Genomic DNA, 56,197 nt, shown 5'->3' with positions numbered 1-56,197 from the left:
AACAGGGGATGGTGCGCCTCGGTCTGGCCGCCGAGCTCGCCGGACACCTCGGCGCCGACCTGCTGACCATGGACGACCTCACCGCCGGCGCCCTCACCCGCGGTGCGGCCTGATCCCTCGACACAAGGAGACGTGAAGTGCCCCAGGGGGTTCCCGCCTCGATTCCCGACGACGGCCTGACCACGCGGCAGCGTCGCAACCTGCCGGTGCTGGCCATCCACACCGGCGACGGCAAGGGCAAGTCCACCGCCGCGTTCGGCATGGCCATGCGGGCGTGGAACGCGGGCCTGCGGGTCGCGGTGTTCCAGTTCGTGAAGAGCGCCAAGTGGAAGGTCGGGGAGGAGTCGGCCCTGCTCGCACTCGGGAGGCTCCACGCCGACACCGGCGCCGGAGGCCCGGTCGAGTGGCACAAGATGGGGCAGGGCTGGTCGTGGTTGCGCGCCAACACCGACCACGCCGACGACCACGCGGCCGCAGCCCGGGCCGGGTGGGCCGAGATCGCCCGCCGTCTCGAGGTGCAGGAACACGACTTCTACGTGCTCGACGAGTTCACCTACCCGCTCGACTGGGGATGGATCGACACCGCCGAGGTCGTCGACACCCTGACCAGCCGGCCGGGACGCCAGCACGTCGTCATCACCGGGCGCCGCGCGCCGCAGGCCCTCGTCGACGCCGCCGACCTCGTCACCGAGATGCGCAAGATCGCCCACCCAATGGATGTCGGGCGCAAGGGGCAGAAGGGCATCGAGTGGTGACCGGATCCACGCCTGCCGTCGTCATCGCCGCGCCGTCGTCCGGCAGCGGGAAGACGACGGTGACGACCGGCCTCATCGGCGCGCTGCGCGCCGCCGGTCACCGGGTGGCCCCGTTCAAGGTCGGCCCCGACTACATCGACCCCGGCTATCACGCGGTCGCCGCGGGCCGGCCCGGCCGCAACCTCGACCCCAACCTGGTCGGCGAGGACCTCATCGCGCCGCTCTTCGCCCACGGCGTCGCCGGCGCGGACATCGCCGTCGTCGAGGGCGTCATGGGCCTGTTCGACGGCCGGATCACCGACGCGGGTCAGGGGACGGGACCGAACGGGTCGGGTCAGCTCGGGCTGGGCTCCACCGCCCACGTCGCGACGATCCTCGGCGCGCCCGTCGTGCTGGTCGTCGACGGCTCCGGCCACAGCCAGTCGCTCGCCGCGGTGCTGCACGGATTCCTGTCCTACGATCCGTCGGTGCACATCGCGGGCGTCATCCTCAACCGCGTCGGCTCACCCCGACACGAACTCGTGCTGCGGCAGGCATGCGACCGCGTCGGGCTGCCCGTCCTCGGGGTGCTGCGCCGCGATCCGTCGCTGACCGTGCCGTCCCGGCACCTCGGACTGATCCCCGCCGCCGAGCGCAGCGACGAGGCGGTCGCCGCGGTCGACGCGATGACCGGGCACCTCCGGGCGGCCCTCGACCTGCCCGCGATCGTCGCCGCCGCACGGCAGCGCCGGGTGCCCGACGCCGAGCCGTGGTCGGCGGTCGCCGCGGTCGGCGCGGTCGAAACCGGCGGCGCCCGGCCGCTGATCGCGGTGGCCGGCGGCACGGCGTTCACCTTCGGCTACGCCGAGCACTCCGAGATGCTCGCCGCCGCGGGCGCCGACGTCGTCCGCTTCGACCCGCTCACCGACCGGCTGCCCGAGGGCACCGCGGGCGTGGTGATCGGCGGCGGCTTCCCGGAAGAGCACGCCGAGGAATTGTCGGCCAACGACGGCCTGCGCGCCGATCTGCGTGCCCACGCCGCCGCCGGGCGCCCCGTCCACGCCGAGTGTGCCGGGATGCTCTACCTGGCGGCGCAGCTCGACGGACACCCGATGAGCGGGGTCCTCGATCTCACCGGTGCCTTCGGCCCCACCCTGACGCTCGGCTACCGGGATGCGGTCGCGGTGGCCGACTCGGTGCTGTTCCGGGCGGGGGAGCGGGTCACCGGCCACGAATTCCATCGCAGCACCGTCGCATCCTCCACCGACGCGACGCCGGCGTGGGCGTGGCGCGATGCGGCGGGCCGTCCCTCCACCCACGGGGTCACCACCGACGCGGTCCACGCGTCGTACCTGCACCTGCATCCGGCGGCCGTTCCAGAGGCCTTGCATCGCTTCGTCTCCCGTGCCCGCAAGGTCGGGACGGGTATCACTTCGGTGGAGGGCTCGCGGGCCCTCCGGGAGTAGGCTCGGCGTCGTGCACTCCGCCGACAAACTCCTCGACGCGGGCTCCCCGAGAACGGGACGCCGACTCCGCGAGGCCCTCGACACACTCGCCGAACAGGGCGCCGACGACCCCGTCCTGCTGCGCGAACTCCTCGAGGCGGTTCTCGTGGTCGGGCAGGGCGTCGAACTCGACCGCGCCCTGCAGCGCATCGTCGAGGTGGCCGGTGGACTGGTCGACGCGAAGTACGGCGCGCTCGGCGTCCGCGGCCCCGACGGCGGCCTGAGCGAGTTCGTCTACACCGGCATCACCGACGCCCAGCGCGCGACGATGGGCCATCTCCCGGTCGGCCGGGGCGTGCTCGGCCTGCTCATCGACGATCCGCGGATCCACCGGATCCACGATCTGGGCGCGCACCCGACCTCGGTGGGGTTCCCGCCGAACCATCCGCCGATGACCACCTTCCTCGGTGCGCCGATCCTGGTGCGCGGCGAGGTCTTCGGTTCGATCTACCTGACCGAGAAGCAGTCGGCGGACACCTTCTCCGAGGTCGACGAGACCGTCGTCGCCGTCCTCGCGGTCGCCGCCGGCATCGCCATCGACAACGCCGGCCTCTTCGAGCGCGCACGGACCAGGCATCGCTGGATGCAGGTGCTGGCTCGGCGGGGTTCGGAGCCACTGGCCGGGATCGCGCTGTCGGACACCATGTCCCGGATGTGTGTCGACGTCGCCGATCTCGTCGGGGCCGTCGACGTCTTCCTGATCACCGAACTCGACGGCCGGGTCGAGTTGCGCGGCCACACCGGCGAGCGTCCGCAGATCGACACCTTCACCGCACCCCTGGCGAACTCGCTGATCGTGCAGCGCGCCGGATCGATCTCCCCGTCGCTGGTCCGGCGCGGCGCGCGCTGGACGACGGTCCAACCGCTGCAGCGCGCGTCGGGCGCCTTCGGGTGGATGATCATCACCCACCGCAACCGCCCGTACTGGGAAGAGGAGGAGATCGCCGGTCTCGCCGGCGTCGCCGAGATCGCCTCGCTGGCAGTGGTCTACGCCGAACAGCAGCAGATCGCCCGCGACCTCGAGGTGCTCGAGGACCGCCACCGCATCGCGCGCGACCTCCACGACCACGTCATCCAGCGGCTGTTCGCGGTCGGGATGTCGGTGCAGACGCTGCTCGCCGGAACCACCGACCGCGAAGCGGCGCAGACCCGGCTCGAGCAGATCATGACCGACCTCGACCGCACCATCGCGCAGATCCGGACCTCGATCTTCGACCTGCAGACCGCGACCACCAGCGACGGCGCGACCCTGCGCCGTCGCGTGCTCGACATCGTCTCCGAACTGTCCGGGCACGCGTCGATCTCGCCGAGCGTGAACTTCGAGGGTCCCGTCGACACGGTGGTCCCCGACACCCTCGGCCCGCACATCGACGCGGTGCTGCGCGAAGGGCTCTCGAACGCGCTGCGCCATGCGCAGGCCGAGCACATCTCCGTGTCGGTGCGCGCCGACGACGTGCTGACGGTGGAGATCTCCGACGACGGCGTCGGCATCGGGACCGACGTCACCTACCGGGGACTGGAGAACCTGACCCGCCGCGCCGAGGAGTGTGACGGGACGTTCAGCATAGTGACGCGGCCGCGCGGCCTGCGCGGCGAGGGCGGCACCACGCTGACGTGGTCGGTGCCGCTGATCGGCTGACGGGCGCCGGATCGGGGCCCGGTCGCGGTTGCCTCCGGGGGCTCGGTCGCGGTTGTCTCCGGGGGCTCGGTCGCGGTTGTCTCCCGGGGGCTCAGTCGCCCTTGCCCTCGCGCAGCTTGGTCGCCATCACCGCGACCTGGGTGCGCCGCTGCATGTCCAGCTTGCCCAGGATGCGGGAGACGTAGTTCTTGATCGTCTTCTCCGCCAAGAACATCCGCTCGGCGATCTGCCGGTTGGTGAGGCCCTCGCCGATCAGGTTGAAGACCTCGCGCTCCTGGGGCGTCAGCTCCGCGAGCGGATCCTTCTCCTCCTTCTTGCCGTCGCGCAGCTTCGCCAGCAGTGCGGCGGTCGACCGGTCGTCGAGCAGCGATCCGCCGCGACCCACGGTGCGGACGGCGGCGACCAGATTGTGGCCGAGGATCTGCTTGAGCACGAACCCGCTCGCGCCGGCGAGCACCGCGGCCAGCAACGCGTCGTCGTCGGCGTAGCTGGTCAGCATCAGGCACTTCACGTCCGGCTCGGCGGCCCGGACATCACGGCACAGCTCCACGCCGTTGCCATCGGGCAGGCGGACATCGAGCACCGCCACATCGGGTTTCGTCGCCAGGATGCCGACGAGCGCCTCGCCGACGGAGGCGGCCTCACCGACGACCTCGATGTCGCCGGCGGTGCCGAGGAGATCGCGCAGACCACGCCGGACCAGCTCGTGGTCGTCGACGAGATAGGCGCGAACCGGGGTGGGGGTCGAGTCGTCAGCCATGGTGTGAACCTACCGGACCGGGCGGCGGCTGAGAACTCGCGACGCGGTGTTTGCGCAGCTCGCGCGGTGCCCCGACACGATTCGCGACATGGGTCCCATCGCACGTGGGACTTTCTCCCCACGCTCCGGGGGCGGTCTGCGGCGCACAGTGATTGCGGCGGACCAATTCCACCGAATCCACCCGAACTTCGGACCAGGAGTACACGTGACCACCCTCATCGGATCCCCCGAGCTGAGCGACAACGGGATGACCGGCTCAGACCTGCTGCGCGAACTGCTACCCGTGTGCGAGACCGAGGTGGAGCGGCACATGCGGATGGTCAAGGAGTGGCATCCGCACGACTACGTCCCGTGGGACGAGGGGCGCAACTTCGCGATGCTCGGCGGCGTCGACTGGGAGCCGGAGCAGTCCCAGCTCTCCGACGTCGCCAAGGCGGCGATGATCACCAACCTGCTCACCGAGGACAACCTGCCCTCGTACCACCGGGTCATCGCCGAGAACTTCTCCCTCGACGACGCCTGGGGATTCTGGGTGGGCCGCTGGACCGCCGAGGAGAACCGGCACTCGATCGTGATGCGCGACTACCTGGTGGTCACCCGCGGGGTCGACCCGGTCGAGCTCGAGAACATCCGCATGCAGCACATGACCTCCGGGTTCAACCCGCTGCCCGACGACGACGGCCAGCGCGACCACAGCTTCGACATGCTGTACGCGGTCGCCTACGTCTCCTTCCAGGAGCTCGCCACCCGCGTGTCGCACCGCAACACCGGCAAGGCGTGCGGCGACCCGATCGCCGACCGCCTGCTGCAGCGCGTCGCCGCCGACGAGAACCTGCACATGCTCTTCTACCGCAACATCGTCGCCGGGGCCCTCGACCTCGTGCCCGACCAGACGATGGCCGCGATCTACACGATCGTGTCCAACTTCCAGATGCCCGGCGCGACGATGCCGAACTTCCGTCGCAACGCGGTGCTGATCGCCAAGGGCGGCATCTACGACCTGCCGCAGCACCTCAACGAGGTGGTCATGCCGGTGCTGCGCAAGTGGCGGATCTTCGAGCGCGACGACTTCGGCCCGCTCGGCGAGCACTACCGCGAACTCCTCGCGAAGTACCTCGAGGACATGAACGTCAAGGTCGAGAAGTTCGAGGCCGCCCGTGAACGCGCACTGGAGCGCGACCGGGCGCGGGGGCGGGCGTGACCGCAGTGCTGCCGATGTGGGCCGTCGAATCGGAGTCATCACCCGAGGGGATCGACACGCAGAACACCTGCGGATGCGATCGCGGGTTCGCCACCGCGATCGCGATGGCCGAGGCCGCCGCGGACCGTAATCCGACGTGGTGGAACGAGATCCGGACCAAGGCCGAGGACTCCCTCGAGGCCGCCTACTGCAGTTCCAGGCTGCTGGCCGCGCTGATCGAGGCATCCGCGCACCGGGCCGGGATCCCGGCCGCCGATGTCTGGGATCACATCCGCCGTACCGGCCGGCTGCCGCTGTAGGGCCGCGGCGGAGCACAGCTGCAGACGCCCGTCCCGAGCCCGGTAGTGTCTGCTCACATGTCAGGTCACTATCTCGTGGGTCTCGACCTCGCGGGCCGCAAGGTCGTCGTCGTGGGCGGCGGGACCGTCGCACAGCGCCGGCTGCCGAACCTCGTCGCGGCCGGTGCCGACGTGCACGTCATCGCCCTCGACCCCACGCCCGCGGTCGAGTCCTTCACGGGCATCACCGTCTCGAGGCGCCGCTACGTCGACGGCGACCTCGAGGGTGCCTGGTACGTGATGGCGTGCACCGACGACCCCGAGGTCAACGCCGCGGTCGTCGCCGAGGCGGAACGTCGCCACACGTTCTGTGTCCGCGCCGACGACGCCCGGCAGGGGACCGCGGTCACACCCGCGTCCGGTCGCTACCGCGACATCCAGTACGGCGTGCTCGCCGGCGGTGACCACAAACTGTCCGCGGCCCTGCGCGCCGCGATCGGCCGGGCCCTCGCCGAGGGCTCGCTGTCCGTCGACGACGCCGCGCCCCACGCGCCCGGCGTCGCGCTCGTCGGCGGCGGTCCCGGCGACCCCGACCTCATCACCGTCCGCGGCCGGCGCCTGCTCGCCGAGGCCGACGTCGTCGTGGCCGACCGTCTCGCACCGCCGGAACTGCTCGCCGAACTCGGCCCCCAGGTCGAGGTGATCGACGCCGCGAAGGTGCCCTACGGCCGCGCGATGAAGCAGGAGGCCATCAACGACGTCCTCGTGTCCAGGGCCAGGGAGGGCAGGTTCGTCGTGCGTCTCAAGGGCGGCGACCCCTACGTCTACGGCCGCGGCTTCGAGGAATTGCAGGCATGCGTGGCCGCCGGTGTTCCGGTCACCGTCGTGCCCGGCATCAGCTCGTCCATCGCCGCACCTGCTTCGGCGGGCATCCCGGTGACGCATCGCGGCGTGACCCACGAGGTCGTCATCGCGTCCGGCCACGTCCCGCCCGGACATCCCGACTCGCTCATCGACTGGTCGGCGCTGGGCAGGCTGCGCGGCACGCTGGTGCTGATGATGGCCGTCGAACGTCTCGACCTCTTCGCCGACGCCCTCCTGCAGGCCGGCCGCCCCGCCGACACCCCGGTCGCGATGATCGAGAACGGCTCGATGCCCACGCAGCGGGTGCTGCGCGCGGACCTGGCGCACGCCGCCGAGGTCGCCCGGGCAGAGGTGCTGCGTCCGCCGGCCATCGTGGTCATCGGGCAGGTCGCCGGGTTCACCGAGGCCGAGCGGGCGGTCCCCGCCGAATAGCGACCCGAGCGGGCCGCGAGAACGAGCGGACCAACCGGGAGGAGCAAGCCAACGGGGATTGGCATATCGGTGAGTCCGGCCGGTACCGTCGTCGGTTATGTCGACTCCCGGATCCGTGCACGCTGGAGCTGTGGACACCGCCGAGTATCGTCCCGTCTTCGGACTGCCGATCCTGGTCTTGTCCGGGATGCAGCTGCTCATGGTGCTCGACGGCACCGTCGCGGCCCTGGCCCTCCCGCGCATCCGGGACGCCCTCGACCTGTCGGAGTCCAGTGCCAACTGGGTGATCTCCAGCTACGTCCTCGCCTTCGGTGGCCTGATGCTGCTCGGCGGCCGGCTCGGCGACGCCTTCGGGCGCAAGCGGATGTTCATGGTGGGCGTCACCATGTTCACCCTCACCTCGCTGCTGTGCGGCCTCGCATGGAACGAGGCGAGCCTGATCATCGGCCGTGCGTTGCAGGGCGCATCCGCAGCGGTGGCCGCGCCGACCGCGATGGCGCTGGTGGCGACCACGTTCGCGCCCGGAAAACCCCGCAGCCAGGCGTTCGCCATCTACGCCGCCATGACCGGTGTGGGGTCGGTGGCCGGACTCATCCTCGGCGGCGTGCTCACCGAGGTGTCGTGGCGCCTGGTGTTCCTGATCAACGTGCCGATCGGCCTGGTCGTCGTGATCGGGGCGCTCGTCGCGTTGCGCGAGTCGCAGGGCGACCGTCTGCCGCTCGACGTGCCCGGAGCCGTGCTCGGAACGCTCGGCTGCACCTTGCTCGTGCTCGGCGTCAACGAGGGCCCCAAGGGCTGGGTCTCGCCGCTGGTGATCGGTTCCTTCGTGCTGGGCGTCGCGGCCCTGATCGCCTTCGTGGTCATCGAGCGGCGCGCCCGCAACCCGATCCTGCCGTTCTCGCTGTTCGACAACTCGTCGCGCGTCGCGGCGCTCACTGCCATCCTGTTCGCCAGCATGATCATGATGTGCATGGCGGTGTTCATCTCGCTCTACCTGCAGGGCATCCTCAAGTACACCCCGATCCAGAGTGGACTCTCGGTCGTACCGTTCGCCTTCGGCCTCGGCATCGCCGCCGCGATCGCGTCGAAGCTGGCGCTGATGATCCAGCCGCGCTGGCTGGTCCTGATCGGCGGGGCGATCCTGCTGGCCGGCTGCCTGTACGCGTCGTCGATCGCCACGGACGCGCCGTCGTACTTCCCCGGCATCTTCGTGCCGGTCGTGGTGATCGGCTTCGGCGTGGGCTTCGCCGTCATCCCATTGACGCTGTCCGTCGTCGCCGGTGTCGGGCCCACCGAGATCGGCCCGCTGACCGCGCTGGCCCAGGTCGCGCAGAACCTCGGCGGGGCCGTCGGCCTGGTGGTGGTCGGTGCGATGGTGACCTCGCGGGCGCTGTCGAAGGGCGGGACCACCGCACCGGTCGAGACCATGAACGCCACCCAGCTCGCCGCGCAGGCCGAGGGTTACGGCCTGGCATTCGCCGCCTGTGCCGGGATCGCCGTCATCGCCGCCGTCGTGGTGATGTTCATGCGGTTCACGCCGGAACAGGTCGCCGAGGGACAGGCCGCCCAGGAAGCAGCCGACGCGGGCGTCGAGTAGTCGGTCCGACGCGGGCGTCGAGTAGTCGGTCTGACGCGGGCGTCGAGTAGTCGGTCTGACGCGGGCGTCGGGTGGTCGCTCCGACGCGGGCGTCGGGTGGTCGCTCAGACGCGGGCGTCGGGTGGTCGCTCCGACGCGGGCGTCGGGGTGTCGCTCAGACGCGGGCGGTCAGTCCGTCAGCACGACGATCTGGTCGGGCGCTGCGATCTCGACTCGGGTGCCGGCGTCCGACAGCACCGCGGCCAGGCCCTCGACGTCGCGGACGTTGCGGCGGGTCAGCACCAGTTCGCGCGCCATCAGGCCCTTGTAGTGCTTGTTGAAGTGGCTGACGACCTTGCGGGAGCCGTCGGGCTGCTCGGTCATCACGGTCGCGGTGACCGCGCCGCGCACCGGTCCCAGTTGCTGGTACACGCCCGACCGCAGGTCGACGACGAAGTCGTCCACGGCGTCGAGGGCGGGGGAGAGCTCCGGCTTCCAGATCGACTTCAGCGTCGGCATCCCGGGCAGCTTCGACCCGCCCGACAACCGGTAGGCGGGGATCGGGTCGGCCGCGCGCACCACGCCGAACAGCGCGGACCCGATCGCCAGGCGCTCGGCGGCCTTGGCCTTTCCCGCCTTGGTGAGCGAGGAGTACTCGAGGGCGTCGTAGAGCACGCCGGTGTAGCGCTCGACGGCCGGCCGCGTGGGGGACAGCCAGAGGTCCGCGTTGCGGTCCACCTCGGCGAGCTGGGTGGCGCCGAGCCCCAGCGCTTTCCGGCTCGCGTCGAGGTCGGAGGCGAGGTCGACGATCGCCTCGGCGATGCGCTTGCGCGTCGGGTTCAGCTCCGGGAACGACAGCGTGTCGAGGTCGAGGGGAGCGCCGCTCCCGCCGTCGGATTTGGTCTCGGAGGGAGGCAGGATGACGAGCACCGGAACACCATAACTAAGCTGGTTCGTCGTGATCACACGCATGTCGACCCTGTTTCTCCGGACCCTGCGCGACGACCCGGCGGATGCCGAGGTGCCGAGCCACAAGTTGCTGGTGAGAGCGGGCTACGTCCGCCGCGTCGCACCGGGCATCTACTCGTGGCTGCCACTGGGTCTGCGTGTGCTCAAGGCCATCGAGGACATCGTCCGCGAGGAGATGAACGCGATCGGGGCGCAGGAGATCCTCCTGCCCGCGCTGTTGCCGCGCGATCCCTACGAGGCCACCAACCGCTGGACCGAGTACGGCGACGCGCTGTTCCGCCTCAAGGACCGCAAGGGCGCCGACATGCTGCTCGGCCCCACCCACGAGGAGCTCTTCGCGCAACTGGTCAAGGGCGAGTACTCGTCCTACAAGGACATGCCGGTCATCCTGTACCAGATCCAGACCAAGTACCGCGACGAGGAGCGGCCGCGCGCCGGCATCCTGCGCGGCCGCGAGTTCGTGATGAAGGACGCCTACTCCTTCGATCTCGACGACGCGGGTCTGAAGAAGGCCTACGAACTCCACCGCGAGGCGTACCAGAAGATCTTCGAGCGCCTGCAGATCAAGTACGTCATCGTGTCGGCGACCTCCGGCGCGATGGGGGGCAGCGCCTCCGAGGAGTTCCTGGCCGAGTCCGAGGTGGGTGAGGACACCTTCGTGCGCTGCCTCGAGTCGGGCTACGCCGCCAACGTCGAGGCCGTGGTGACCCGCGCGCCGGATCCGCTGCCGATCGACGGCCTGCCCGAGGCGGTCGTCCATGACACCCCCGGGACCGAGACCATCGCGAGCCTGGTCGAGTGGGCCAACGCGAACCTCGACGGCGAGTACACCGCCGCCGACACCCTGAAGAACGTCATGGTGAAGCTGCACGCCCCCGGCAAGGACCCGGAGATCATCGGTGTCGGCGTCCCCGGTGACCGCGAGGTCGACATGAAGCGCCTCGAGGCGTCGGTCGCGCCCGCCGAGGTGGAGCTGCTCACCGACGAGGACTTCGCCGCCAACCCGTTCCTCGTCAAGGGTTACATCGGCCCGAAGGCGCTGCAGGCCAACGGAATCCGGTACCTCGTCGATCCGCGGGTGGTCGACGGCACGTCGTGGGTCACCGGCGCCGACGAGCCCGGCCGCCACTGGTTCGGCCTGGTTGCCGGGCGCGACTTCACCCCGGACGGCACCATCGAGGCCGCCGAGGTCCGCGACGGCGACCCGTCGCCGGACGGCGCGGGAGTCCTGGTGAGCGCCAAGGGCATCGAGATCGGCCACATCTTCCAGCTGGGCCAGAAGTACACCGACGCCTTCGAGGTCGACGTGCTCGGCGAGAACGGCAAGCCGGTGCGGCTGACCCAGGGCTCCTACGGCATCGGGGTGTCGCGCCTGGTCGCGGTCATCGCCGAGCAGTCCCACGACGACAAGGGCCTGCGCTGGCCGAAGACGGTGGCGCCGTTCAACGTCCACCTCGTCATCGCCAACAAGGACGAGGCCGCGATCGCCGGCGCCGAACAGCTCGCCGCCGACCTCGACGCGGCCGGACTCGAGGTGCTCCTCGACGACCGCAAGGCGTCGCCGGGTGTGAAGTTCAAGGATGCCGAGCTGCTCGGCATGCCGACCGTGGTCGTCGTCGGCCGCGGCTACGCCAACGGCACCATCGAGATCCGTGACCGCTTCACCGGCGAGGCCACCGAGGTCGCCGTCGACGGTGCGGTGGAGAAGATCGTCGAGGCGGCCCGCGCCTGACGTCGCGGGCGGGCTCGATCAGCCCGCGACGGGGGACCCCGGGAACGCCACCGTGACCGGGGACTCCTTCAGCACCACACGCCAGGCCGCCGCGCGCACGGCCGACTCCGACAGCCCGTCGACGCCGATGCGTCGGCCGGCCTCGTCGTCCGCCTGCTCCAGGAGCGCGCGGTAGGCGGTCGCACAGTCCTCCTCGGCGATCAGCGCGATGCGTGCGGCCGACTCCGGCCCGGTCACGTCGATCGGCATCGTGTAACCGGCCGCGGCGACCGGCGGGGTGCCGCCCGCGGCGGTGATGGCGTGGGCGATCTCGTCCCGGCGGGCGCGGTGCTGCGCCTCGAGGTCGCTCACCATGCGGCGGCGCGATGCGGCGACGAACGCGGTGATGACCCCGTAGGTGAAGATCGCGGCGTTCTCGGCGTCGGCGGCCGCGACGAGCGGATCGCCGGACGGGCCGCCGGTCGCGCTGTCCGGGGCGGGAACGGGTGTCGTCATGCCAGTTGCACCTCTCGCATCGAGCGGACCGACGCCGCGACCGAGCCGACCAGTCCGGCCGGATAGCCCTTCAGCGAGACCGCGACGTCGCGCGCCTCGCCCGCCGACTGTTCGAGCGCCGACCGCAGACCGACCAGGCTCGGCGCTGCCGGTTCCGCGGGCGCGGCCTGCGACCCGGGTGCCGGTGTGTCGTCGATCGTGGCCGCGACCTCCTGGTCGAGGCGGATGATCTCCTCCCGCAGCGCGCGGGCGTGTTCGGCGCGCTGATCGGCGACGACGCGCAGCGCCGAGGAGTAGGTGGGCTCGGTCGCCGCGAGGGCGCGCGCGCTCTTCTCGTCGGTCAGGGCGGCGCGGGCCAGCGGTACCAGTCGCTCGGCGGTCAGCGTCTCTTCGGAGGGGCCGGTGCTGCAGCCCGTCACGCCGAGCGCGCCCACTCCGGCGAACGCCGCGCCGGCGACGAGCCCGCCCCGCAGCACGGTGCGACGATCGAATCGGATCACGCGACTCATGATGCCAGTTGCGCCGCGTGTGACGGTCGGGGCGTGCGGGGTGGTCGGGACACCGCCACGCATCCACTAGGATGTGTCTGGCAACGACGTGCGAACCCGGCACGGCCCGACAACTGAAGACGAGGGGAGATGGCATGCCGATCAGCCCGCCGCAGGTGAGCGAACTCGTCGAAAAGCTTGTCGCGGACCAGGGTTTCGATCTGGAGGACGTCACCGTCACCCGGCGTGACGGCACCGACGAGCTCACCATCGTCGTCGACCGCGACGGCGGCAGCGACCTCGACGTGCTCGCCGCGCTGAGCAACAAGATCTCCGAGATCCTCGACGCGATCCCCGACCTGTCCGACGATCCCTACGTCCTCGAGGTGACCTCGCGCGGCGTCGATCGTCCGCTGACCCACCCCCGGCACTGGCGCCGCAACCTCGGACGCCGTGTCGAGATCCGGCTGACCGACGGCGACGACGGCGCCAAGCGGACCGTCACCGGACGCATCGGCAGGCTGGGCGAGTCGCAGGTCGAGATCGTGGCGAACCACAAGGGACGGATCGCCGTCGAGACCGTCGACCTCGCCGAGGTCGTCAAGGCGGTCGTGCAGGTCGACTTCTCCCAGCCGAGCGTGCGCGAACTCGAACTGTGCGGACTCGACGAGGACGAGATCGCCCGCCGGCGCTCGCGCGACGGCAAGCGGCTCTGACCCGGTACCCGCACCCGACACGGACACATGAAGCACACCACAAATGAACAGCAGGACAAGTGAATAGGAGTACGTCCGCATGAACATCGACATCGGCGCCCTGCGCATGATCGAGGCCGACAAGGGCATCCCGATCGAGACGGTGATCACCGCAATCGAGACCGCACTGCTGACGGCCTACCGCCACACCGAGGGGTTCGCGCCCCATGCGCGCGTCGACGTCAACCGGAAGACCGGTGCCGTGCGCGTCATGGCGCAGGAGCTCGACGCCAACGGCGAGGTCGTCCACGAGTGGGACGACACCCCCGAGGGCTTCGGCCGGATCGCCGCGACCACCGCACGCCAGGTGATCCTGCAGCGCTTGCGCGACGCCGAGAACGAGAAGAACTTCGGCGACCTGGTCACCCACGAGGGTGAGATCGTCGGTGGCGTCGTCCAGCAGGACGCCCGCGCCAACGCCCGCGGCATGGTCGTGGTGCAGATCGGCAGCGACGCCAACGCCACCGAGGGCATCATCCCCCCGGCCGAGCAGGTCCCGGGCGAGGTCTACAACCACGGCGATCGCATCAAGTGCTACGTCGTCGGCGTCAGCCGCGGAGCCCGCGGCCCGCAGATCACCCTGTCGCGGACGCATCCGAACCTCGTGCGCAAGCTGTTCTCGCTCGAGGTCCCCGAGATCGAGGACGGCTCGGTCGAGATCGTCGCGGTCGCCCGTGAGGCCGGTCACCGCTCCAAGATCGCGGTGCACACCGGTGTCGCGGGCCTCAACGCGAAGGGAGCCTGCATCGGCCCGATGGGGCAGCGCGTGCGCAACGTCATGAGCGAACTGTCCGGCGAGAAGATCGACATCATCGACTACGACACCGACCCTGCCGTGTTCGTCGGGAATGCATTGTCGCCCGCGAAGGTTGTATCGGTCACCGTGGTCGACGCGGCGGCGAAGGCCGCACGGGTCGTCGTCCCCGACTACCAGCTCTCGCTCGCCATCGGCAAGGAGGGGCAGAACGCCCGACTGGCGGCCCGCCTCACCGGCTGGCGGATCGACATCCGATCCGACGCCGCACCCGAGTTGGAGGGCGCCGGCGCGTGACGCATGTGACAGCCGGTTGTGGGACCACGGCCCGTCCGCGCTAGACTGATCGATGGTTCAGCGATCCGCCCCCAACACGGCGTCCAACCGCAGGCCTGTGCGCATGTGTGTCGGATGTCGGCAACGGGCAGAGACCAGCGAGTTGGTTCGCGTCGTCGCGCAACAGCGTGGAGACGTCCCCATGGTGGTGGTCGATACAGCGAAGACCATGCCGGGACGTGGCGCTTGGTTGCACGCGAGGGCGGAGTGCATCTCCGCGGCGACGCGACGCAGGGCCTTCGCCGCGGCACTCCGGACCCCCGGTCTGACCGCGGACCCGGAAGACCTCGCCGAACAGCTCGGCGTGGTCACCCACCCAGGAATGGCTCCTCGGAGCCGGAACAGGTAGCAGAAGACATGAGCACACCGTGAAGTCCCCACGATGAGCATGTACCGGACATAGATCGAGGCCGTAGCGGGTTGAAGCCGCTTGGCCTCCAGCAAAGGAGAGCAGTGGCAGGCAAAGCCCGCGTGCACGAACTGGCCAAGGAGCTCGGCGTCACCAGCAAGCAGGTGCTGGAACGTCTGAAGGAGCAGGGCGAGTTCGTCAAATCGGCGTCGTCGACGGTAGAGGCCCCGGTGGCCCGTCGACTGCGTGAATCGTTCACCCCGAAGGACGGGGGAGCCAAGGACGGCGGATCGCCGGCACCCGGCCCCCGTTCGTCGGCCAAGCCCGGACCCAAGCCGTCCGGTGCCCCCAAGCCCGGCGCCGCGCCGGCTGCCCCGGCAGCAGGCCGACCCACCCCCGGCCCCTCGGCCACCCCGTCGGCGCCCAAGCCTGGTGCCCCGAAGCCCGGACCCGCACCCGCACCGGCCCAGCCGACCGCGGAGCGTCCGGCACCCACGCCCGGACCCAAGCCGACCCCGGCCCCGCAGGCCCCGGCCGCATCGGCCGGCAGCCCGGCTCCGTCGAAGGCCCCCGGTCCGCGACCGGGTCCCAAGCCCGGTCCGCGTGCACCGCGCGTCGGCAACAACCCCTACTCCTCGACCCCGGCGCCGGCGCCGCGTCCGGCGGCCCGTCCCGGCCCCGGCCAGGGTGGTCCTCGTCCCGGTGGCGGCCGTCCCGGTCCCGCAGGGCAGGGTGGTCCGCGCCCCGGCGGGGGTCGTCCCGCACCGGGTCAGGGCGGTCCCCGTCCGAACCCGGGCAACATGCCCCCGCGTCCCAGCCCCGGTGCGATGCCGCAGCGTGCGGCCCGTCCCGACGCCCGTCCGGGCCGCGGTGGCGGCGCAGGCGGCGGTCGCGGCGGCGGCGGTTACCGCGGTGGTCCCGGCGGCGGCGGTCCCGGTGCACCCGCAGGCGGCGGCTTCCGCGGTCGTCCCGGTGGTGGCGGCGGACGCGGCCGCGGTGGCGCGGCCGGCGCGTTCGGTCGTCCCGGTGGTGCACCCCGCAAGGGCCGCAAGTCGAAGCGGGCGAAGCGCGCCGAGTACGAGAACATGCAGGCGCCGTCGGTTGGCGGCGTCCGGCTGCCCCGCGGCAACGGCGAGGTCATCCGCCTCGCCCGCGGCGCGTCGCTCTCGGACTTCGCAGAGAAGATCGACGCCAACCCGGCATCGCTGGTCCAGGCGCTGTTCAACCTCGGCGAGATGGTCACCGCGACCGAGTCGGTCAACGACGAGACGCTCGAGCTGCTCGGCTCGGAGATGAACTACAAGGTCCAGGTCGTCAGCCCGGAGGACGAGGATCGCGAGCTCCTCGAGAGCTTCGACCTCACCTACGGCGAGGACGAGGGCGACGACGAGGACCTCGAGCAGCGTCCGCCGGTGGTCACCGTCATGGGCCACGTCGATCACGGTAAGACCCGACTGCTCGACACGATCCGCAAGGCCAACGTCCGCGAGGGCGAGGCCGGCGGCATCACGCAGCACATCGGCGCCTACCAGGTGAACACCCACCTCAACGGTGAGGATCGCCTGATCACCTTCATCGATACGCCGGGTCACGAGGCGTTCACCGCCATGCGTGCCCGCGGCGCGAAGGCCACCGACATCGCGATCCTCGTGGTCGCGGCGGACGACGGCGTCATGCCGCAGACGGTGGAGGCGATCAACCACGCCCAGGCGGCCGACGTGCCGATCGTGGTCGCGGTCAACAAGATCGACAAGGAGGGCGCTGACCCGCAGAAGATCCGCGGTCAGCTCACCGAGTACGGCCTCGTGCCCGAGGAGTACGGCGGCGACACCATGTTCGTCGACATCTCGGCCAAGCAGGGCACCAACATCGACCAGCTGCTCGAGGCGGTCCTGCTGACCGCCGACGCGGCGCTCGACCTGCGCGCCAATCCGGACATGCCCGCCCAGGGTGTGGCCATCGAGGCGCACCTCGACCGTGGTCGTGGTCCGGTGGCGACCGTGCTGGTCCAGCGCGGCACCCTGCGGGTCGGCGACTCGGTCGTGGCCGGCGACGCGTACGGACGTGTCCGGCGCATGGTCGACGAGCACGGCGAGGACGTCACCGAGGCGCTCCCGTCGCGGCCCGTCCAGGTCATCGGCTTCACCTCGGTCTGCGGTGCGGGTGACAACCTGCTCGTGGTCGAGGAGGACCGCATCGCCCGGCAGATCGCCGACCGGCGCAACGCACGCAAGCGCAACGCGCTCGCCGCACGCAGCCGCAAGCGCATCAGCCTCGAGGACCTGGATTCGGCGCTCAAGGAGACCGCGCAGCTCAACCTCATCCTCAAGGGCGACAACGCCGGTACGGTCGAAGCCCTCGAGGAGGCCCTGCTCGGCATCGACATGGGCGACGAGGTCAGCCTGCGGATCATCGATCGCGGTGTCGGTGGTGTCACCGAGACCAACGTCAACCTGGCGACCGCGTCGGATGCGATCATCATCGGCTTCAACGTCCGTGCGGAGGGCAAGGCCACCGAGCTGGCCAACCGCGAGGGCGTCGACATCCGGTACTACTCGGTGATCTACCAGGCCATCGACGAGATCGAGTCGGCCCTCAAGGGCATGCTCAAGCCGATCTACGAAGAGGTGGAACTCGGCCGCGCCGAGATCCGCGCCATCTTCAAGTCGTCGAAGGTCGGCAACATCGCCGGTTGCCTGGTGCAGTCGGGCGTCATCCGCCGCAACTCCAAGGCGCGTCTGCTCCGCGACAACGTCGTCGTCGCCGACAACCTCACGGTGTCGTCGCTGCGGCGCGAGAAGGACGACGTCACCGAGGTTCGCGAGGGTTACGAATGTGGTCTCACGCTGACCTACTCGGACATCAAGGTGGACGACGTGATCGAGACCTACGAGCTTCAGGAGAAGCCGCGCGACTGACCGCGTGAGCGCCTGGCTCTCTCGACCCACACCGTGCGCGCCGGCCCGACCGGTCCAGATCCTGGACCCGGGCCGGCGCGTACGTCACCGCTACGGAAGGACTCCCGATGGCAGATCCGGCACGGGCCCAGCGCCTGGCCAAGCGGATCTCCACGATCGTCGCCTCGGCGATCGCCCATGAGATCAAGGATCCGCGCCTGGCCTACGTGACGGTCACCGACACCCGGGTGACCAACGACCTGCACGACGCCACGATCTACTACACCGTGATGGGTGCCTCGCTCGACGAGGAACCCGACTACGAGGCGGCGGCCGCCGGCCTGGCCAAGGCCACCGGCGTCCTGCGCTCCAAGGTCGGCGCAGGCACCGGGGTCCGCTTCACGCCGACCCTGCGCTTCGTCCTCGATACCGTCCCGGACGCGGCGCGTCAGATAGAAGAGCTCGTCGCCCGCGCTCGCGCCGCCGACGAGCTGGTCGCCCGCCGGGCGGCGCAGGCCAAGCCGGCCGGCGACCCCGATCCCTATCGCACGCCAGAGCCCGACTCCGAGCACGATTCCGCGGACGGCGGCACGGACGAGTGAACGGTTCGGCGAGTGCAGCGATCGCCGCGAAGCTGGCCTCCGCGCGAGCGGTGACGATCTGCTGCCACATCCGCCCCGACGCGGACACCATCGGCAGCGGCCTCGCACTCGGCCTCGCCCTCGACCGTCGAGGTGTCTACGTCGAGGTCGCATATCCGGGATCCGAGAAGCTGCCCGACTCGCTGGCCGGGTTGCCCGGCAGCAAGCTGCTGTGCGCCCCGGACGAGCTGGTCGGGCATCGGCTCGTGGTGGCGGTCGACGCCGCCAACCTGGAGCGGCTCGACGAGCTCGGCGCGGTGTTCACCGCGGCCGACACGTCGATCGTGATCGACCATCACGCGTCGAACCCGGGTTTCGGTGACATCGACCTCGTCGACCCGACCGCGGACTGCACCGCGGTGCTCGTCCTCGAGGTGCTCGACGAGCTCGGAGTCGACCTCGACGCCGACATCGCGACCTGCATCTACGCGGGACTCACCACCGACACCGGATCGTTCCGGTGGGCACGGCCGCAGTCGTTCCGCATCGCCGCGCGTCTGCTCGAGACCGGTGTCGACGCCCGCAAGTGGAGCCGCATCCTCTTCGACTCCCACCCGTTCGAGTGGTTCTCGATGATGTCCGAGGTCCTCGCCTCGGCCAAGCTCGTCCCGTCGGCCTGCAACGGGGAGGGTCTGGTCTACGCGATCGTCGACCAGAAGGCCCTCGCCGGCATGAGTTGGGAGGAGTCCGAGAGCGTCGTCGACACCATCCGCACCGCCCGCGACGCGGAGGTGGCCGCGGTGTTCAAGGAGAACCAGCCCGGCCGGTGGACCGTGTCGTTGCGCAGCAAGGAGGTCGTCGACCTGGTCCCGATCGCCCGCGCCCACGGCGGCGGCGGACACCGGCAGGCCTCCGGCTACAGCGACACCGGCACCGCGGAGGAAGTGGTCGCGCGACTGCTGGAGTCGCTCTGAGTCCGGACGAGGTGTCCCCCGAGGTGACGGGCCGGGACGCGTCGGCACCCGACGCCGACCGCGAGGCCGGGGTCCGGCGGATCGCGACCCTCACGGTCTCGGCACTCGCCGTGCTCATCGCGCCGCCGCTGTACCTGCTGCTCGACCTCGCGGTCGTCGGCCGTCTCGGTGGCCGGGAACTGGCCGCGCTCGGCGTCGGCACCCTGGTGCTGTCGATCATCAGCACCCAGCTGACATTCCTGTCCTACGGCACGACGGCCCGCTCGGCGCGCCGGTTCGGGGCGGGGGACCGCGCGGGCGCCGTCCGCGAAGGCGTGCAGGCCAGCTGGATCGCGGTGGCCGTCGGCGCGCTGCTCGTGGCGATCGCCTACCCGTTGGCGCCCGCGATCATGCGGGTGCTGGTCGGCGCGTCGTCGGAGGATTCGGCGGTGGTCGCCGCCGACGCGGCCCAGTGGCTGCGGATCGCGATGTTCGGGGTGCCGCTGATCCTGTTGTCGATGGCCGGCAACGGGTGGATGCGCGGCGTCCAGGACACCCGTCGTCCGGTGATCTACGTGATCGTCGGACTCTCCATAGCCGCGGTTCTGGTCGTGGGTCTCGTCCACGGCATCGGTCCCTTCCCACGCCTCGGCCTGCCCGGCAGTGCGGTCGCGAACGTCGTGGGGCAGGGAGTGACCGGCATCCTGTTCGTGGTGCGGGTCGTTCGCGAGGCCTCGTCGTCCCACGAGTCGTCCCACGAGTGGGCATCCGGGGGCTCCGGCGGGTATGCCCCCGACCGGGCGATCATCGTCGCCCAGCTCACCATGGCGCGCGACCTCGTCGTGCGCAGCCTCTCGTTCCAGATCTGCTTCGTCTCCGCGGCCGCGGTCGCCGCGCGCTTCGGTGTCGCGCAGGTCGCCGCCCACCAGCTGGTGCTGCAGCTCTGGGAGTTCATGGCGCTGTTCCTCGACTCGTTGGCCATCGCCGCGCAGGCGCTGGTCGGCGCCGCACTCGGTGGCGGGCGCCTGCGCGTCGCCGACACCGTCGCGCGGCGTGTGACCGGGGTGTCGCTGGTCGCGGCCACCGCGATGGCCGCGGTCTTCGCCGCCGGCGCCGGACTCATCCCGCGCATCTTCACCTCCGACGACGCGGTGCTCGATGCCATCGGGGTGCCGTGGTGGTTCTTCGTCGGCATGCTGCCCGTCGCGGGCGTCGTCTTCGCCCTCGACGGCGTGCTGCTCGGCAGCGGCGACGCCAGGTTCCTGCGCACCGCGACCCTCACCGGAGCGCTCGCCGGTTTCCTTCCGCTGATCTGGCTGTCCCTGATCTTCGACTGGGGGCTGGCCGGCGTGTGGTCGGGCCTGGTGGTGTTCATGGTGGTCCGCCTGGCGACCGTGGTCTGGCGCATCCGCTCGGGGCGGTGGCGACAGGCGGGTACCGACCCGGTCCGGTCCTGAGTCGGTCCGGTTCGGGCGGGTCTGCAAGTCGGCCCGGTCTAGTGCCGGCCGTCGTCGGTGTCCCGGTGCGGTCGGCGGATCTGCGTCGTCCGGAACAGGGGATCGTCGGGCCGACGGATCGGCTCGGCGAGCGGTGGAGGTGGCATTCTGAGGCGCTCGGTCTCGCGCAGGTCCTCCGACCGCGCCACCTGGGTCCGGTACAGCCGCGTCGTGCGGAACGACTCGACCGAGGTCGGGCCGGAAGCGGCCCGACCCGCTGACGTGTGCCCCGCTGACGTATGACCCGCCGGCGCATCACCCGCGCGTGCACGATCCCGGTTCCGGTGCACCGCCAGGCCGACGGCATCGCAGCCCCACAACACGAGGATCGCGGCGAGCGCGACGACCGGACCGCCGGCCGGTCGGAACGGCGGGTCGTCGTACATCGCCCATGTGCCGAGCACGACGATCCCGGTCGCGGGCACAACGCCCAGCCACGTGTAACCGGTCCGCCGTCGCGCGAGGGACCAGATCACGACCGCGCCGGCGAGGAGGACGGCGACGTGCGCGATCCGCGCGTCCCGCCAGACGGAGACCTCCCAATCCGCGGTCACCGAGGCGTCGAGATGGAAGGGGACCATCGTCGCGCGTTCGACGCCGATCAACAGCAGGCCGAGGGGGACGACGACCGCGACCCGCACCGCCGACCGTGCCCACACCGCGGTGATCCCCAGGAACACCAGCCATGCGACGGCGCAGACCACGAACTCGATCCACCCGGCGTCGTCCATCGAGCGCAACATGGACGAGATCGCGGCGTATGTGCCGAGGAACGCGATCCCGATCACCGAGCTCACGACGATCTGGACCCACCAGGGTCCGCGGTTTCCCGGTGCACGGGATCGGTGTGGGGCAGCGTTCGCGCCGTACACGCCTCGATGGTCCCACGTCGGACCGCCCCGGGCACGGGTGAACCGGACGTTCTGGCACGATGGATCCCCGTGGCAACTTTGTGGGCGATCAGCGATCTGCACGTCGCCCATCGGGGCAACGAGCACGTCATCGACGAGATCCAGCCGACGTCGGAGGGCGACTGGCTCATCGTGGCCGGTGACGTCGCCGAACGCACCGACGACATCGTCGACACCCTGCGACGCCTGCGCACGCGCTTCCACACCGTCGTGTGGGTGCCGGGCAATCACGAGCTCTACACCACGGCCAAGGACCCGCTGCAGGTGTTCGGCGTGGCCCGTTACGACTATCTGGTGCAGGCCTGCCGCGATCTCGGTGTCGTGACGCCGGAGGACATGTACCCGCTGTTCGATCCCGGCGACGGCCGCGACCCGGTCCGCGTGGTGCCGATGTTCCTGCTCTACGACTACACGTTCCGTCCCGCGGGGACCGCCAACAAGCTCACCGCGCTCGCGCTGGCCCGGGAACGCAACGTGGTGGCAACCGACGAGTTCCTGCTGTCGCCCGAGCCGTTCCCGACCCGCGACGCATGGGGACGGGCGCGCATCGAGATCACGCGGCGCCGGTTGGAGGCCCTCGACCCGGCCGAGAAGAAGGTCCTCATCAACCACTGGCCGCTGCGCCGGGAACCCTGCGACGCGCTCATCTACCCGGAGTTCGCGCTGTGGTGCGGTAGCGAGCTGACCGCCGACTGGCACACCGAGTTCAACGCCGAGTGCTGCGTGTACGGACACCTGCACATCCCGCGGACCACTTGGTACGACGGCATCCGCTTCGAGGAGGTCTCGGTCGGCTACCCGCGTGAGTGGAAGCGTCGCGGACTGCCGACACCGTTGCTGCGCAACATCGTGCCCGGCGACGGGCTCGGCGAGTCCGATCTCCCCGAACACGGTGTGCGCTTCGAACTCCCGCCCGACTACGCCGAACGCGCCGCGGAATTCCGCGCGCGCGTGGAACAACGACTGGCCGAGCGGCAGCGCCGGCAGGCCGAAGGACGAAAGGACCCGATGTGATCGAGAAACTCCTCCCGCCCGGGGTCGCCTCGGCGGAGGCGTTCGACGATCCGCCCGGCCTGCAACCCCTGCCGGCCGAACAGGCGCTGATCGGCCGCGCCGTGGAGAAGCGGCGCCGCGAGTTCACCACCGTCCGCCACTGCGCGCGACAGGCGCTGGCCCGCATCGGCTTCGAACCCGTCCCGATCCTCAAGGGGGAGAAGGGCGAGCCGCAGTGGCCGGCCGGCGTCGTCGGCAGCCTGACGCATTGCGACGGTTACCGCGCCGCCGTCGTCGCCCACGCGATGGGAGTGCGGTCGCTCGGCATCGACGCCGAACCCCACGACACGCTGCCCGACGGCGTGCTCGAGCACACCAGCCTGCCCGCCGAACGCGAGGTCCTCGCGACCCGTCCCGCCGGACTGCACTGGGACCGTTTGCTGTTCTGCGCCAAGGAGGCCACCTACAAGGCGTGGTTCCCGATCACCCGCCGCTGGCTCGGATTCGAGGACGCCCACATCACCTTCGAACAGACCGCGCCCACCGGCGGGACCTTCACCTCGCGGATCCTCATCGACCCCAAGGCCGCCGACGGCGGGTCGCCGGTGCTCGAGTTCCACGGGCGCTGGCTCGTCGAGCGCGACATCATCACCACGACCATCGCGGTGGTGTGACATGGCCGACGAGTCCATCGAGCGGGCCGGCCTGCTCATCGTCGACAAGGATGCCGGCATCACCAGCCACGACGTCGTGTCGCGCTGCCGCAAGATCTTCGACACCCGCCGCGTCGGCCACGCGGGCACCCTCGACCCCATGGCCACCGGCGTGCTCGTGATCGGGATCGAAAGGGCCACAAAGCTCCTCGGTCTGTTGTCGCTGACGACCAAGTCGTACGAGGCGACCATCCGCCTCGGCGCGTCGACCGACACCGACGACCGCGAGGGCGAGATCCTGACCACCGCGGACGCGTCCGCGGTCACCGACGAGCAGATCGCCGTCGGCGTCGCCGATCTCACCGGGGACATCCAGCAGGTCCCCGCCAAGGTCTCGGCGATCAAGGTCGACGGGCGGCGGGCTCATGCACTTGCACGCACCGGGGCCGACTTCGACCTCAAGCCGCGCCCGGTGACCGTGTCCCGGTTCGACGTGCTCGACATCCGCCGCGACGGAGGGTTCGTGGATATAGATGTGGCGGTGGACTGTTCGTCGGGCACCTACATCCGGTCGCTGGCCCGCGACCTGGGTGCCGCGCTCGGGGTCGGGGGCCACCTCACCGCGCTGCGCCGCACCGCCGTCGGGCCGTTCACCCTCGAACACGCCCGCACCCTCGACGAGGTACGCGAGGACGGCGAGCTCAGCCTGGACATCGACGAGGCCGTCAAGATCTCGTTCCCGCGCCGCGACATCAGTGATGACGAGGCCGAGTCCATCAGCCAGGGACGCTGGCTCACCCCGATCGGGATGAAGGGCATCTACGTCGTCGTCGACCCGCACGAACGCGCGATCGCGCTGGTCCAGGAGAAGGGCAAGCGCGCGAGTTCGGTGATGGTGGTCCGCCCGGCGACGCTGCGCTGATCCCGCGGCACGGTGTCACCCGGTGGCCGCGTCCCGCGGCACGGTGTCACCCGGTGGCCGCGTCCCGCGGCACGGTGTCACCCGGTGGCCGCGTCCCGCGGCACGACGAAGATCGCGCGGGCGGCGATGTCGCCGAGGTCGATCGGCGCCGCGTCGTCCAGCGAGACCGAGATGGTCCCGGCGAACGGGCGCTTCTCGGCGACCGTCACGACGCGGTCGAGCGCGACCCCGACCTCGTCGAAGTAGCGCAGCATCTCCGGGTCGGTGTCGGAGATGCGCGCGATGCAGCCCGAAGCCCCGACCTCGAGGTCGGACAGCAGCGCCGCATCGGGCGCGGGGATCGACCCGTCGAGTCCGGGGATCGGATCGCCGTGCGGATCCCGGTCGGGGAAGCCGAGTTTCGCGTCGATCCGGGCCATGAAGCGGTCGGAGACGGCGTGCTCGAGGATCTCCGCCTCGTCGTGCACCTCGTCCCAGCTGTAACCGAGTTCGCGAACGAGGAAGGTCTCGAGGAGACGGTGGCGGCGGACCATCAGGATCGCGGCCTGGCGTCCCTCGTCGGTGAGCGTCACCGCGCCGTAGGGCTCATGGGAGACCAGTCCCTGGTCGGCGAGCTTGCGGATGGCCTCCGACGCGGTCGAGGCGGACACACCGAGGGACTGGGCCAACAGCTTGGTGGTGACCTTGACGTCCTCCCATTCCTGGCTGGTCCAGATCACCTTCAGATAGTCCTGTGTGACCTGTGACAGCTCGGTCACCGGACGGTCTGATCGCCATGGCATGGATAGAGCTTAGCGTCACCTTCCCGGGTGTTATCTCCGTCGACCCGTGTGGCGGTGGTGGTTCCGAACAGGTGCTCCCCGTAGGCTGGTCGCGTGTTGCGATGGCGAGGTCTGGATGACATCCCCGCTGACTGGGGACGATGTGTGGTGACCATCGGTGTCTTCGACGGTGTGCACCGTGGGCATGCCGAACTGATCCGCGCCGCGACGGAGGCCGCCCAGAAGCGCGGCGTCCCGTCGGTGCTGATGACCTTCGATCCGCACCCGTCGGAGGTCGTGCGGCCGGGATCCCATCCGCCGCAACTGACCACGCTGACCCGGCGTGCCGAGCTGGCCGAGGAACTCGGCATCGACGTCTTCTGCGTGATGCCGTTCACCCCCGAACTGGCGAAGCTCTCGCCGCAGGAGTTCGCCCACGACATCCTCGTCGAGCAGCTGCACGCCGCCGATGTCGTGGTGGGCGACAACTTCACCTTCGGGCGCAAGGCCGCGGGCAACGTCGCCAAGCTCACCGAGCTCGGCGAGCGCTTCGGGTTCGAGGTGCAGGCGATCAAGCTGTTCGGTGAACACGCGGTGACGTTCTCGTCGACCTACATCCGGTCGTGCGTCGCGGCCGGCGACATGGATCTGGCCGCCGAGGCGCTCGGACGTCCGCACCGGGTCGAGGGCGTCGTCGTGCGCGGCGACGGACGCGGCCGCGATCTCGGGTTCCCGACCGCCAACGTCGCGCCGCCCATGTATGCGGCCATCCCCGCCGACGGCGTGTACGCCGCCTGGTTCACCATCCTCGGCGCCGGCCCCGCGGTCGGCGAGGTCGTGCCGGGGGAGCGGTACCAGGCCGCGGTGTCGGTCGGCACCAACCCGACCTTCTCCGGGCGCACCCGCACCGTCGAGGCCTTCGTGCTCGACAAGAACGCCGACCTCTACGGCCAGCACGTCGCCGTCGACTTCGTCCACCGCATCCGCGGCATGGTCCAGTTCGACGGCATCGACGCGCTCATCGAGGCCATGCACGGCGACGTCGAGAAGACCCGGGAGATCCTGGCGGCGGCGGAACAGTGAACGCCGGCAGCACCGGCGCCGCCGTGACCACGGCGCGCGCCGCCGCACTCGCATCGGTCTTCCTCGGACTGGTGATCGTCGCGGCCGGCTTCATGCGGTGGGTGCGCACCGGGCACGGCATCGACGCCAACGGTTTCGGTTTCGCCGATCGGCACCTCGCGGAGCTGTTCGGGATGCAGCTGACGCTCGGCTGGTTCACCACCGCATTCGGACTGCTGGTCATCGTGGGCGGTCTCGCGGCCCTCTACGCGGTGACACGTGGCGCCGGGAACCCGCATCCGGGATTCGCCCTCGTCGCGGGCGCCGGCGTCGGTGCGGTCGTGATCGCGGGCGCAGTGCCCGTCCGCCCCCTGGGTCTCACGCTGCCGATCAACCAGCTCGGCATGCGCTCTGCGGCCGGGGACCTCGGAGATCCCTCCGCAGGCATCTTCATCCTGCTGGCAGCCGCGCTGACCTCGGTGGTCATCGGGTTCGTCGGCATCTCGCTCGGCGGCCAGGACACGGCGGGCCGGCGATTGCTGGCCGTCGCGATCGCCGCCGGTGCGGTGATCGGGGTCGTCGCGGTCGTGGTCGTGTGGTGGTGGCTCGGGCGCGACACGGGCATCCATGTGGTCGGCCTACCGGACGTCGTGGCCGCCGGATTTGGGGCGGGCGGCCCGCTGCAGGTAGCCTGATCAATCGGTGTTGCTGCGGTCCGCGGTGGCACACCGGAGGCATGTGAAGACGCGGCACTGAGAAACAGGAGTATCTCCATGGCATTGACTGCCGAGCAGAAGAAGGAAATCCTCGCCGAGTACGGTCTGCACGAGACCGACACCGGCTCGCCGGAGGCCCAGGTCGCGCTGCTGACCAAGCGCATCGTCGACCTGACCGAGCACCTGAAGCAGCACAAGCACGATCACCACAGCCGCCGCGGCCTGCTGCTGCTCGTCGGCCGTCGTCGTCGCCTGCTGAAGTACGTCGCCAAGAAGGACATCAACCGCTACCGTTCGCTCATCGAACGCCTCGGCCTGCGTCGCTGATCTCCTCGCGACACACGAGTTCTTCGAACCGGCCATCTCCCGACGCGGAGGTGGCCGGTTCGCTTGTTTTGAGGTATCGAAGCGCGTCGATGATAGGCTGACAGACGGATCGTTGCCGTGAACTCCAAGGCAGCGTGTGACGACGAGCCAGATCGGTCCTCGGTAGTGGCCGCCGGAACACCAGTTCCGGCCGCTTCGATCGAAGGCCGTCTGAGCACTCATCCGGCGCGAACACGTCGCGCCATTCACCCGCTGCCGTGCACTTCTCGGCGCGTTCTGGGTCGGTTCGATCCGCGCGTGCGCTCGTTCCACGGCACAGCCATACGTTCTGCGCACCTCGCGAAGACCACCCTCAACCGCACACGCGGCCATGTCCGCATGGGCCGCATCTCCACACGGCCGCCCGCACGGCAGCCGCTACGAAGGGATTCCACCCCACATGACAGATGTGAACACCACCGAAGACTTCGCCGAAGACTTCGACGACGCCGTCACCGAGGCCACGGCGATCATCGACAACGGCAGCTTCGGCACCCGCACCGTCCGGTTCGAGACCGGACGTCTGGCGCTGCAGGCCGCCGGTTCGGTCACCGCCTACCTCGACGACGAGAACATGCTGTTGTCGACCACCACCGCCAGCAAGCACCCGAAGGAGCAGTTCGACTTCTTCCCGCTGACCGTGGACGTCGAGGAGCGGATGTACGCCGCCGGCCGCATCCCCGGCTCGTTCTTCCGCCGCGAGGGCCGCCCGTCGACCGACGCGATCCTCACCTGCCGTCTCATCGACCGCCCGCTGCGCCCGTCGTTCGTCGACGGTCTCCGCAACGAGATCCAGGTCGTCGTCACCGTCCTGTCGCTCAACCCGAACGACCTGTACGACGTGCTGGCCATCAACGCCGCCTCGGCGTCCACCCAGCTCGCCGGCCTGCCGTTCTCGGGCCCGGTCGGCGGTGTGCGTGTCGCGCTGATCCCGACCGAGGAGAACAAGGCCGGTCAGTGGGTCGCGTTCCCGACCGTCGAGCAGCTCGAGGGCGCCGTGTTCGACATGGTCGTCGCCGGCCGCATCGTCAGCGGTGAGGGTGACAACGCCGACGTCGCGATCATGATGGTCGAGGCCGAGGCCACCGAGAACGTCATCGACCTCATCGCCGGCGGCGCCCAGGCACCGACCGAGGCCATCGTCGCCGAGGGCCTCGAGGCCGCCAAGCCGTTCATCGCCCGCCTGTGCGAGGCGCAGAAGTCGCTGGCCGCCGCCGCGGCCAAGGAGACCGCCGAGTTCCCGCTGTTCCCGGCCTACCAGGACGACGTCTACGAGGCCGTCGCCGCCGCGGCGACCGAGCGCCTGTCGGAGATCCTCACGATCGCCGGCAAGCAGGAGCGCGACGACAAGACCGATGAGCTCAAGGCCGACATCCTCGAGCAGCTCGCCGAGCAGTTCGAGGGTCGCGAGAAGGAGATCGGCGGCGCCTACCGCGCGCTGACCAAGAAGCTGGTGCGCCAGCGCATCCTCACCGACCACTTCCGCATCGACGGCCGCGGTATCACCGACATCCGTGCGCTGTCGGCCGAGGTCTCGGTGGTCCCGCGTGCCCACGGCAGCGCGCTGTTCGAGCGTGGCGAGACCCAGATCCTGGGCATCACCACCCTCGACATGATCAAGATGGCGCAGCAGATCGACTCCCTCGGCCCGGAGACGAGCAAGCGCTACATGCACCACTACAACTTCCCGCCGTACTCGACCGGTGAGACCGGCCGTGTCGGTTCGCCGAAGCGACGCGAGATCGGCCACGGTGCGCTCGCCGAGCGTGCCCTGGTGCCGGTGCTGCCGAGCGTCGACGAGTTCCCGTACGCCATCCGTCAGGTCTCGGAGGCCCTGGGCTCCAACGGCTCGACCTCGATGGGCTCGGTCTGCGCGTCGACCATGTCGCTGCTCAACGCCGGTGTGCCGCTGCGCGCCCCGGTCGCCGGCATCGCCATGGGCCTGGTGTCCGACACCGTCGACGGTGAGACCCGCTACGTCGCGCTGACCGACATCCTCGGCGCCGAGGACGCCTTCGGCGACATGGACTTCAAGGTCGCGGGCACCAAGGACTTCGTGACCGCGCTGCAGCTCGACACCAAGCTCGACGGCATCCCGTCGCAGGTGCTCGCGGGTGCGCTCAGCCAGGCCAAGGACGCCCGGCTGACCATCCTCGACGTCATGGCCGAGGCCATCGACGAGCCGGACGAGATGAGCCCGTACGCCCCGCGGATCACCACCATCAAGATCCCGATGGACAAGATCGGCGAGCTGATCGGCCCCAAGGGCAAGACGATCAACGGCATCACCGAGGAGACCGGCGCCAACATCTCCATCGAGGACGACGGCACCGTGTTCGTCGGTGCCTCCGACGGCGAGTCGGCCCAGGCCGCGATCGACAAGATCAACGCGATCGCCAACCCGCAGCTGCCGAAGGTGGGCGAGCGCTTCCTCGGCACGGTCGTCAAGACCACCGCCTTCGGTGCGTTCGTGTCGCTGCTGCCGGGTCGCGACGGCCTGGTCCACATCTCGAAGCTCGGTAAGGGCAAGCGCGTGAACAAGGTGGAGGACGTCGTGAACGTCGGCTCCAAGCTCCGCGTCGAGATCGCCGACATCGACGAGCGCGGCAAGATCAGCCTCGTCCCGGTCGACGAGGACGCCGACAAGGCCGAGGCGAAGAGCGAGGCGGCCACCGCCGACGCCTGATCGTTCTCGATCGCAACAGTGACCCGGCAGTCGACCTCATGACTGCCGGGTCACTTTGCATTTACGACCCGAAAGCGGGTCGGGCAAGGGCGGTTCCGCCCCACAGCGATCCAGGGTTTTCTACTCCCCTGAGCTTCGCCGGCGATTCAGATGCGAACCACTCCGACGGCAGTAGCTCGGAGGTCCTGAGCGAAAAGCCTGACGTCAGCGCCACGGCGCGTATGACCTGATCGACGAGTTGCACCATCAGGGCCGCGCAGGCTCTTGCTGCTCCGGCCTGGATCGTCAGTCCATTCGACCCGTCGGCATCCGATCGCCACACAGATTCATGTTTGACGGCTTGTTGCGGCAGGCAGTGGTGCGCAACGCCGTTGCGAGTGGCAATCCACGCAGATAACTGGGATGTCAGTTCGTCGGATCGCCCGTGCGAGCGGATGGCCTCGTCTGGGACCTTTCCCGTGTAGCCGGTGAAGAGGACGACGTCGAACTCGCTGGGCAGAAGATCGTTGGTGACGCTTGTTATCAGCGGGAATGCCTTGTCTGGCCACGAAATCCCCCTGGTCTTGCTCTGGTAGAGCTCAGGACCTGGCCAGTCGGTGTCGGACTGCAGACCCTCGAGATCGGTCAACAGGCGCTCCCACGCAGAAACGGCCAGAAGAACTGTCATGGGATTGAGCACGGTTCGCGGCTGATTACCGCGCACGTGTTTCTCATTGTGGATGATGATGAGGTCGATCGCCTCCACTAGTCGCGATCGTGCAGAACGACAGGCTTGCGCGAACGCCGGTTCGCGATGCTTCGCGATTGTCTTCATTTCCCCCTCAGTACCTTCTCGCGGCCGACTGGGACGCAGATGCCGCGTGGGCGCATCTTACGTAGGCACCTGCTGCGTCGAACCAGACGACGCGCCGAGCGGAGGCTGATCGCGTCCCCGCGCGCTTCAGACCCGGCAACGGCGATCTCGAACCGTTGTTCACGGCGTGTCCGCCGGTACGGTCTGTTCGGGTAGGCACTTGATGGATGGCGCGGTCGGCACCGGTCAATCCTGGTTCCACGTCCCGATGTCGGCGTGCGACGCGGTCCCGACGAGGACGTGGCCGCAGCGGGTCTACTGGTAACAGGGCGAGCGTGAATCACCCGCCAGCACAACCATTTCGGTTGGCAAGATGGTGCTTGGAAGCCCGGGTCCCGGTGGGGGAGGGCGATCACGACGAGTACGGCCCGGCAGAGCGGTGGCGGTGCGATCATCGACGTTCGCATCACGGTCCTCGGGTCGGGATGTGGTCACGAGTGGGGCGCCGACTCCGACGACGCGGAAAACGCGGTGGTGCCCCTGATCGGTGAGGTTCATCCGGACGATCGAGGCGCGCCTAAGATCTGCAGAGATGACCGGTCCGGCTGACCAACTGACCGTCGCGCACCGCCGTGACGCGTCCGGCGTCCCCGCGTCGCGGACCGTCGCCGACCTGCTGCGGACCGCGCCGGTCATCGGGCGCGCCGACATGACCGTGCGGCAGGCGGCCGCGCTGATGACAGAACGGGGACAGGACTACGTCGTGATCCCGCTCGGCGACGGCCGGCACGGGCTGCTGACCGATGCCGACATCCGTGGCCGCATCGTGGCCGCCGGGCTCGACGTCGACATCCCGGTCGGCGAGGTCGTCGACCGCCCGGCCTTCGTGCTCGACGCCCGGACCCCCACCGTCGACGCCCTGACCGAACTGCTCGACCGCGGACTGCACGTGATCCCGGTCTGTGACGACGGCGGCGCGGTGCTCGGTGTGATCGGCAAGGGTGATTTCGTCGCCGACCCGGCCGGTGCGAGCATGCCGTTGCGCGAACAGGTCTCGCGGTCAGGTGACGTCGCAGAACTGCAATCGCATGCGCGGCGCATCCCGCAATTGGTCGCCGACCTGGTGCGGCGTGACCGGCCGGCCCACGAGATCGCCCGGGTCACCTCGCTCATCGTCGACGCCGTCGTGGTGCGCGGACTCGAGCTCGTCGTCGATCCGCGGGTGGACCCCGCGTCGTACACGTGGGTGTCGTTGGGCAGCAACGCACGCCGCGAGCCGGTGCTCGGTTCCGACATCGACTCGGCGGCGGTGTTCGACGACTCGCTCGACCCCGCCTCGCTCGACACCTGTCGTCGGGTGTTCGCCGAGCTCGACGACGTGCTGCGCGGGGCCGGGATGACCGTTGACGCCAAGGGCGTCGTGGCATCGAAACCGCTCTTCTCGCGGACCCGTTCGGCGTGGGAGTCCGCGGTGCGCGCTTGGGTGGGCGAGCCGCTGGACAACAGGGGACTGATCTTCACGTCGCTGGTCCTCGACGGCCGGCCGCTGCGGAGTGCGTCGCCGGGGGTCCGGATCGGCGACCGGCTGTCCGCGGCCCTGCGCACCGACCCGCGTGCGCGACGACTGCTGCTGGAGGACGCGCTCGCGAACAAGGCGCGCTTGCGCACGATGCGCGACGTGCTGACCGGGCGCGGCGGAACCTTCGACCTGAAGACGCACGCGCTGACGCCGCTGGTGAACATCGCGCGGTGGGCGGCGGTGGCCGTCGACTCCACGGAGCGCAACACCCGGGAGCGGCTGCGCGCGGCGTCGGGGAGTCCGATGCTGTCCGAGGACGACGCGGCCACGCTTCTCGAGGTCTTCGACGTCCTCCAACGCATCCGGTTGCGCTACCAGGTGGCGCAGTTCGACCGCGGCGAGACACCGACCGACGTCGTCGAGATGAAACGCCTGTCGCCGCTGGACCGGAGCCTGGTGGCGCAGGCGGTGCGTGAGATCGCCGGGGCGCAGCGGAGAATGACGGGCATGAGCCATTACCAGGTGGATCGATAGCCCATGTGCCTGATCCTCTTCGCGTGGAACGCCCACCCCGATCACCGGCTGATCGTCGCCGCCAACCGCGACGAGTACCGCCGCCGCCGCACCTACGCGCTGTCGCGGTGGGACGATCTACCGATCATCGCCGGCCGCGACGCCCTCGCCGGCGGGACCTGGATGGGGGTGTCGGCGGAGTCGCCCCGACGGGTCGCGATGGTGACCAACGTGCGGGTCGGACCGCCGCAGCGCGCTGGTGTGCGCTCGCGCGGGCAGCTCCCGGTCGACTTCCTGACGTCCGACGACGCGCCCAAGGTGTTCGCCGACCGCGTCGTCGAACAGGCCGCCGACTACGACCCGGTGAATCTCCTCGTCGGTGACGACGAGGATCTGTGGTGGGTCACGAACGCGCCGCGGACGCGGGCGGAGCGGGTCTCCGACGGCGTGCACGGCGTGTCGAACGGTGCACTCGACGACGACTGGCCGAAGGTCGTCGACGGCACCGCGGCGCTCGGTGAGCTGATCGCGTCGGATGCCGGCGACGAGGACTACTTCGCGATGCTCGCCGACCACGACCGGGCGGCTCCGGAGCGACTCCCGGACACCGGCGTCGGGGCGGACCTCGAAGCGGCGTTGTCGGCGAAGTTCATCGACATCCCCGGGTACGGCACCCGCGCGTCGACGATCCTGCGCGTCGGCCACGACGGCCATGGCGAGATCATCGAACGCCGATACGGCTGGCGCGGGAAGCGGCGCGGAACCAGCCGTATCGAGTTCTAGAGATCAGTTGTGCGGGAACGGGTTCGCCGCAACCGGCAGGTCGAGTGCCGCGCCCACCTCGGCGGTGAACAGCTCGCCGCGATGTGTGCTCAGGCCCGAGGCGAGCGCCGTATCGGCGGCGCACGCGGACTCCCAGCCGGCGTCGGCGAGGCGCAGCACATAGGGGAGCGTCGCACCGGTCAGCGCCTGCGTCGACGTGCGTGCCACCGTGCCCGGCATGTTCGCGACGCAGTAGAAGGTGCTGTGGTGCACGGTGAAGGTCGGGTCGTCGTGCGTGGTGGGGTGTGAGTCCTCGAAGCAGCCGCCCTGGTCGATGGCGATGTCGACGAGCACCGAACCCGGCTTCATATGTGCGACCAGGCTGTTGGGTACGAGGACGGGTGCCTTCGCGCCGGGGACCAGCACCGCGCCGATGACGAGGTCGGCCTGCTCGATCGCCTCGTCGAGGGCGAGTTGGGTGCTGTAACGCGTGTGGACGCGGCCGCCGAAGCGGGCGTCGATGGCGCGGAGCTTGGCGATGTCGAGGTCGAAGACGGTGACCTGCGCGCCCATGCCGACCGCGATCGTCGCGGCGTTCACGCCGCTGACCCCGCCGCCGATGACGACGACCGCGGCGGGCTCGGTGCCGGGCACCCCGCCCATCAGCACGCCGCGGCCTTCCTCGGAGCGCATCAGGTGATATGCGCCGACCTGAGGGGCGAGGCGTCCCGCGACCTCGGACATCGGCGCGAGCAGTGGGAGTGCGCCGTCGGCGGTGCGGACCGTCTCGTACGCGATGGACGTCGTGCCGGACCGCAGCAGTGCCTCGGTGCATGCCTTGTCGGCGGCGAGATGCAGGTAGGTGAAGAGCGTCTGGCCCTCGCGCATGAGGTCGAACTCGGCGGCGATCGGCTCCTTGACCTTCAGCACCAGGTCGGCCTGCTCCCAGACCTCCGCCGCGGTGCCGAGGATCTGGGCGCCGGCGGCCTTGTAGTCGTTGTCGGAGATCGCCGAACCCTCGCCGGCGCCCGCCTGGACGACCACCTCATGACCGCGGTGATGGAGCTCGGCCACGCCCGCCGGGGTGATGGCGACGCGGTACTCGTTGTTCTTGATCTCGGTGGGGATGCCGACGCGCATGTGTTCTTCCCGTCGTCGAAGGTCTGGTGCCGGTGGCCTCACGGCTGAAGCTTGTTCCGGGATCTGCCCCCAGCGTGAAGGAATCTCTAAATCAGCACAATATTGGTGAAGAAGATTCTCTAGAGTGGGTTGCGAGTGAAGATCATTCCGGACAGGAGGCTGCCGTGCCCGCCCCTTCGAAGGATGTTCGGCCGGAGGATCTCGACGGCACGGACCGGGAGATCCTCAAGCTCCTGCAGGCCGACGCGCGTATGCCCAACAGCGAACTGGCGCAACGCGTCGGGATCGCCCCGTCGACCTGTCACGGGCGGATGCGGCGGCTCGTCGAACTGGGGGTGATCCGCGGCTTCTTCGCCGACGTCGACCCCGCGGCGGTGGGACGTCCCCTGCGCGCGATGGTCGCGGTGAGCCTGCAGGCCGACGCGCGCGGGCAGATCCGTCGGCTTGTCGGGGAGATCGCCGGTTACGACGAGGTCATCGACGTGTTCTTCCTCGCCGGCGCCGACGACTACATGTTGCATGTCGCCGCGGCCGACACCGAGGCCCTGCGGCAGTTCGTCGAACGGTTGAACTCGATGCGCGAGGTCGCGGGCACCAAGACCTCGCTGGTGTTCGAGCACCGTCGCGGGCATGCACCGATCTACTAGTGCCGATCTACCGGTGCCGATCTACCGGTGCCGATCTCCGCCGGTGCCGATCGGGCTGGGGCGACGTCCCCACTAGACTGACGAACGCAACGCGTCACGACGAAGAGGTGGACATGAGCGGAATCAAGGTCGGCGTCCTGGGCAGCCAGGGCAAGGTCGGTCAGGCGATCGTCAAGGCGGTCGAGGAGGCCGACGACCTCACCTACACAGTGGGCGTCGACAAGGGTGATTCGCTCGAGTACTTCACCGACACCGAGACCGGGGTGGTCGTCGACTTCACCCATCCCGACGTGGTGATGGACAACCTGAAGTTCCTGATCTCCAACGGGATCCATGCCGTCGTCGGCACCACCGGCTTCACCGAGGAACGCCTCGAGACCGTGCGTGGGTGGCTGGCCGAGAACCCGTCCGTCGGGGTGCTCATCGCACCGAACTTCGCGATCGGCGCCGTGCTGTCGATGCGGTTCGCTGCGCAGGCCGCGAAGTACTACGACTCGGTCGAGGTCGTCGAGTTGCATCACCCGCAGAAGGCCGACGCCCCGTCGGGCACCGCCTACCGGACCGCCGAGCTGATCGGCCGTGCGCGCGCCGAGGCCGGTGTCGGACCGAGCCCGGACGCGACCACCTCCGAGCTCGACGGCGCCCGCGGCGCCGTCGTCGACGGTGTGCACGTCCACTCGGTGCGGCTCGCCGGTCTCGTCGCGCACCAGGAGGTGCTCCTCGGCACCGCCGGTGAGACGCTCACCATCCGCCACGACTCGCTCGATCGGTCGTCATTCGCGCCGGGCGTGCTGCTGGGCGTGCGGAGCATCGGGGACCGGCCCGGCCTGACCGTCGGACTCGAAGAGCTGATGGACCTCTGATCCCCATGTCCGACGACCAGTCCACAGGCGACACCCACGGCGGCGACACCCACGATGGGGGCACCCACACCGGCGACACCGAAGGTGGTGCGCCGCAGCTGGGGCCGAAGAAGAAGGACGCGCGCCCGATCGTCTGGATGATCGGTTTCCTCGTCGTCGCGCTGGTCGTCTACTTCGCCCTGCTCGGCTGGCGCGGCTTCCAGCTGGTCTTCACCGGCACCGCCACCGGTATCGGCCTCGGACTGGGCGTCATCGCGCTCCCGTTGATCGGCGCGTGGTTGATCTACGCGACGCTGCGCGCGGGCATCGAGCACCAGAAACTCGCCGCGATCATGCGTGAGGAGGGACGCGAACTCGACGTCTCGCACCTGCCGCACCGCCCCTCGGGCCGCCTCGAACGTGACGCCGCGGACGAGCTGTTCGCCCAGGTGAGAGCCGAATGGGAGGCCGACCCGCACGACTGGCGCAACACCTACCGGATCGCCCGCGCCTACGACTATGCCGGCGACCGGCCCCGCGCCCGCGCGATGATGAAGCGCGCGGTCAATCAGTTCCACGGGAGGGAGCAGTAGGGGTGAGCCGGCTGCTGATCGTCCACCACACGCCGTCGCCGCACTGTCAGGAGATGCTCGAGGCGGTGGTATCCGGCGCGACCGACCCGGAGATCGAGGGCGTCGACGTGGTTCGCCGCGCGGCCCTGGCGGTCACCGCGACCGATTTCCTCGAGGCGGACGGGTACATCCTCGGCACCCCGGCGAACCTCGGATACATCAGCGGCGCACTGAAACACGCCTTCGATTGCGCCTACTACCAGATCCTCGACTCGACCCAGGGCCGCCCGTTCGGCGCGTACTTCCACGGCAACCAGGGCACCGAGGGCGCCGAGAAGGCACTCACGTCGATCACGACCGGGCTCGGCTGGGTGAAATCCGCTGAGTACGTGGTGGTCTCGGAGAAGCCGACCAAGGACGACCGCGAGAGGTGCTGGGAACTCGGCGCGACGGTGGCGGCGGGGTTGATGGGCTGAGGCTCCCGGCTCCCGGCTCCCGGTTCCCGGCGGCCGTCCGGCCGTGGGCGGCGTCGGTCACCGCGCCGGAGCGGTCCGCAGACCACCCAGGTTTCTCGAGGGCGGAGACCAGGGGCGGATCTCCGGCGCGCAGGTTCAGCGCCTGGTCAGCCTGATGATCGGGATCTCCCGGTCGGTCTTCTGCTGGTAGGCGTCGAACTGCGGGATGGCGCCGATCTGCTTCCAGGCCTCCGCGCGCTCGTCGCCGAGGAGTTGCTCGGCGCGCACGTCGACGGTCTCACCGTCCACCTCGATCCACACGCGGTCCGGGTGGGCCTTGATGTTGTGGAACCAGGCGGGGTTGTGGGCGGCGCCGTTCGCGGAGGCGACGATCAGCCAGGTGCCGCCGGGACCAGGGAACCAGTCGACCGGGACGACGCGCTCCTTGCCGGACTTCGCGCCGATGGTGTGCAGGATCAGGGCGTGCTGGCCGCCGAGGCGCCCGCGGCGCCGGATGATCGGCGTGACGGCCTTGTTGACGAGCTGCATGACCGGCCCACGGGGCACCCGACCGCCACGTGTGCCGACCGAGGTCGTGAACGACATGATGAGCCTCCTTCCGTGAGAGTGTCACGAACGGGATGACTCCAGTGTGCTCTCTACTTGCGCATGAGTTCGATGACCGGGATCTCCCGATCGGTCTTCGCCGCATACCCGGCGAAGCGCTCGTTTCTGCTGATCTCCGCCCAGGCCCGCGCCCGGTCTTCGCCCAGGAGCTGCTCGGCTCGGACGGCGACGGTCTCGCCGTCGACGTCGATCCGGGCCCTGTCCGGGTTCGCCTTCAGGTTGTGGAACCAGCCGGGGTTGTTCGCGGCGCCGTTCGCCGACGCGACGATCAGCCAGCTGCCGTCGGGGCCGGGGAACCAGGCGAGGGGGTTGGACCGTTCCTTGCCCGTCTTCGCGCCGACCGTGTGCAGCACCAGCGCGTTGCCGCCGCCGAAGCGGCCCTTCTTCCGGACGTTGCGAGCGATGATCGAGTTCACGAACCGGACGATCGGGCCCTTCGGGACCTTGCCGCCGCGTGTACCCACCGAGGTCTGGAAACCCATGCGCCGACCCTAACGGAATCGGGGGAGGTCGCCGTTCGATCGGGCTACTCGGTGCCGGCGAGCGATCGGCTGATCTCGTACTGACGCACCAGGAATGCCTTCTCGTCGAGCTTCTTGCGGCGCATCCAGCCCGTCACCTCGGAGTTGCATTTGCTGGCGTTGCACGAGCCACAACACGGCACCACGTTGTCGAGGGTGTAGCGGCCGCCGCGGGAGATCGCCAGCATGCAGTCGCGCTGCAGCGGCACGCCGGTCGCGCCGCAGTAGGCGCAGCCGCCCCAGGCCTCGCGGAGGGCGAGCCACTGTGTGTCGGTGAGGTCGTTGTCGCGGGACGCGACGCGCTTGCGGCGACGCCTGGCGTAGCGGTTGGCGCGGGTCGTGCTGCGGGTGGCCACGGGAGGAGGGTACCCCGGCGTTCACACCAGTCACGTCGGTCACAGCACCGTGTCAGCCGGGAGGGTACCGACGGCAACCCCTAGACTGGCACCCGTGAGCACGGCCATCCGCGACATCTCATCGACCGGGAAGATCCCGACTCCGTACGAGGATCTGCTGCGCCTTGTGCTCGAGACGGGCACCCCGAAAGCGGACCGCACCGGCACGGGCACCCGCAGCGTCTTCGGTCATCAGCTGCGTTACGACCTCGCCGAGGGCTTCCCGCTGATCACCACCAAGAAGGTGCACCTCAAGTCGATCATCTACGAGCTGCTGTGGTTCCTCCGCGGCGACTCCAACGTCCGCTGGCTGCAGGAGCGCGGCGTCACCATCTGGGACGAGTGGGCCGACGAGAACGGCGACCTCGGTCCGGTCTACGGCGTGCAGTGGCGCGCCTGGCCGACGCCGTCGGGGGAGCACGTCGACCAGATCTCCGCGGCGCTCGAGATGCTAAAGACCAACCCGGACTCGCGCCGCAACATCGTCTCGGCGTGGAACGTCGGAGAGATCCCGCAGATGGCGCTGCCGCCGTGCCATGCGTTCTTCCAGTTCTACGTCGCCGACGGCAAGCTCTCGTGTCAGCTGTACCAGCGCAGCGCCGACCTGTTCCTCGGTGTACCGTTCAACATCGCGTCGTACGCCCTGCTCACGCACATGATGGCGCAGCAGGCCGATCTCGAGGTGGGTGAGTTCATCTGGACCGGCGGTGACTGCCACATCTACGACAACCACGTCGACCAGGTGACGCTGCAGCTCTCGCGTGACCCGTACCCGTACCCGAGACTCGAGCTGCGCAAGCGGGATTCGATCTTCGACTACGAGTACGACGACATCGAGATCGTCGGTTACCGGTCCCATCCGGGCATCAAGGCGCCGGTGGCCGTGTGACCGCTGCATCCACGCGCATGCCGGCGCACGTGCGACTGGTCTGGGCGCAGGGCAACCCGGTCGACGGCCGGGGTGCCGCGATCGGCCGCGGCAACACCATCCCGTGGCGCGTCCCCGAGGACCTGGCCCGGTTCAAGGAGCTGACCGTGGGACATCCGGTCGTCATGGGGCGCAAGACGTGGGACTCCCTGCCGCCGCGGTTCCGGCCGCTGCCCGACCGCGCCAACATCGTCGTCACCCGCAACCCGGACTGGGCCGCCGACGGCGCACTGGTCGCCCGCACCGTCGACGATGCGCTGAAGCTCGCCGACGACGACCTCGTGAGCGTCATCGGCGGTGGTGAGCTCTACCGCGCGGCACTGGAGTTCGCCACCGAGCTGCGTATCACCGAGATCGACGTCGACGTCGAGGGCGCCGACGCCTTCGCACCCCGGGTCGGCCCAGAGTGGACTCCGTCCGACGCCGGGGAGTGGCAGACCTCGACCTCCGGGCTGCGGTACCGGTTCGTCGACTACGTCCGAGGCGATTGAGGGCACGGAGCTGATGGCACGCGAGCGGATCTCCCCGGTGCAGGCGCGCCGGATCGCGCTCGCCGCACAGGGTTTCGCCCACCGCCCGCCGTCGGGCACCCCGACCATGGCCCACCTCAAGCGTGTCGTCGGACGCACCGGGCTGCTGCAGATGGACTCGGTGAACATCGCCGCGCGTGCCCACTTCATGCCGCTCTACAGTCGCCTCGGTCCCTACGACCCCGACCTCCTGCACCGCGCCGCGTGGCAGACGACGCACGGCAAGCGGGTCCTGGTCGAGTACTGGGCCCATGAGGCCGCCCTCATCCCGGTTGCTGATTGGCCGCTGTTCCGTTGGCGCATGGACGAGTTCGCCGACGGCCGGTACCGGCACACGCGCGAGGTCATGAAGCGTAATCGCAGCCTCGCCGCCGACGTGCGCGACGTGATCACCGAGATCGGCGCCGCCACCCCGCGCACCATCGAGGAGCACCTCGGCATCGAACGCGAACCCGGCGCGACCGGCGGCTGGTGGCACCGTGGCGAGGTCAAGCACCTGTGCGAGGCGATGTTCGCCGCCGGCGACCTGTCGGCCGTGCGCAACGGCAACTTCGTCCGTCACTACGACCTGACCGAACGCGTCGTCGGGCCCGAGATCGTGGCGCGGAGGCCGGAACGTGCAGAGGCACAACGTGACCTCATCGCGCGCGCGGCGCGCTCGCTCGGCATCGCGACCGTCGCCGATCTCGCCGACTACTACCGGCTCAGGCCCGCCGAGGCCCGGCCGGCCGTCGCCGACCTCGTCGACTCCGGTCTCCTGCATGAGGTCGAGGTCGATGGGTGGCGCGATCCCGCCTACCTCGCCGACGGCGCGGCGATCCCGCGCCGCATCACCCGCTCGGCGCTCCTGTCGCCGTTCGATCCGCTGGTATTCCACCGCCCGCGCACCGAGCGGCTCTTCGACTTCCACTACCGCATCGAGATCTACGTCCCCGAACACAAACGGGTCCACGGCTATTACGTCCTGCCGTATCTGCTGGGGACCGACCTCGCTGCACGCGTCGATCTCAAGGCCGACCGTGGGACGCGCACCCTTCAGGTCCTCGCCGCGTTCTGTGAGAGTGGCCACGATCGCGCCGTCGTCGCCGAGCGATTGGCCGCCGACCTGCGGACTCTCGCCGCCTGGCTTCACCTCGACGACGTGTCGGTGGGATCACGGGGAGACCTCGCGCGCGCTCTCGGATCGGTGATGAAATGCTGAACACCGACAGAATCAGGTCCTGATAGGAGACAACCGACGATGACCGTGTCGTATGACGGCAACGACTACCGACTGGTGATGTTCGACCTCGACGACACCCTCGCCCCGTCGAAGAGTCCGCTGGACGACAAGATGGTCGACCTGCTGCGCCGTATGCTCGACGTCAGCCTCGGCTGCATCATCTCCGGGGGCAACTTCACCCAGTTCTCCAAGCAGGTCCTGGCCCGGCTGGGCACCTTCGACTCGATCGGCAACCTGCACCTGATGCCCACCTGCGGCACCCAATACGTGCGCTGGTCGGGCGGCGAGTGGGAGACCGTCTACGCCGAATACCTCACCGACGACGAGAAGAAGCGCACCTTCGACGTCCTCGAGACCGGTGCCCGGGAACTCGGGCTGTGGGAGTCGGAGACCTGGGGTGACATCCTCGAGGACCGCGGCAGCCAGATCACCTTCAGCGCCCTCGGGCAGAAGGCACCGGTCGACGCCAAGGCCGCGTGGGATCCGGACGGCGCCAAGAAGGAGGCGCTGCGCGCCTACGCCGCCGAGCGCCTGCCCGACCTCGAGGTCCGCAGCGGCGGATCGACGTCGGTCGACGTCACCAAGAAGGGCATCGACAAGGCCTACGGCGCAAGGAAACTCATGGACATCCTGGGCCTGGAGACGACGGACATCCTGTTCTTCGGCGACCGGCTCGACGAGGGCGGCAACGACTACCCGGTGAAGGCCCTCGGCATCGCGTCGATCGCCGTGCACGGCTGGGAGGACACCCACGCCAAGCTATCGGCGATCCTCGACGCCTCGTAGTTCCCGCCCTAGACCGCGGGCCTGTCCACCGGCTGCACCCGTTGCGTGCCGCTGAGCACGCGAAAGGATCGGGCGTGGTACTGGCCCGACCGCGGGTCGGTCTTGTCGTGGAGGAAGAACCAGTCCATCTGCGTCGCGGCCGGCGTCACGGTCAGCACCGCGTAGCCGTGTGCGTCGAGGTCGCAGTAGCGGATGTGATGGTTGGCGGCCATGAACGCGCCGGCCACCGCCGGTCCCGCGGTGTCGGGCGGCACGTTGAACATCTCGTCGACGTTGGTCGAGGTCACCGAGGTGCCGACCAGTTCGGTAGCCACGGTGCCGGCGCCGGGATAGTCCGCGACGTCGACCGGGATGTCACACGCCCAGGACGAGTGGATGTCGCCGGTGATGAACACGACGTTGTCGACGTGGTTGCGGCGGATCGCGTCCAGCAACCGCCGCCGGTCGGCGGCGTAGCCGTCCCACTGGTCGGCGTTGTACGGCACGCCCTCCTCGGGGATGCCGAGCAACTCGGTGACCGCGGCGGTCGTCTTCCTGTCGAGCGGCGGTAGCAGCACCGGCGTGATCATCACCGGGTTGCCGACGATCTTCCACCGCGTTTGCGCCGAGGTGAGTCCATTGGTCAGCCACGACATCTGGGCCCGCCCCAACATCGTGCGCGCCGGGTCGTCGACCCGCGCCGAGACCGCGCTCACCTGCTGGTCGCGGTACGAACGGAGGTCCAGCATCGACAGCTCGAGCAGGTTGCCGAATCGTAAGCGTCGGTACAGATGTCGTCCGTTCGGGCCGACGCCCGGGCGGATCGGCATCCACTCGGAGTAGGCGCGCAACGCGGCGGAACGTCGGGCCGTCCACGCCCCCTCGGACGGCGAGTGGTTCTCGGCGCCGTCGCGCCAGGCGTCGTTCGACGTCTCGTGGTCGTCCCAGATGCAGACGAACGGCGCCGACCGGTGCAGCGCGGCGAGGTCCGGATCGGTCTTGTACTGCCCGTGTCGGATCCGGTAGTCGCGCAGTGTCCGCGTCTCGTGGCGGGGTGCGTGGATGCGGACCGCGCCGGTCTTCCCGGTGTACCGGCCGGTCGGATACTCGTAGTAGTAGTCGCCGAGATGGACGACGGCATCGAGATGCGGTTGCGCGTTCAGGTGCCGATATGCAGCGAAGTAGCCCGCCTCCCAGTTGGCGCACGACACCACGCCGAAGCGGACCCGCGCCACCTCGGCGGACGTCGCCGGCGCGGTGCGCGTCGTCCCGACCGGGGATGTCGCGCCCGCCGCCGGGCCCGACGTCACCGTGAACCGGTAGTGGTAGCGCGTGCGCGGGGAAAGTCCCTTCGCGTCGACCTTGACCGTGAAGTCCTCATCGGCCGACGCCCGCACGATCCCGGACCCGGCGAGGTTCGCGAACCCGGGATCGTGCGCGAGTTCCCAGCGCACCGAACACGGCTGTCCCACACCGGAACCCGGGGTCGATGCAGGGGTCTGGCTGACGCGGGTCCAGAGGATGACGGCGTCGGGGAGCGGATCACCCGACGCGACGCCGTGGGCGAAGACCTGCGCGGACGGGGGAGCGGCGTGCGCCGCCACGGCCGGCGCCGCGAGGGCGGCTCCGGCGACCACGGCCGAGGTCCGCAGGAAAGTCCGTCGAGTGGACACAGTGGGACCTTACCCGGAGTCGACGCGCGAGTTCAGGGCGAATCCGGGCCGAATCGGGCGGTGGGGGAGAATCGGGGAATCACCGGATGGTCCGGAACGGAAATGGAGGGGACTGCGTGTCCGAATTGGTGCCGCTGAAGGTGCAGATGGTCGCCATGACCCAGTTCACCCCGCCCGCCGACGTGCCCTGGAGCACCGACGCCGAGGGCGGCGAAGCGCTCGTCGAGTTCGCGGGCCGTGCCTGCTACCAGAGCTGGGACAAGCCCAACCCGCGCACCGCGACCAACGCCGGGTACCTGCGGCACATCCTGGAGGTGGGTCACCTGTCGCTGCTCGAACACGCGACGGTCACCTTCTACATCAGCGGCATCTCCCGCTCCTGCACCCACGAGCTCATCCGGCACCGGCACTTCTCGTATTCGCAGCTGTCGCAGCGGTTCGTGCCCGAGCACGACTCCAACGTCGTCCCGCCGCCGGCCATCGTCGGCGACGACGAGCTGACCGACCTGTTCACCAAGGCCACCGACGCCAGCCGCGAGGCCTACACCGAACTGCTCGCCGCGCTCGAGGCGAAGTTCGCCGACGTGCCCAACGCGATCCTGCGTCGCAAGCAGGCTCGACAGGCGGCGCGGTCGGTGCTGCCGAACGCCACCGAGACCAAGATCGTCGTCACCGGCAACTACCGCGCATGGCGGCACTTCATCGGCATGCGCGCCACCGAACACGCCGACGTCGAGATCCGCCAGCTCGCGGTCGAGTGCCTGCGCCAATTGATGCAGGTCGCGCCGACCGTTTTCGGCGATTTCGAGATCGGCACGCTCGCCGACGGAACCGAGGTCGCGACCTCCCCGTTTGTACTGGAAGGGTGAGGACCGTCACCGTGAACGAGGCGGTAGCCTTTAGCACCATGAACGCAGTCCAGGAACCGCTGCACGAGCATCCCTTCGGGACGAACGTGGTGGCGATGGTGACCCCCTTCCGTCCGGACGGAAGCCTCGATCTGGACAAGGCCGCGGTCCTGGCCGACCATCTCGTGTCGAAGGGCTGCGACGGCCTTGTCGTCTCCGGTACCACCGGCGAGTCCCCGACGACCACCGTCCCCGAGAAGCTCGACCTGCTGCGAGTGGTCCTGGACGCCGTCGGCGACCGCGCCCGCATCACCCAGGGCGCCGGCAGCTATGACACCGCCGAGAGCGTGCGGTTCGCGATCGAGGCCGAGAAGGTCGGTGCGCACGGCCTGCTCGTCGTGACCCCGTACTACTCGAAGCCGCCGCAGTCCGGCATCCTCGCGCACTTCCGCGCCGTCGCCGACGCCACCTCGCTGCCGGTCCTCGTCTACGACATCCCGCCGCGCTCGGTGGTGCCCATCGCCAACGAGACCATGCTCGCCCTCGCCGAGCATCCGAACATCCGCGGGGTCAAGGACGCCAAGGGCGACCTGCACTCGGCCGCGGGCCTGATCGCGACCACCGAGCTCGAGTACCTGTCGGGTGAGGACGCGCTCAACCTGCCGTGGCTGTCGATCGGCGCGACGGGCTACGTCAGCGTCATCGGACACCTCGTGCCCGACCGTCTGCGCGAGATGCAGATCGCCGTGGAGAAGGGTGATCTCGCAACCGCGCGCAAGCTCAACATCTCGATGCTTCCGCTCGTCAACGCCATGGGACGGCTCGGAGGTGTCACCATGGTGAAGGCGGCACTGCGCATCCTCGGCCTCGAGGTCGGCGATCCGCGGCTGCCGCAGGTTCCGGCAACTGGTCCCCAGATCGAGGAGCTCATCGTGGATCTACGTGCGGCAGGTGTTCTCGCCTGATGACTGACAGCACCGGCGGCAACCAGGGCCCCGTGGTACGGCGTACGCGACGACGCGCTGCGTCCCGTAAGGCCGGGCCGCCCAGCCCGCCGCCGGTGGAGGCGGTCCCGGTGGACTCCGTACCGGCCACGACCGCGCCGGAGGCCTCCACCCGCGGCAAGACGGCTCGGCAGCCCGCCGAGGCGCCGCCGAAGCACAGCAGACAGCAGTCCTCCGGGTCGGGTTCCGGCGGCGGCCGGCGCGGACGCCACGAACGCGGCGGGGAGCGCAGCGGGGACCGTGGACGGCAGGAACGCGGCGGCGACCGCGGTCGGCAGGAGCAGGCCACGCCGGCACCGGTCGACCGCCTGGGCACCCCGCGCAAGCTGCCCAAGGGCGGCCTGCGCATCGTCGCACTCGGCGGCATCGGTGAGATCGGCCGCAACATGACCGTTTTCGAGTACGGCGGCCGGCTGCTCATCGTCGACTGCGGCGTGCTGTTCCCCGAGGACGCACAGCCCGGCGTCGACCTGATCCTGCCGGACTTCCGCTACATCGAGGACCGCATGGACGACGTCGACGCGGTGATCCTCACCCACGGGCACGAGGACCACATCGGCGCGATCCCGTTCCTGCTGCGGCTGCGCTCCGACATCCCGGTCGTCGGATCGAAGTTCACCCTCGCGCTCGTCGAGGCGAAGTGCCGCGAACACCGCCTGCGGCCCAAGCTCGTCGAGGTCCGCGAGGGGGAGCAGACCAGCCACGGCCCGTTCGAGTGCGAGTACTTCGCGGTCAACCACTCCATCCCCGACGCCATCGCGGTCGCGATCCGCACGCCGGCGGGCGTCGTGCTGCACACCGGCGACATCAAGCTGGACCAGCTGCCGCTCGATGGCCGGCTCACCGACCTCGCCGGCTTCAGCCGTCTCGGCGACGAGGGCGTCGACCTGTTCCTCGTCGACTCGACCAACGCCGAGGTGCCCGGCTTCGTCACGCCCGAACGCGAGATCGGCGGCGTGCTCGACCAGGTCATCGGCAAGGCGCGGCAGCGCGTCATCGTGGCCTCGTTCGCCAGCCACGTGCACCGCATCCAGCAGATCATCGACGTCGCGCATGCACACAACCGGCGCGTCTGCTTCGTCGGCCGGTCGATGGTGCGCAACATGCAGATCGCGCAGGACCTCGGCTACCTCTCGGTGCCCGACGGGGTCGTCGTCGACATCGACACCGCCGCAACGCTTCCCGATCACCGGATCGTGTTGATCTCGACCGGCTCGCAGGGTGAGCCGCTGTCGGCGCTGTCGCGGATGGCGCGCGGTGAGCACCGGCAGATCAACATCCGCGCCGATGACCTCGTCGTGCTGGCGTCGTCGCTGATCCCGGGCAACGAGAACTCGGTCTTCGCGGTGGTCAACGGGCTCGCCAAGCGCGGCGCCACCGTCATCACCCAGCAGTCGGCCAAGGTGCACGTGTCCGGTCACGCCTCGGCCGGCGAGCTGTTGTACCTGTACAACGCGGTGCGGCCCTCGAACGTCATGCCGGTGCACGGCGAGTGGCGGCACCTGCGCGCCAACGCCGCGCTCGCGGTCGCGACCGGCGTCGCCGAGGACCGCGTCGTGCTCGCCGAGGACGGTGTGGTCGTCGACCTCGTGGACGGTCGCGCCGAGATCGTCGGCCGGGTGCCGGTCGGCCACGTCTATGTCGACGGCCTGTCGGTCGGCGATGTCGGCGAGTCGACCCTGTCCGAGCGCCTCGTCCTCGGCGAGGGCGGCTTCATCGCGATCACCGTCGCCGTCGACGCCGTCACCGGACGCGCGGTCAGCGCCCCCGAGGTGTCGGGACGCGGTTTCTCCGACGACCCGGAGGCGCTCAAGGAGGCGGCCGACCTGGTCAACCAGGTCCTCGACGCGCTGGCCGCCGAAGGGGTCTCCGACACGCACCGTATCGCGCAGGGAATCCGCCGGGCCGTCGGGCGCTGGGTGTCCGACACCTACCGGCGCCGCCCGATGATCGTGCCGACCGTGCTCGCGGTGGGAGCCGACTGACCCCAACGATCGGTACCGTGGTCCCTGTGACCGGTGCACAGGAAGAACGGGCGGGGATCGTCGAGACGCTGAAAAGGGTCGGGCCCGACGCCCCGACACTCTGTGAGGGCTGGACCACCCGCGATCTGCTGGCCCATCTCGTCGTCCGTGAACGACGCCCCGACACCGGGCCGGGCATCCTCATCCCGGCGTTCGCCGGATACACCGAGAAGGTGCGGGTGAAGACGGCACGCCGTGAGTACGACGAACTCCTCGGCGAACTCGCCGCCGGGCCGCCGCTGTACTCCCCGTTCCGCCTCGTCGACCGGTTCGCGAACCTCGCCGAGATGTTCGTGCATCACGAGGATGTGCTGCGCGGCGGCGCCGATCCCGACGCCGACTGGACGCCACGGCCGCTGCCGGCGTCGCTGGAGGCCGAACTGCGCGCGCCCGTGAAGTCGATGGCGAGGATGACGCTGAGACACGTCCCCGCGCGGGTCACCCTGCGCACCCCCGGCGGTGAGGACCTCGTGACCGTCGGCTCCGGCGACGACGTGGTGGCGACCGGGCCGGTGGGTGAGCTGATGCTGTTCGCATTCGGGCGGAGCCCGGTCGCGGTCACGTTCGGCGGTTCGGACGCCGCGGTCACCGCCGTCCGTGAGAGTTCTCACGGCCTGTAGTGCGTGTCGCTACGCCGAAGGGTCACAACTTCGACACGCTCTCGTTATCAGTGTTGCCCATGTGACTGAAGTGAACGGTCCCGACTAGTCTGTCGGTATGGCTTCGAAGGCAAGCACGGGTACGCGCACGTCCGCGTCCAGGAGTTCGTCGAGGACGTCATCCTCCAAGACCTCGTCATCCTCCAGGACCTCGACGCGGTCCACCACGAGCGGCGCGAAGAGCACGGCAAGCCGCGGCGGTTCCGCGCGCTCGGGTCGCACCACCGCCGGCGCCGCCGCGAAGTCCCGCGGCGCCCAGTCGCGCAGCACGAAGTCGCGCAGCACGAAGTCGGGCGGCACGAAGTCGGGCGTCAGGTCCACCGCCAAGGGCCGTCGTTCGGCGACCGCGTCGCCGCGTCGGGGCAAGTCCGCACCGGCCGAGTCGGTCGACCTGCACCGCCGTTCTCTCGCCGCCGCCGGGGCGTCGGCGGTGGGGAAGGGGATCGGCGCCGGCTTCTCGTTGTTCGCCCGCGGCGTCGGGTCCGCCGCCCGGGTGGGGTCCGGCGTCGGCAAGGGGCCGCGCACCGAACAGCGTGACGACTTCGACGACGACTACGACGATTTCGATCCGGAACCCGTCGACGCCGACGACGATCTCGACTTCGACGACTTCGACGACGACAGCGGTCGTGGTGCCCGGCCTCGCGTCGCGGGTCACAGCCACCGTCGCGATGGGGCCGCGCTCGGCCTGCTCGCGTTCGGTCTGCTCGTCGCCGCGAGCGTCTGGTTCGGCGCCGCCGGCCCGGTCGGCGCGTTCATCGAGGCGCTGATCCGCGCGATCATCGGATCGGCCGCGGTCATCGTCCCGGTGGCTCTCGTGGTCCTGGCGATCGTGCTCATGCGCCGCCCGCCGAACCCGGAACGCCGCGGTCGCTATCTCGGCGGCGGCCTGCTGGTCGTGCTGCCACTGCTGGGCATCATGCACCTCATCGCGGGCGCCCCGATCGACCTGCCCGGCCGTTCCTCGGCCGCCGGCTTCGTCGGTTTTGCCATCGGCACTCCGCTCACCGCGGGTGTCACCGCCTGGGTGTCGGTGCCGATCCTGTTGCTGTGCATGGCGTTCGGCGTGCTGATCCTCAGCGGCCGGACCGTGCGCGAGGTCGTCGACGCCGCCGCCGGATGGCTCGGACTTCCGGGGGCCGGGGACGAGGAGCCGTGGGACGACGACCTCGACTGGGACGCCGACGCCGAGAACTACGAGGACCCCGACTTCGGGGACCCGGCCGACGACGACGGCGCCGACGACACCGCGCTCGCCGCTGGATCGTTCTCGTCGCGGATGACGCGTCGCCCGTACTCGTCGAATCCGTACGACAACTACCCGCCCGACGAGACCCCGTCGCCGCGCGCCTCGGGTCGCACCCGACGACCGGCCAAGATCGCCGACGTACCGGTCGCCGAGGCCCCGACGGAGAACCTCGCCGACGCGTTCACCGAACCGTTCGGCGACAACGCCCCGGACGAGAACGTCACGGAGGTCATCGGTTCGGCGGCGGCGCGGGCCACGCCGGCCACCTCCGCGCGCCGCGCGGCGAGCCCGCGGCCGGCGCGCACGTCGAAGCCCGCTCCCGAGCCGGCGGCCGACGACGAAACCTTCGCGCCGGCGGCCGACGACGAAACCTTCGCGCCGGCGGAGGCGACGAGCGACGGCGACTACATCCTGCCGCCGCAGCACCTGCTGCTCGAGGGCGATCCGCCCAAGGCCGGCACCAGCGCCAACGACGAGATGATCGAGCGGATGACCGGTGTGCTCGAGCAGTTCAAGATCGACGCCGCGGTCACCGGCTACACCCGCGGCCCGACCGTCACGCGCTACGAGGTCGAGCTCGGCCCGGGCGTGAAGGTCGAGAAGATCACCGCGCTGCAGCGCAACATCGCCTACGCGGCCGCCACCGACAACGTGCGTCTGCTCGCGCCGATCCCCGGCAAGTCCGCGGTCGGTATCGAGGTGCCCAACGCCGACCGCGAGATGGTGCGGCTGGCCGACGTGCTCAACGCACCGTCGACCCGCAAGGACAAGCACCCGCTCGTCATCGGCCTGGGCAAGGACATCGAGGGCGACTTCGTCAGCGCCAACCTGGCGAAGATGCCGCACCTGCTGGTCGCCGGCTCGACCGGCTCCGGCAAGTCGAGTTTCGTCAACTCGATGCTGGTGTCGCTGCTGACCCGCGCCACCCCGGAGCAGGTCCGGATGATCCTCATCGACCCCAAGATGGTCGAACTCACGCCGTACGAGGGCATTCCGCACCTGATCACGCCCATCATCACCCAGCCGAAGAAGGCCGCCGCGGCCCTCGCCTGGCTGGTGGAGGAGATGGAGCAGCGCTACCAGGACATGAAGGCCTCGCGGGTGCGCCACATCGACGACTTCAACGCGAAGGTCCGCTCCGGCGAGATCACCACCCCGCTCGGCAGCGAGCGCGTCTACAAGCCGTACCCGTACATCCTCGCGATCGTCGACGAGCTCGCCGACCTGATGATGACGGCGCCGCGCGACGTCGAGGAGGCGATCGTGCGCATCACGCAGAAGGCGCGCGCCGCCGGCATCCACCTGGTGCTCGCGACGCAGCGTCCGTCGGTGGACGTGGTCACCGGTCTGATCAAGACCAACGTGCCGTCGCGATTGGCGTTCGCCACCTCGTCGCTGACCGACTCGCGCGTCATCCTCGACCAGCCGGGCGCCGAGAAGCTCATCGGCATGGGTGACGGCCTGTTCCTGCCGATGGGTGCGAACAAGCCCATCCGCATGCAGGGCGCCTACATCACCGACGAGGAGATCCAGGCGGTCGTCGAGTTCACCAAGGAACAGGCCGAACCGGAGTACACGGAGGGTGTCACCACCGCGAAGGCCGGCGACAAGAAGGAGATCGACAGCGACATCGGCAACGACCTCGACGACCTGCTGCAGGCCATCGAGCTCGTCGTGTCAAGCCAGTTCGGGTCGACGTCGATGCTGCAGCGCAAGCTGCGCGTCGGCTTCGCCAAGGCGGGCCGCCTGATGGATCTGATGGAGACCCGCGGCGTCGTCGGACCGAGCGAGGGCTCCAAGGCCCGCGAGGTGCTCGTCAAGCCCGAGGACCTGCCCGGTGTCATCGCCTCGATCACCGGTGGCGGGAGCGGCGATGACGACTCCGACGCGTCGTCGGACATGTGAGGTAGCCTGGCCACAGATCCATGAGGGGAGTATCCCCACGCGGCGTGTTCCGTCAGTACGGTGCCGATCCGCGGTGATGCCGTCATCATCGCCCGGCACCCGGAGCGCCGGCCACCGGTTCCGACGGCCCGGGGCCCGATGTATCGGGTTCCGGCATGTCGGTAGTCACGGTGGGAGAGACCTCTGGCTCGACAGCTCACGCTGCCCGGTGGAGGATAAATGGATGTCTCCCTGTCCGTCTGGCTGATCACCGTCGCGGTGATCGGCGGACTGTTCCTGTTCGACTTCGTCGCCCATGTCCGCACCCCGCACGCCCCGAGCCTGAGGGAATCGGCCACCTGGTCCGCGGTCTACATCGCCCTCGCCGTCGCGTTCGGCGCCTTCGTCTGGTGGCAGTGGGGCGCGACCTCCGGCGGTGAGTATCTCGCCGGCTACGTCACCGAGAAGGCGCTGTCGGTCGACAACCTGTTCGTCTTCGTCATCATCATCGCGCGGTTCGCGGTGCCGCCCGAGTACCAGCAGAAGGTGCTGCTGCTCGGCATCGTGATGGCGCTCGGCATTCGGGGCGTGTTCATCGCGGTCGGCGCGGCCGCGATCAACGCCCACAGCTGGGTGTTCTACCTGTTCGGCGCGTTCCTGATCGCCACCGCGGTCAAGCTGATCCGGGAGAGCGACGACCCGGTCGAGCACGAGGTGCAGCGGGAGAGCCGCCTCGAGCGGTTCGTGCGAGAGCACCTGCGCACTCACGACTCCTACGACGGCGACCGGCTGGTCACCCGGATCGACGGACGCCGTCTGGCGACGCCGATGTTGACGGTGCTGATCGTCATCGGCTTCACCGACGTGTTGTTCGCCCTCGACTCGATCCCGGCCATCTACGGTCTGACCTCCGAGCCCTACCTGGTGTTCACCGCCAACGCCTTCGCACTGATGGGCCTGCGGCAGTTGTACTTCCTGCTCGGCGGGCTGCTCGACCGGCTCGTCTATCTGTCGATCGGGCTGTCGGTCGTACTCGCGTTCATCGGCGCCAAGCTGGTGCTCCACGCGCTGCACGAGAACACGCTGCCGTTCGTCAACGGCGGCGAGCACGTGGCCGTGCCGGAGATCTCCACGCCGGTGTCACTGTCGGTGGTCGTCGGCGTGCTGGTGGTCACGACGGTCGCGAGCCTCATCCGGTCGCGCCGGCCGGCTCACTCCGGGAACGGGCCGAAGACCTGAGTCCACTCGTCGATCTCGACGGCATCGACCGCCTGGTGGGCCTGGAACGGGTCGTTGGCGAGGAACGCCTCCGCCGCGCCGAGGTCGGCCGCCCTGATGATGATCAGTGCGCCCGTGCCATCCGGGTACGGGCCGGCGACGAGCACGTTGCCCGCCTCGAACTCCTCGCCGAGCCACTGCCGGTGGGCCGGGCGGTGCTCGTCACGCAGCGCGGCCTTGGCGGGGTGGTAGGTGTACTGGACGGCGAAGAAGGGCATCGGTTCACTCCTGCTGGTCGAGGGCCTGCTGATCGAGGTGGGCCAACATGCGCGTGTTGCCGAGCGTGTTGGGTTTGACGTAGCTGAGGTCCAGGAACTCCGCGACGCCCGTGTCGTACGAGCGGCACATCTCCTCGTACACCTCGCGGGTGACCGGGGTGCCCTGGATCTCCCGGAAGCCGTGCCGGGCGAAGAACTTCGTCTCGAAGGTGAGCACGAAAACCCGGGCGAGTTCGAGCTCGCGGGCCATGTCCATCAGTCGGCCGACGATCTTGTGCCCGATGCCGCGGCCGGCGAACGCGGGGTCGACCGCGACGGTGCGGACCTCGCCGAGATCGGCCCAGAGGACGTGCAGTGCACCACATCCCACGACCAGCCCGTCGAGGTCGGCGACCCAGAACTCCTGCACCGACTCGTACAGTGTGACGAGGTTCTTCTCCAGCAGGATCTTGCCGGCGTACTGGTCGATCAGTTCCTTGATGCGCGGTACGTCGGAGGTCCGGGCGCGTCGGACCACGACCTCTGAGGCGGTGGGTTCCGAGGCGCTTGGTTCCACTGACATGGGAACTCACCTTAGTCCTGTGGATGTGCCCGCGTCGCACGCGTGTCGGCCCGGTTGACCTCGTCCGCGGTACGGGCCGATACCCTGTTGATCGTGCGTATGAGAATTCCCGTGTACCGCGGAACCCGTCCGCGCCCGGGGGTGTGCTCATGACCGATCGCATCCGTCGCGCCGTCGACGAGAACATCCGTCGGCCCGTCGACGAGAAGGGCATCGCGAACGTCGGCCGCGGGCCCGACCACATCACCGACCCGGTCGACCCGGTGCCGGTGCTCAACATCGCCAACGTGCTGACCGTCTTTCGGATCGTCCTGGTTCCGGTGTTCCTGGTCGCGCTGTTCGTCGACGGCGGCGAGTCCACGCTGTGGCGTTCGATCGCGACCGCGGTGTTCGCGATCGCCGCACTCACCGACCGCTACGACGGGCATCTCGCGCGCGCACGCGGACTCATCACCGACTTCGGGAAGATGGCCGACCCGATCGCCGACAAGGCCCTCATCGGCGGTGCGCTCGTGGGGCTGTCGGTCCTCGACATCCTGCCGTGGTGGGTGACCGCGGTGATCATCGCTCGGGAACTGTGGGTCACCGCCCTGCGTTTCTGGGTGCTGCGCCACAAGGTGATCCCCGCCAGCCGCGGCGGAAAGCTCAAGACGCTGTTGCAGTCGCTGTCCATCGGGATGTACCTGCTGCCGTTCGGCCCGGGCTGGGAGATCGCCGCCGGCGTCGTCATGGGCCTCGCGCTGATCGTCACCGTCTACACCGGTCTCGACTACACCTGGCAGGCCGTACGGGTCCGCGCCGACGCGGGCGCCTCGGACACCCGCGCGAACGGATCCGAGGCCGGCGGATCCGCCGTGAGCGAACAGGACACGACACCTTCGGGACGGGGCGCCGGGGGAGCGGGCACGGGCCGCTGAGTTCGACTACTGTCGCAGACAACCGCGGCGCGGGAACGATCCGGCCGCGCGAGGCGTTCGAGTGACAGCGAACGTTTCGCCGGTCGGCCAGTACTGGGAGAGGAGACTCGATGGCGATGCTCTTACGTGAGGCGCTCGGCGAGAGCCTGCGTCGGGTCCGCACGCAGCAGGGCCGCACCCTGCGCGAGGTGTCCACCGGGGCCCGGGTCAGCCTCGGGTACCTCTCCGAGGTCGAACGAGGTCAGAAGGAGGCGTCGAGCGAGCTGCTCGCCGCGATCTGCGACGCACTCGACGTCGAGATCGCGGATCTGTTGCTCGACGTCGGCAACGCGATGCGTCCGGACGAGACCATGCGTCCCGCCGAGCCGGTCGGTGCGACGTCCGACGCCGACGCGGGCCTGAGCGCAACCAAGGTCGTCATCCCGGCTCCTTCGGGTCATCGCGAGACGACCGCACTCGCCGCCGCCTGATGGGATCCCGGCCTGATGGTCGACCCCGTCTGAATGACCGACGGCGCGCGAGTCGCCCTACAGGGAACCCTCACCCGATAGATTGGTCGAAGGAGTTCTCTCGTATCCCTGTGTTTTCTCGCCTACCCCTGAATGGAGTGACCTAGAGCCATGGCGAACCCGTTCGTGAAGTTGTGGAACTATCTGAAGGCCCTCGGCAACGCGAAGATCGACGAGCACGCGGACCCGAAGATCCAGATCCAGCAGGCGATCGAGGAGGCCCAGCGCCAGCACCAGGCGCTGTCGCAGCAGGCGGCGTCGGTCATCGGCAACCAGCGCCAGCTCGAGATGAAGCTCAACCGGCAGCTCGAGGAGGTCGAGCGCCTGCAGGCCAACACCCGCCAGGCACTGACCCTCGCCGACCAGGCCGCGGCCGCCGGTGACACCCAGAAGGCCACCGAGTACACCAATGCCGCAGAGGCGTTCGCCGCGCAGCTGGTGACCGCCGAGCAGAGCGTCGAGGACCTCAAGACCCTTCACGACCAGTCGCTCCAGGCCGCCGAGCAGGCCAAGAAGGCCGTCGAGCGCAACGCGATGATCCTGCAGCAGAAGCTCGCCGAGCGGTCCAAGCTGCTCAGCCAGCTCGAGCAGGCCAAGATGCAGGAGCAGGTCAGCGCATCGCTCAACCAGATGAGCGAGCTGGCCGTGCCCGGCAACACCCCGAGCCTCGAGCAGGTGCGCGAGAAGATCGAGCGCCGCTACGCCAATGCGCTCGGCTCGGCCGAGCTGGCCCGCAACTCCGTCCAGGGCCGCATGGCCGAGGTGGAGCAGGCCAGCGTCCAGATGGCCGGCCACTCGCGTCTCGAGCAGATCCGCGCCAGCATGCGCGGCGAGCTGCCGTCGTCGGCGGGCGCCACCACACCGCCGCTGCAGAAGGGCGAGCCGGCCACCCAGGCGACCCCGCCGACCACCGAGCCGCCTGCGCAGAACTGATCTCCGAGATCCGATCAGAGTGCATGTAGCACTCGTCGCGGGTTCCGACGCCGGTCACGCGTTCCCGGCATTCGCCCTCGCCGAGCGGCTGATGGCCGCCGGCGAGCGGGCCACCGTCTACACCGGGCTGAACTGGTCCGACGCCGTCCGGCACCGGGGCATCGACCTCGCCGAACTCCCGGGCCTGGCGGCCACCGAGTCCGACGACGACACCGACGCCGGTGACAAGTTGAGCGCCCGTGCCGCGCGCATGGCGCAACTGTTGGCGCCCGTGCTCGCCGACGCCGGCGTCGATGTGGTCGTCTCCGATGTCATCACCGTCTGCGGGGGATGGGCCGCCGAGC

General features: G+C 69.7%; 58 protein-coding genes (2 of these 58 cut by a window edge). 43 read left to right on the top strand and 15 right to left on the bottom strand.

All coding sequences use genetic code 11. The features are described 5' to 3' along the window. The 4 genes in view from ABFT43_RS12630 to ABFT43_RS12615 are tightly spaced (at most 24 nt apart) and all read left to right on the top strand, a layout consistent with a single transcriptional unit that may run on beyond the window. Positions 1 to 113 carry the final stretch of a VWA domain-containing protein gene (locus tag ABFT43_RS12630; protein ID WP_347960680.1) on the top strand. 1,840 nt of this gene lie to the left of the window's left edge, so the window shows 113 of its 1,953 coding nt (coding positions 1,841-1,953); its start codon lies beyond the left edge, outside the window; its stop codon occupies positions 111 to 113. Positions 114 to 137: 24 nt separating this feature from the next. Beyond that, positions 138 to 755 (top strand): cob(I)yrinic acid a,c-diamide adenosyltransferase, encoded by a 618-nt coding sequence (gene cobO, locus ABFT43_RS12625; RefSeq protein ID WP_347960679.1) that lies wholly within the window; start codon positions 138 to 140, stop codon positions 753 to 755. Next, entirely contained in the window at positions 749 to 2,200 is a 1,452-nt protein-coding gene (locus tag ABFT43_RS12620) for a cobyrinate a,c-diamide synthase (protein ID WP_347960678.1), read from the top strand. The genes cobO and ABFT43_RS12620 overlap by 7 nt, the downstream gene beginning before the upstream one ends. A 10-nt stretch (positions 2,201 to 2,210) precedes the next feature. Beyond that, positions 2,211 to 3,878, top strand: a complete 1,668-nt coding sequence (locus ABFT43_RS12615; RefSeq protein ID WP_347960677.1) for a GAF domain-containing sensor histidine kinase — start codon at positions 2,211 to 2,213, stop codon at positions 3,876 to 3,878. A gap of 91 nt (positions 3,879 to 3,969) precedes the next feature. On the opposite strand, the gene ABFT43_RS12610 is transcribed toward ABFT43_RS12615, so the two are convergent. Then, a complete protein-coding gene (locus ABFT43_RS12610; protein WP_347960676.1) occupies positions 3,970 to 4,638 on the bottom strand; it encodes a response regulator transcription factor in 669 nt (222 codons plus the stop codon). A 205-nt stretch (positions 4,639 to 4,843) separates the two neighbouring features. Between ABFT43_RS12610 and ABFT43_RS12605 the strand changes: the two genes are divergently transcribed. The 4 genes from ABFT43_RS12605 to ABFT43_RS12590 all read left to right on the top strand — a co-directional run bounded on the left by ABFT43_RS12605 (position 4,844) and on the right by ABFT43_RS12590 (position 9,010). Next, entirely contained in the window at positions 4,844 to 5,839 is a 996-nt protein-coding gene (locus tag ABFT43_RS12605) for an acyl-ACP desaturase (protein WP_347960675.1), read from the top strand. 14 nt (positions 5,840 to 5,853) lie between these two features. Beyond that, positions 5,854 to 6,138, top strand: coding sequence for a hypothetical protein (locus ABFT43_RS12600; protein WP_457590147.1), 285 nt, complete (start codon positions 5,854 to 5,856; stop codon positions 6,136 to 6,138). A gap of 57 nt (positions 6,139 to 6,195) precedes the next feature. Beyond that, positions 6,196 to 7,413 carry a uroporphyrinogen-III C-methyltransferase gene (gene cobA / locus ABFT43_RS12595; RefSeq protein ID WP_347960673.1) on the top strand — a complete coding sequence of 406 codons (1,218 nt, stop codon included), beginning with the start codon at positions 6,196 to 6,198 and terminating at the stop codon, positions 7,411 to 7,413. A gap of 97 nt (positions 7,414 to 7,510) precedes the next feature. Beyond that, on the top strand, positions 7,511 to 9,010 hold the full coding sequence (locus ABFT43_RS12590) for a DHA2 family efflux MFS transporter permease subunit (protein WP_347960672.1): 1,500 nt from the start codon (positions 7,511 to 7,513) through the stop codon (positions 9,008 to 9,010). Between the two features lie 168 nt (positions 9,011 to 9,178). On the opposite strand, the gene yaaA is transcribed toward ABFT43_RS12590, so the two are convergent. After that, complete coding sequence (gene yaaA, locus ABFT43_RS12585; protein WP_347960671.1) at positions 9,179 to 9,961, bottom strand: peroxide stress protein YaaA; 783 nt, start codon at positions 9,959 to 9,961, stop codon at positions 9,179 to 9,181. On the opposite strand from yaaA, the gene ABFT43_RS12580 reads away from it, so the two are divergent. Next, positions 9,960 to 11,690 (top strand): proline--tRNA ligase, encoded by a 1,731-nt coding sequence (locus ABFT43_RS12580; RefSeq protein WP_347960735.1) that lies wholly within the window; start codon positions 9,960 to 9,962, stop codon positions 11,688 to 11,690. The two genes, yaaA and ABFT43_RS12580, sit on opposite strands and share 2 nt — an antisense overlap. An 18-nt stretch (positions 11,691 to 11,708) precedes the next feature. On the opposite strand, the gene ABFT43_RS12575 is transcribed toward ABFT43_RS12580, so the two are convergent. Next, a complete protein-coding gene (locus ABFT43_RS12575) occupies positions 11,709 to 12,185 on the bottom strand; it encodes a ferritin-like domain-containing protein (RefSeq protein ID WP_347960670.1) in 477 nt (158 codons plus the stop codon). Next, positions 12,182 to 12,694, bottom strand: a complete 513-nt coding sequence (locus ABFT43_RS12570) for a hypothetical protein (protein WP_347960669.1) — start codon at positions 12,692 to 12,694, stop codon at positions 12,182 to 12,184. The genes ABFT43_RS12575 and ABFT43_RS12570 overlap by 4 nt, the downstream gene beginning before the upstream one ends. A 134-nt stretch (positions 12,695 to 12,828) precedes the next feature. Between ABFT43_RS12570 and rimP the strand changes: the two genes are divergently transcribed. From rimP to ABFT43_RS12535, 7 genes are all read left to right on the top strand, one after another. Further along, positions 12,829 to 13,389 (top strand): ribosome maturation factor RimP, encoded by a 561-nt coding sequence (gene rimP / locus ABFT43_RS12565; RefSeq protein WP_347960668.1) that lies wholly within the window; start codon positions 12,829 to 12,831, stop codon positions 13,387 to 13,389. 79 nt (positions 13,390 to 13,468) lie between these two features. Then, entirely contained in the window at positions 13,469 to 14,479 is a 1,011-nt protein-coding gene (gene nusA / locus ABFT43_RS12560) for a transcription termination factor NusA (protein WP_347960667.1), read from the top strand. A gap of 103 nt (positions 14,480 to 14,582) precedes the next feature. Next, complete coding sequence (locus tag ABFT43_RS12555; RefSeq protein ID WP_347960734.1) at positions 14,583 to 14,867, top strand: YlxR family protein; 285 nt, start codon at positions 14,583 to 14,585, stop codon at positions 14,865 to 14,867. Between the two features lie 104 nt (positions 14,868 to 14,971). Next, the gene (infB, locus tag ABFT43_RS12550; RefSeq protein WP_347960666.1) at positions 14,972 to 17,785 is read left to right on the top strand and encodes a translation initiation factor IF-2; all 2,814 of its coding nucleotides are present in this window, start codon (positions 14,972 to 14,974) and stop codon (positions 17,783 to 17,785) included. Positions 17,786 to 17,892: 107 nt separating this feature from the next. Then, complete coding sequence (gene rbfA / locus ABFT43_RS12545) at positions 17,893 to 18,366, top strand: 30S ribosome-binding factor RbfA (protein WP_347960665.1); 474 nt, start codon at positions 17,893 to 17,895, stop codon at positions 18,364 to 18,366. Then, a complete protein-coding gene (locus ABFT43_RS12540) occupies positions 18,363 to 19,319 on the top strand; it encodes a DHH family phosphoesterase (RefSeq protein WP_347960664.1) in 957 nt (318 codons plus the stop codon). Before rbfA ends, ABFT43_RS12540 begins: the two co-directional genes overlap by 4 nt. 23 nt (positions 19,320 to 19,342) lie before the next feature. After that, positions 19,343 to 20,755, top strand: a complete 1,413-nt coding sequence (locus ABFT43_RS12535; protein WP_347960663.1) for an MATE family efflux transporter — start codon at positions 19,343 to 19,345, stop codon at positions 20,753 to 20,755. Positions 20,756 to 20,793: 38 nt separating this feature from the next. Here ABFT43_RS12535 and ABFT43_RS12530 read toward each other — a convergent pair whose 3' ends face one another. Beyond that, positions 20,794 to 21,591: a hypothetical protein gene (locus ABFT43_RS12530; protein ID WP_347960662.1), complete on the bottom strand. Its 798-nt coding sequence runs from the start codon at positions 21,589 to 21,591 to the stop codon at positions 20,794 to 20,796. 144 nt (positions 21,592 to 21,735) lie between these two features. Here ABFT43_RS12530 and ABFT43_RS12525 point away from each other — a divergent pair, with 144 nt between their 5' ends. From ABFT43_RS12525 to truB, 3 genes are read left to right on the top strand one after another with little or no spacing between them, the layout of a single operon-like run. Then, on the top strand, positions 21,736 to 22,719 hold the full coding sequence (locus ABFT43_RS12525; RefSeq protein WP_347960661.1) for a metallophosphoesterase family protein: 984 nt from the start codon (positions 21,736 to 21,738) through the stop codon (positions 22,717 to 22,719). Further along, positions 22,716 to 23,372 (top strand): 4'-phosphopantetheinyl transferase family protein, encoded by a 657-nt coding sequence (locus ABFT43_RS12520; protein WP_347960660.1) that lies wholly within the window; start codon positions 22,716 to 22,718, stop codon positions 23,370 to 23,372. Before ABFT43_RS12525 ends, ABFT43_RS12520 begins: the two co-directional genes overlap by 4 nt. 1 nt (position 23,373) lies before the next feature. Beyond that, positions 23,374 to 24,273, top strand: coding sequence for a tRNA pseudouridine(55) synthase TruB (gene truB, locus ABFT43_RS12515; protein WP_347960659.1), 900 nt, complete (start codon positions 23,374 to 23,376; stop codon positions 24,271 to 24,273). A gap of 77 nt (positions 24,274 to 24,350) precedes the next feature. Here truB and ABFT43_RS12510 read toward each other — a convergent pair whose 3' ends face one another. After that, entirely contained in the window at positions 24,351 to 25,055 is a 705-nt protein-coding gene (locus ABFT43_RS12510; protein ID WP_347960658.1) for a metal-dependent transcriptional regulator, read from the bottom strand. A gap of 93 nt (positions 25,056 to 25,148) precedes the next feature. Here ABFT43_RS12510 and ABFT43_RS12505 point away from each other — a divergent pair, with 93 nt between their 5' ends. From ABFT43_RS12505 to ABFT43_RS12490, 4 genes are all read left to right on the top strand, one after another. Then, a complete protein-coding gene (locus ABFT43_RS12505; protein ID WP_347960657.1) occupies positions 25,149 to 26,117 on the top strand; it encodes a bifunctional riboflavin kinase/FAD synthetase in 969 nt (322 codons plus the stop codon). Then, entirely contained in the window at positions 26,114 to 26,791 is a 678-nt protein-coding gene (locus ABFT43_RS12500; RefSeq protein ID WP_347960656.1) for a hypothetical protein, read from the top strand. Before ABFT43_RS12505 ends, ABFT43_RS12500 begins: the two co-directional genes overlap by 4 nt. 78 nt (positions 26,792 to 26,869) lie before the next feature. Continuing rightward, positions 26,870 to 27,139, top strand: coding sequence for a 30S ribosomal protein S15 (rpsO, locus tag ABFT43_RS12495; protein ID WP_006899227.1), 270 nt, complete (start codon positions 26,870 to 26,872; stop codon positions 27,137 to 27,139). A 439-nt stretch (positions 27,140 to 27,578) separates the two neighbouring features. Further along, a complete protein-coding gene (locus tag ABFT43_RS12490; protein WP_347960655.1) occupies positions 27,579 to 29,864 on the top strand; it encodes a polyribonucleotide nucleotidyltransferase in 2,286 nt (761 codons plus the stop codon). A gap of 61 nt (positions 29,865 to 29,925) precedes the next feature. Here ABFT43_RS12490 and ABFT43_RS12485 read toward each other — a convergent pair whose 3' ends face one another. Continuing rightward, a complete protein-coding gene (locus ABFT43_RS12485; protein WP_347960654.1) occupies positions 29,926 to 30,678 on the bottom strand; it encodes a hypothetical protein in 753 nt (250 codons plus the stop codon). A 571-nt stretch (positions 30,679 to 31,249) separates the two neighbouring features. Between ABFT43_RS12485 and ABFT43_RS12480 the strand changes: the two genes are divergently transcribed. Together ABFT43_RS12480 and ABFT43_RS12475 are read left to right on the top strand one after the other, a co-directional pair. Continuing rightward, positions 31,250 to 32,710 (top strand): putative nucleotidyltransferase substrate binding domain-containing protein, encoded by a 1,461-nt coding sequence (locus tag ABFT43_RS12480; protein ID WP_347960653.1) that lies wholly within the window; start codon positions 31,250 to 31,252, stop codon positions 32,708 to 32,710. A gap of 3 nt (positions 32,711 to 32,713) precedes the next feature. Next, positions 32,714 to 33,472: an NRDE family protein gene (locus ABFT43_RS12475; protein ID WP_347960652.1), complete on the top strand. Its 759-nt coding sequence runs from the start codon at positions 32,714 to 32,716 to the stop codon at positions 33,470 to 33,472. Between the two features lie 3 nt (positions 33,473 to 33,475). Here the strand turns inward: ABFT43_RS12475 and ald are convergent, their stop codons facing one another. After that, a complete protein-coding gene (gene ald, locus ABFT43_RS12470; protein WP_347960651.1) occupies positions 33,476 to 34,591 on the bottom strand; it encodes an alanine dehydrogenase in 1,116 nt (371 codons plus the stop codon). A 164-nt stretch (positions 34,592 to 34,755) separates the two neighbouring features. On the opposite strand from ald, the gene ABFT43_RS12465 reads away from it, so the two are divergent. The 4 genes from ABFT43_RS12465 to ABFT43_RS12450 all read left to right on the top strand — a co-directional run bounded on the left by ABFT43_RS12465 (position 34,756) and on the right by ABFT43_RS12450 (position 37,128). Further along, a complete protein-coding gene (locus ABFT43_RS12465; protein WP_347960650.1) occupies positions 34,756 to 35,238 on the top strand; it encodes an Lrp/AsnC family transcriptional regulator in 483 nt (160 codons plus the stop codon). A gap of 113 nt (positions 35,239 to 35,351) precedes the next feature. Further along, a complete protein-coding gene (dapB, locus tag ABFT43_RS12460; protein WP_347960649.1) occupies positions 35,352 to 36,101 on the top strand; it encodes a 4-hydroxy-tetrahydrodipicolinate reductase in 750 nt (249 codons plus the stop codon). Positions 36,102 to 36,106: 5 nt separating this feature from the next. Further along, the gene (locus tag ABFT43_RS12455; RefSeq protein WP_347960648.1) at positions 36,107 to 36,673 is read left to right on the top strand and encodes a hypothetical protein; all 567 of its coding nucleotides are present in this window, start codon (positions 36,107 to 36,109) and stop codon (positions 36,671 to 36,673) included. Positions 36,674 to 36,675: 2 nt separating this feature from the next. Beyond that, positions 36,676 to 37,128, top strand: coding sequence for a flavodoxin family protein (locus ABFT43_RS12450; protein WP_347960647.1), 453 nt, complete (start codon positions 36,676 to 36,678; stop codon positions 37,126 to 37,128). 135 nt (positions 37,129 to 37,263) lie between these two features. On the opposite strand, the gene ABFT43_RS12445 is transcribed toward ABFT43_RS12450, so the two are convergent. From ABFT43_RS12445 to ABFT43_RS12435, 3 genes are read right to left on the bottom strand one after another with little or no spacing between them, the layout of a single operon-like run. Then, positions 37,264 to 37,713: a nitroreductase/quinone reductase family protein gene (locus ABFT43_RS12445; protein ID WP_347960646.1), complete on the bottom strand. Its 450-nt coding sequence runs from the start codon at positions 37,711 to 37,713 to the stop codon at positions 37,264 to 37,266. 53 nt (positions 37,714 to 37,766) lie between these two features. Further along, positions 37,767 to 38,216, bottom strand: coding sequence for a nitroreductase/quinone reductase family protein (locus ABFT43_RS12440; RefSeq protein ID WP_347960645.1), 450 nt, complete (start codon positions 38,214 to 38,216; stop codon positions 37,767 to 37,769). 44 nt (positions 38,217 to 38,260) lie between these two features. Then, positions 38,261 to 38,611 (bottom strand): HNH endonuclease, encoded by a 351-nt coding sequence (locus ABFT43_RS12435; protein ID WP_347960644.1) that lies wholly within the window; start codon positions 38,609 to 38,611, stop codon positions 38,261 to 38,263. 94 nt (positions 38,612 to 38,705) lie between these two features. On the opposite strand from ABFT43_RS12435, the gene ABFT43_RS12430 reads away from it, so the two are divergent. The 4 genes from ABFT43_RS12430 to ABFT43_RS12415 are packed head-to-tail and all read left to right on the top strand — an operon-like array spanning position 38,706 to position 42,116. Further along, positions 38,706 to 39,539, top strand: coding sequence for a thymidylate synthase (locus ABFT43_RS12430; protein WP_347960643.1), 834 nt, complete (start codon positions 38,706 to 38,708; stop codon positions 39,537 to 39,539). Between the two features lie 17 nt (positions 39,540 to 39,556). Beyond that, complete coding sequence (locus ABFT43_RS12425) at positions 39,557 to 40,069, top strand: dihydrofolate reductase (protein ID WP_347960733.1); 513 nt, start codon at positions 39,557 to 39,559, stop codon at positions 40,067 to 40,069. Between the two features lie 13 nt (positions 40,070 to 40,082). Continuing rightward, positions 40,083 to 41,309: a winged helix-turn-helix domain-containing protein gene (locus ABFT43_RS12420; protein WP_347960642.1), complete on the top strand. Its 1,227-nt coding sequence runs from the start codon at positions 40,083 to 40,085 to the stop codon at positions 41,307 to 41,309. 39 nt (positions 41,310 to 41,348) lie between these two features. Then, positions 41,349 to 42,116, top strand: a complete 768-nt coding sequence (locus ABFT43_RS12415) for an HAD-IIB family hydrolase (RefSeq protein WP_347960641.1) — start codon at positions 41,349 to 41,351, stop codon at positions 42,114 to 42,116. An 8-nt stretch (positions 42,117 to 42,124) separates the two neighbouring features. Here ABFT43_RS12415 and ABFT43_RS12410 read toward each other — a convergent pair whose 3' ends face one another. Further along, on the bottom strand, positions 42,125 to 43,768 hold the full coding sequence (locus tag ABFT43_RS12410) for an alkaline phosphatase D family protein (RefSeq protein WP_347960640.1): 1,644 nt from the start codon (positions 43,766 to 43,768) through the stop codon (positions 42,125 to 42,127). A gap of 116 nt (positions 43,769 to 43,884) precedes the next feature. Between ABFT43_RS12410 and thyX the strand changes: the two genes are divergently transcribed. From thyX to ABFT43_RS12390, 4 genes are read left to right on the top strand one after another with little or no spacing between them, the layout of a single operon-like run. Further along, on the top strand, positions 43,885 to 44,637 hold the full coding sequence (gene thyX, locus ABFT43_RS12405; protein ID WP_347960639.1) for an FAD-dependent thymidylate synthase: 753 nt from the start codon (positions 43,885 to 43,887) through the stop codon (positions 44,635 to 44,637). A gap of 38 nt (positions 44,638 to 44,675) precedes the next feature. Further along, positions 44,676 to 45,581: a 4-hydroxy-tetrahydrodipicolinate synthase gene (dapA, locus tag ABFT43_RS12400; RefSeq protein ID WP_347960638.1), complete on the top strand. Its 906-nt coding sequence runs from the start codon at positions 44,676 to 44,678 to the stop codon at positions 45,579 to 45,581. Beyond that, positions 45,581 to 47,605 (top strand): ribonuclease J, encoded by a 2,025-nt coding sequence (locus ABFT43_RS12395; RefSeq protein ID WP_347960637.1) that lies wholly within the window; start codon positions 45,581 to 45,583, stop codon positions 47,603 to 47,605. Before dapA ends, ABFT43_RS12395 begins: the two co-directional genes overlap by 1 nt. Positions 47,606 to 47,631: 26 nt before the next feature. Continuing rightward, on the top strand, positions 47,632 to 48,264 hold the full coding sequence (locus ABFT43_RS12390) for a TIGR03085 family metal-binding protein (protein WP_347960636.1): 633 nt from the start codon (positions 47,632 to 47,634) through the stop codon (positions 48,262 to 48,264). 84 nt (positions 48,265 to 48,348) lie between these two features. Here the strand turns inward: ABFT43_RS12390 and ABFT43_RS12385 are convergent, their stop codons facing one another. Continuing rightward, on the bottom strand, positions 48,349 to 48,624 hold the full coding sequence (locus ABFT43_RS12385; RefSeq protein ID WP_347960732.1) for a hypothetical protein: 276 nt from the start codon (positions 48,622 to 48,624) through the stop codon (positions 48,349 to 48,351). Positions 48,625 to 48,796: 172 nt separating this feature from the next. On the opposite strand from ABFT43_RS12385, the gene ABFT43_RS12380 reads away from it, so the two are divergent. Together ABFT43_RS12380 and ABFT43_RS12375 are read left to right on the top strand one after the other, a co-directional pair. After that, complete coding sequence (locus ABFT43_RS12380) at positions 48,797 to 51,457, top strand: FtsK/SpoIIIE family DNA translocase (protein WP_347960731.1); 2,661 nt, start codon at positions 48,797 to 48,799, stop codon at positions 51,455 to 51,457. Positions 51,458 to 51,676: 219 nt separating this feature from the next. Continuing rightward, positions 51,677 to 52,675 (top strand): TerC family protein, encoded by a 999-nt coding sequence (locus ABFT43_RS12375; RefSeq protein WP_347960635.1) that lies wholly within the window; start codon positions 51,677 to 51,679, stop codon positions 52,673 to 52,675. Here the strand turns inward: ABFT43_RS12375 and ABFT43_RS12370 are convergent. Both ABFT43_RS12370 and ABFT43_RS12365 read right to left on the bottom strand, forming a co-directional pair. Continuing rightward, the gene (locus ABFT43_RS12370) at positions 52,648 to 52,932 is read right to left on the bottom strand and encodes a YciI family protein (RefSeq protein WP_347960634.1); all 285 of its coding nucleotides are present in this window, start codon (positions 52,930 to 52,932) and stop codon (positions 52,648 to 52,650) included. The two genes, ABFT43_RS12375 and ABFT43_RS12370, sit on opposite strands and share 28 nt — an antisense overlap. A gap of 4 nt (positions 52,933 to 52,936) precedes the next feature. After that, positions 52,937 to 53,494: an amino-acid N-acetyltransferase gene (locus tag ABFT43_RS12365; RefSeq protein WP_347960633.1), complete on the bottom strand. Its 558-nt coding sequence runs from the start codon at positions 53,492 to 53,494 to the stop codon at positions 52,937 to 52,939. Positions 53,495 to 53,643: 149 nt separating this feature from the next. Between ABFT43_RS12365 and pgsA the strand changes: the two genes are divergently transcribed. The 4 genes from pgsA to ABFT43_RS12345 all read left to right on the top strand — a co-directional run. Further along, positions 53,644 to 54,411, top strand: coding sequence for a CDP-diacylglycerol--glycerol-3-phosphate 3-phosphatidyltransferase (gene pgsA, locus ABFT43_RS12360; protein ID WP_347960632.1), 768 nt, complete (start codon positions 53,644 to 53,646; stop codon positions 54,409 to 54,411). 110 nt (positions 54,412 to 54,521) lie between these two features. Continuing rightward, positions 54,522 to 54,881: a helix-turn-helix domain-containing protein gene (locus tag ABFT43_RS12355; RefSeq protein WP_347960631.1), complete on the top strand. Its 360-nt coding sequence runs from the start codon at positions 54,522 to 54,524 to the stop codon at positions 54,879 to 54,881. A gap of 150 nt (positions 54,882 to 55,031) precedes the next feature. Further along, positions 55,032 to 55,853, top strand: a complete 822-nt coding sequence (locus ABFT43_RS12350) for a PspA/IM30 family protein (RefSeq protein WP_347960630.1) — start codon at positions 55,032 to 55,034, stop codon at positions 55,851 to 55,853. A gap of 19 nt (positions 55,854 to 55,872) precedes the next feature. Further along, positions 55,873 to 56,197, top strand: the 5' end (the start) of a protein-coding gene (locus tag ABFT43_RS12345; protein WP_347960629.1) for a glycosyltransferase. Its footprint extends 881 nt past the window's final position; only the first 325 of its 1,206 coding nucleotides appear in the window; the start codon lies at positions 55,873 to 55,875; its stop codon lies off the right edge, out of view.

The sequence above is a fragment of the Gordonia aurantiaca genome (assembly GCF_039939235.1).
Lineage (GTDB): Bacteria > Actinomycetota > Actinomycetes > Mycobacteriales > Mycobacteriaceae > Gordonia.
This window is presented reverse-complemented; position numbering and strand designations above follow the sequence as displayed.

Excerpts from the sequence above, each read along its gene's own strand:
- ABFT43_RS12610 (WP_347960676.1), bottom strand. The coding sequence starts at position 4,638 with ATGGCTGACGACTCGACCCCCACCCCGGTTCGCGCCTATCTCGTCGAC.
- ABFT43_RS12600 (WP_457590147.1), top strand. The coding sequence starts at position 5,854 with ATGTGGGCCGTCGAATCGGAGTCATCACCCGAGGGGATCGACACGCAG.
- cobA (WP_347960673.1), top strand. The coding sequence starts at position 6,196 with ATGTCAGGTCACTATCTCGTGGGTCTCGACCTCGCGGGCCGCAAGGTC.
- ABFT43_RS12590 (WP_347960672.1), top strand. The coding sequence starts at position 7,511 with ATGTCGACTCCCGGATCCGTGCACGCTGGAGCTGTGGACACCGCCGAG.
- ABFT43_RS12580 (WP_347960735.1), top strand. The coding sequence starts at position 9,960 with ATGTCGACCCTGTTTCTCCGGACCCTGCGCGACGACCCGGCGGATGCC.
- yaaA (WP_347960671.1), bottom strand. The coding sequence starts at position 9,961 with ATGCGTGTGATCACGACGAACCAGCTTAGTTATGGTGTTCCGGTGCTC.
- ABFT43_RS12575 (WP_347960670.1), bottom strand. The coding sequence starts at position 12,185 with ATGACGACACCCGTTCCCGCCCCGGACAGCGCGACCGGCGGCCCGTCC.
- ABFT43_RS12570 (WP_347960669.1), bottom strand. The coding sequence starts at position 12,694 with ATGAGTCGCGTGATCCGATTCGATCGTCGCACCGTGCTGCGGGGCGGG.
- rimP (WP_347960668.1), top strand. The coding sequence starts at position 12,829 with ATGCCGATCAGCCCGCCGCAGGTGAGCGAACTCGTCGAAAAGCTTGTC.
- nusA (WP_347960667.1), top strand. The coding sequence starts at position 13,469 with ATGAACATCGACATCGGCGCCCTGCGCATGATCGAGGCCGACAAGGGC.
- ABFT43_RS12555 (WP_347960734.1), top strand. The coding sequence starts at position 14,583 with ATGTGTGTCGGATGTCGGCAACGGGCAGAGACCAGCGAGTTGGTTCGC.
- rbfA (WP_347960665.1), top strand. The coding sequence starts at position 17,893 with ATGGCAGATCCGGCACGGGCCCAGCGCCTGGCCAAGCGGATCTCCACG.
- truB (WP_347960659.1), top strand. The coding sequence starts at position 23,374 with ATGGCCGACGAGTCCATCGAGCGGGCCGGCCTGCTCATCGTCGACAAG.
- ABFT43_RS12510 (WP_347960658.1), bottom strand. The coding sequence starts at position 25,055 with ATGCCATGGCGATCAGACCGTCCGGTGACCGAGCTGTCACAGGTCACA.
- rpsO (WP_006899227.1), top strand. The coding sequence starts at position 26,870 with ATGGCATTGACTGCCGAGCAGAAGAAGGAAATCCTCGCCGAGTACGGT.
- ABFT43_RS12490 (WP_347960655.1), top strand. The coding sequence starts at position 27,579 with ATGACAGATGTGAACACCACCGAAGACTTCGCCGAAGACTTCGACGAC.
- ABFT43_RS12485 (WP_347960654.1), bottom strand. The coding sequence starts at position 30,678 with ATGAAGACAATCGCGAAGCATCGCGAACCGGCGTTCGCGCAAGCCTGT.
- ABFT43_RS12480 (WP_347960653.1), top strand. The coding sequence starts at position 31,250 with ATGACCGGTCCGGCTGACCAACTGACCGTCGCGCACCGCCGTGACGCG.
- ABFT43_RS12475 (WP_347960652.1), top strand. The coding sequence starts at position 32,714 with ATGTGCCTGATCCTCTTCGCGTGGAACGCCCACCCCGATCACCGGCTG.
- ald (WP_347960651.1), bottom strand. The coding sequence starts at position 34,591 with ATGCGCGTCGGCATCCCCACCGAGATCAAGAACAACGAGTACCGCGTC.
- dapB (WP_347960649.1), top strand. The coding sequence starts at position 35,352 with ATGAGCGGAATCAAGGTCGGCGTCCTGGGCAGCCAGGGCAAGGTCGGT.
- ABFT43_RS12455 (WP_347960648.1), top strand. The coding sequence starts at position 36,107 with ATGTCCGACGACCAGTCCACAGGCGACACCCACGGCGGCGACACCCAC.
- ABFT43_RS12445 (WP_347960646.1), bottom strand. The coding sequence starts at position 37,713 with ATGTCGTTCACGACCTCGGTCGGCACACGTGGCGGTCGGGTGCCCCGT.
- ABFT43_RS12440 (WP_347960645.1), bottom strand. The coding sequence starts at position 38,216 with ATGGGTTTCCAGACCTCGGTGGGTACACGCGGCGGCAAGGTCCCGAAG.
- ABFT43_RS12425 (WP_347960733.1), top strand. The coding sequence starts at position 39,557 with ATGCCGGCGCACGTGCGACTGGTCTGGGCGCAGGGCAACCCGGTCGAC.
- ABFT43_RS12420 (WP_347960642.1), top strand. The coding sequence starts at position 40,083 with ATGGCACGCGAGCGGATCTCCCCGGTGCAGGCGCGCCGGATCGCGCTC.
- ABFT43_RS12415 (WP_347960641.1), top strand. The coding sequence starts at position 41,349 with ATGACCGTGTCGTATGACGGCAACGACTACCGACTGGTGATGTTCGAC.
- dapA (WP_347960638.1), top strand. The coding sequence starts at position 44,676 with ATGAACGCAGTCCAGGAACCGCTGCACGAGCATCCCTTCGGGACGAAC.
- ABFT43_RS12395 (WP_347960637.1), top strand. The coding sequence starts at position 45,581 with ATGACTGACAGCACCGGCGGCAACCAGGGCCCCGTGGTACGGCGTACG.
- ABFT43_RS12375 (WP_347960635.1), top strand. The coding sequence starts at position 51,677 with ATGGATGTCTCCCTGTCCGTCTGGCTGATCACCGTCGCGGTGATCGGC.
- ABFT43_RS12370 (WP_347960634.1), bottom strand. The coding sequence starts at position 52,932 with ATGCCCTTCTTCGCCGTCCAGTACACCTACCACCCCGCCAAGGCCGCG.
- ABFT43_RS12365 (WP_347960633.1), bottom strand. The coding sequence starts at position 53,494 with ATGTCAGTGGAACCAAGCGCCTCGGAACCCACCGCCTCAGAGGTCGTG.
- pgsA (WP_347960632.1), top strand. The coding sequence starts at position 53,644 with ATGACCGATCGCATCCGTCGCGCCGTCGACGAGAACATCCGTCGGCCC.
- ABFT43_RS12355 (WP_347960631.1), top strand. The coding sequence starts at position 54,522 with ATGGCGATGCTCTTACGTGAGGCGCTCGGCGAGAGCCTGCGTCGGGTC.
- ABFT43_RS12350 (WP_347960630.1), top strand. The coding sequence starts at position 55,032 with ATGGCGAACCCGTTCGTGAAGTTGTGGAACTATCTGAAGGCCCTCGGC.